The organism is Roseateles sp. (assembly GCF_036486225.1).
GTDB lineage: Bacteria > Pseudomonadota > Gammaproteobacteria > Burkholderiales > Burkholderiaceae_C > Roseateles.
In genome coordinates, this window is the sequence record NZ_DASVNZ010000384.1 from 1 (window position 1) to 57,671 (window position 57,671).

General features: G+C 66.4%; 35 protein-coding genes (1 of these 35 running past the window's edge). 19 read left to right on the forward strand and 16 right to left on the reverse strand.

Features of this window, described 5'->3' with window-relative positions; all coding sequences use genetic code 11:
* The first annotated feature begins 8 nt into the window (after positions 1-8).
* The gene (locus VF536_RS24700) at positions 9-914 is read left to right on the forward strand and encodes an SDR family NAD(P)-dependent oxidoreductase (RefSeq protein WP_331617635.1); all 906 of its coding nucleotides are present in this window, start codon (positions 9-11) and stop codon (positions 912-914) included.
* Positions 915-975: 61 nt separating this feature from the next.
* A complete protein-coding gene (locus tag VF536_RS24705; protein WP_331617593.1) occupies positions 976-2,703 on the forward strand; it encodes a carboxylesterase/lipase family protein in 1,728 nt (575 codons plus the stop codon).
* A 48-nt stretch (positions 2,704-2,751) separates the two neighbouring features.
* On the opposite strand, the gene VF536_RS24710 is transcribed toward VF536_RS24705, so the two are convergent.
* A complete protein-coding gene (locus tag VF536_RS24710; protein ID WP_331617594.1) occupies positions 2,752-3,234 on the reverse strand; it encodes a hypothetical protein in 483 nt (160 codons plus the stop codon).
* A 777-nt stretch (positions 3,235-4,011) separates the two neighbouring features.
* Between VF536_RS24710 and VF536_RS24715 the strand changes: the two genes are divergently transcribed.
* The 3 genes from VF536_RS24715 to VF536_RS24725 all read left to right on the forward strand — a co-directional run bounded on the left by VF536_RS24715 (position 4,012) and on the right by VF536_RS24725 (position 5,365).
* Entirely contained in the window at positions 4,012-4,278 is a 267-nt protein-coding gene (locus VF536_RS24715) for a hypothetical protein (RefSeq protein WP_331617595.1), read from the forward strand.
* Positions 4,271-4,906: a hypothetical protein gene (locus VF536_RS24720; protein WP_331617597.1), complete on the forward strand. Its 636-nt coding sequence runs from the start codon at positions 4,271-4,273 to the stop codon at positions 4,904-4,906. Before VF536_RS24715 ends, VF536_RS24720 begins: the two co-directional genes overlap by 8 nt.
* Positions 4,907-5,038: 132 nt before the next feature.
* Positions 5,039-5,365 carry a hypothetical protein gene (locus VF536_RS24725; RefSeq protein ID WP_331617598.1) on the forward strand — a complete coding sequence of 109 codons (327 nt, stop codon included), beginning with the start codon at positions 5,039-5,041 and terminating at the stop codon, positions 5,363-5,365.
* Between the two features lie 564 nt (positions 5,366-5,929).
* Here the strand turns inward: VF536_RS24725 and VF536_RS24730 are convergent.
* The 9 genes from VF536_RS24730 to VF536_RS24770 all read right to left on the reverse strand — a co-directional run bounded on the left by VF536_RS24730 (position 5,930) and on the right by VF536_RS24770 (position 18,189).
* The gene (locus VF536_RS24730) at positions 5,930-7,771 is read right to left on the reverse strand and encodes a hypothetical protein (RefSeq protein WP_331617599.1); all 1,842 of its coding nucleotides are present in this window, start codon (positions 7,769-7,771) and stop codon (positions 5,930-5,932) included.
* 20 nt (positions 7,772-7,791) lie between these two features.
* A complete protein-coding gene (locus VF536_RS24735; protein WP_331617600.1) occupies positions 7,792-9,063 on the reverse strand; it encodes a hypothetical protein in 1,272 nt (423 codons plus the stop codon).
* Between the two features lie 131 nt (positions 9,064-9,194).
* On the reverse strand, positions 9,195-10,097 hold the full coding sequence (locus VF536_RS24740; RefSeq protein WP_331617601.1) for a hypothetical protein: 903 nt from the start codon (positions 10,095-10,097) through the stop codon (positions 9,195-9,197).
* Positions 10,098-10,565: 468 nt separating this feature from the next.
* A complete protein-coding gene (locus tag VF536_RS24745) occupies positions 10,566-13,244 on the reverse strand; it encodes an ATP-binding domain-containing protein (RefSeq protein ID WP_331617602.1) in 2,679 nt (892 codons plus the stop codon).
* 706 nt (positions 13,245-13,950) lie between these two features.
* Positions 13,951-14,346, reverse strand: coding sequence for a CzcE family metal-binding protein (locus VF536_RS24750; RefSeq protein ID WP_331617603.1), 396 nt, complete (start codon positions 14,344-14,346; stop codon positions 13,951-13,953).
* A 44-nt stretch (positions 14,347-14,390) separates the two neighbouring features.
* Complete coding sequence (locus tag VF536_RS24755) at positions 14,391-15,821, reverse strand: retropepsin-like aspartic protease (RefSeq protein WP_331617604.1); 1,431 nt, start codon at positions 15,819-15,821, stop codon at positions 14,391-14,393.
* A gap of 24 nt (positions 15,822-15,845) precedes the next feature.
* Positions 15,846-16,622, reverse strand: coding sequence for a molybdopterin-binding protein (locus VF536_RS24760; protein WP_331617605.1), 777 nt, complete (start codon positions 16,620-16,622; stop codon positions 15,846-15,848).
* Positions 16,619-17,566 carry a cytochrome b/b6 domain-containing protein gene (locus VF536_RS24765; RefSeq protein WP_331617606.1) on the reverse strand — a complete coding sequence of 316 codons (948 nt, stop codon included), beginning with the start codon at positions 17,564-17,566 and terminating at the stop codon, positions 16,619-16,621. Before VF536_RS24765 ends, VF536_RS24760 begins: the two co-directional genes overlap by 4 nt.
* A 5-nt stretch (positions 17,567-17,571) precedes the next feature.
* Positions 17,572-18,189 (reverse strand): hypothetical protein, encoded by a 618-nt coding sequence (locus VF536_RS24770; RefSeq protein WP_331617607.1) that lies wholly within the window; start codon positions 18,187-18,189, stop codon positions 17,572-17,574.
* 231 nt (positions 18,190-18,420) lie between these two features.
* Here VF536_RS24770 and VF536_RS24775 point away from each other — a divergent pair, with 231 nt between their 5' ends.
* Positions 18,421-19,113 (forward strand): heavy metal response regulator transcription factor, encoded by a 693-nt coding sequence (locus tag VF536_RS24775; RefSeq protein ID WP_331617608.1) that lies wholly within the window; start codon positions 18,421-18,423, stop codon positions 19,111-19,113.
* Complete coding sequence (locus VF536_RS24780) at positions 19,110-20,507, forward strand: heavy metal sensor histidine kinase (RefSeq protein ID WP_331617609.1); 1,398 nt, start codon at positions 19,110-19,112, stop codon at positions 20,505-20,507. Before VF536_RS24775 ends, VF536_RS24780 begins: the two co-directional genes overlap by 4 nt.
* Before the next feature lie 85 nt (positions 20,508-20,592).
* Here the strand turns inward: VF536_RS24780 and VF536_RS24785 are convergent, their stop codons facing one another.
* From VF536_RS24785 to VF536_RS24795, 3 genes are all read right to left on the reverse strand, one after another.
* Positions 20,593-22,368 (reverse strand): S9 family peptidase, encoded by a 1,776-nt coding sequence (locus tag VF536_RS24785; RefSeq protein WP_331617610.1) that lies wholly within the window; start codon positions 22,366-22,368, stop codon positions 20,593-20,595.
* 269 nt (positions 22,369-22,637) lie between these two features.
* The gene (locus VF536_RS24790) at positions 22,638-23,885 is read right to left on the reverse strand and encodes an MFS transporter (RefSeq protein ID WP_331617611.1); all 1,248 of its coding nucleotides are present in this window, start codon (positions 23,883-23,885) and stop codon (positions 22,638-22,640) included.
* 67 nt (positions 23,886-23,952) lie between these two features.
* On the reverse strand, positions 23,953-26,154 hold the full coding sequence (locus tag VF536_RS24795) for a TonB-dependent receptor (protein WP_331617612.1): 2,202 nt from the start codon (positions 26,152-26,154) through the stop codon (positions 23,953-23,955).
* A 256-nt stretch (positions 26,155-26,410) separates the two neighbouring features.
* Here VF536_RS24795 and VF536_RS24800 point away from each other — a divergent pair, with 256 nt between their 5' ends.
* The 11 genes from VF536_RS24800 to VF536_RS24850 all read left to right on the forward strand — a co-directional run bounded on the left by VF536_RS24800 (position 26,411) and on the right by VF536_RS24850 (position 39,125).
* A complete protein-coding gene (locus VF536_RS24800; protein WP_331617613.1) occupies positions 26,411-27,316 on the forward strand; it encodes a helix-turn-helix transcriptional regulator in 906 nt (301 codons plus the stop codon).
* Positions 27,317-27,383: 67 nt separating this feature from the next.
* A complete protein-coding gene (locus VF536_RS24805) occupies positions 27,384-28,559 on the forward strand; it encodes a DUF2817 domain-containing protein (protein WP_331617614.1) in 1,176 nt (391 codons plus the stop codon).
* Positions 28,556-29,866, forward strand: coding sequence for an FAD-binding oxidoreductase (locus VF536_RS24810; RefSeq protein ID WP_331617615.1), 1,311 nt, complete (start codon positions 28,556-28,558; stop codon positions 29,864-29,866). The genes VF536_RS24805 and VF536_RS24810 overlap by 4 nt, the downstream gene beginning before the upstream one ends.
* Positions 29,867-30,033: 167 nt before the next feature.
* Positions 30,034-31,398: a glutamine synthetase family protein gene (locus VF536_RS24815; RefSeq protein ID WP_331617616.1), complete on the forward strand. Its 1,365-nt coding sequence runs from the start codon at positions 30,034-30,036 to the stop codon at positions 31,396-31,398.
* Between the two features lie 30 nt (positions 31,399-31,428).
* On the forward strand, positions 31,429-32,715 hold the full coding sequence (gene gabT / locus VF536_RS24820; RefSeq protein ID WP_331617618.1) for a 4-aminobutyrate--2-oxoglutarate transaminase: 1,287 nt from the start codon (positions 31,429-31,431) through the stop codon (positions 32,713-32,715).
* 10 nt (positions 32,716-32,725) lie between these two features.
* Positions 32,726-33,541: a gamma-glutamyl-gamma-aminobutyrate hydrolase family protein gene (locus tag VF536_RS24825; RefSeq protein ID WP_331617620.1), complete on the forward strand. Its 816-nt coding sequence runs from the start codon at positions 32,726-32,728 to the stop codon at positions 33,539-33,541.
* Positions 33,538-35,058 carry an aldehyde dehydrogenase gene (locus tag VF536_RS24830; protein ID WP_331617622.1) on the forward strand — a complete coding sequence of 507 codons (1,521 nt, stop codon included), beginning with the start codon at positions 33,538-33,540 and terminating at the stop codon, positions 35,056-35,058. The genes VF536_RS24825 and VF536_RS24830 overlap by 4 nt, the downstream gene beginning before the upstream one ends.
* Positions 35,059-35,069: 11 nt before the next feature.
* Positions 35,070-36,410, forward strand: a complete 1,341-nt coding sequence (locus VF536_RS24835; protein WP_331617623.1) for an FAD-binding oxidoreductase — start codon at positions 35,070-35,072, stop codon at positions 36,408-36,410.
* Positions 36,411-36,462: 52 nt separating this feature from the next.
* Positions 36,463-37,323 carry an APH(6)-I family aminoglycoside O-phosphotransferase gene (locus VF536_RS24840; RefSeq protein WP_331617624.1) on the forward strand — a complete coding sequence of 287 codons (861 nt, stop codon included), beginning with the start codon at positions 36,463-36,465 and terminating at the stop codon, positions 37,321-37,323.
* Positions 37,324-37,380: 57 nt separating this feature from the next.
* A complete protein-coding gene (locus VF536_RS24845) occupies positions 37,381-38,385 on the forward strand; it encodes an alpha/beta hydrolase (RefSeq protein ID WP_331617625.1) in 1,005 nt (334 codons plus the stop codon).
* A gap of 218 nt (positions 38,386-38,603) precedes the next feature.
* The gene (locus tag VF536_RS24850; RefSeq protein WP_331617626.1) at positions 38,604-39,125 is read left to right on the forward strand and encodes a porin family protein; all 522 of its coding nucleotides are present in this window, start codon (positions 38,604-38,606) and stop codon (positions 39,123-39,125) included.
* On the opposite strand, the gene VF536_RS24855 is transcribed toward VF536_RS24850, so the two are convergent.
* Positions 39,113-39,763, reverse strand: a complete 651-nt coding sequence (locus VF536_RS24855) for a mechanosensitive ion channel family protein (protein WP_331617627.1) — start codon at positions 39,761-39,763, stop codon at positions 39,113-39,115. The two genes, VF536_RS24850 and VF536_RS24855, sit on opposite strands and share 13 nt — an antisense overlap.
* Before the next feature lie 183 nt (positions 39,764-39,946).
* On the opposite strand from VF536_RS24855, the gene VF536_RS24860 reads away from it, so the two are divergent.
* Positions 39,947-42,085, forward strand: coding sequence for an RICIN domain-containing protein (locus VF536_RS24860; protein ID WP_331617628.1), 2,139 nt, complete (start codon positions 39,947-39,949; stop codon positions 42,083-42,085).
* A gap of 25 nt (positions 42,086-42,110) precedes the next feature.
* Here VF536_RS24860 and VF536_RS24865 read toward each other — a convergent pair whose 3' ends face one another.
* Both VF536_RS24865 and VF536_RS24870 read right to left on the reverse strand, forming a co-directional pair.
* On the reverse strand, positions 42,111-42,719 hold the full coding sequence (locus VF536_RS24865) for a hypothetical protein (RefSeq protein ID WP_331617630.1): 609 nt from the start codon (positions 42,717-42,719) through the stop codon (positions 42,111-42,113).
* Between the two features lie 2 nt (positions 42,720-42,721).
* A protein-coding gene (locus VF536_RS24870; protein WP_331617631.1) for a LysM peptidoglycan-binding domain-containing protein crosses the window boundary here: on the reverse strand, positions 42,722-57,671 show its 3' portion. It continues 200 nt past the right edge of the window; only the last 14,950 of its 15,150 coding nucleotides appear in the window; the start codon falls outside the window, past its right edge; its stop codon occupies positions 42,722-42,724.

The following is a 57,671-nucleotide window of genomic DNA, read 5'->3' on the forward strand; positions in this document are numbered from 1 at the left end:
CGGCGGCGCTGCAGGGCCGCGTGGCCATCGTCACCGGCGCGGGCGCGGGCCTGGGCCGGGCGCATGCGAAATACCTGGCCCGGCAGGGCGCGCGCGTGGTGCTGGTCGATCTGGGCGAGAGCGCCGCGGCGGTGGCCGACGAGATCGTGCGCACCGGCGGCGAGGCGGTGGCGCACCAGGCCTCGGTGACCGACGAGGCGCAGGTGCAGGCCGTCGTCGAGGACACACGTCGGCGCTGGGGTAGGGTGGACATCCTCGTCAACAACGCCGGCATCCTGCGCGACAAGAGCTTCGCGAAGATGAGCCTGGACGAATTCCGCCTGGTGCTGGATGTGCACCTGATGGGTTCGGTGATCTGCAGCAAGGCCGTGTGGGAGCTGATGCGGCGGCAGAACTACGGGCGGATCGTGATGACGAGTTCCTCGTCGGGGCTGTACGGCAACTTCGGCCAGGCCAATTACGGCGCGGCCAAGATGGCGGTGGTCGGGCTGATGCAGACCTTGGCGCTGGAAGGCGCGAAGTACGACATCCGCGTCAACTGCCTGGCGCCGACGGCGGCCACCGGCATGACCGACAGCCTGCTGACGCCCGAGGCCAAGCGTGCGCTCGTGCCCGAAGCCGTGAGTCCAGCGCTGCTGGCGCTGGTCGGCGAGGACGCGCCGACGCGCGCGATCCTGTGCGCCGGCGCCGGCCATTACGCGCGCGCCTACGTGTCGCTGACGGCGGGACGCTACATCGGCGCCGCGCCCGACGCGGGCCAGCGCGTGCAGTCGGACTGGGACGCCATCAGCGAGCGGACCGGCGACAGCATCCCGGCGGCCGGCAGCGTGCAGGTCGACCAGCAGCTCGCGGCCGCATCCGGTGCTGGTGCCGGTGCCGACCGACGCAGCGGCGAGAGCGTTCCCATCGCGTAGGGCTGCGGCCTTCGGCCGCCGTCCGGACGTTTGCTTCCCACGACGACAACAGGAGACAACGATGCTTCGTTCCCGATGGCAGGCTCTGGCCTGTGTGGTGCTTGGCGCGGCGCTGCTCGCCGCTTGCGGCGGCGGTAACGGCGATGGTCCCGAGGACGGGGCTCGGATCACGAGCGCGTCGTCGCAGGTGGCGGGCGAGGGCGCCGAGGCGGATCGCCGCGACGCGCGCCTTCGTCGCGTCACGGCCCAAGGCCCGGTGCTCGGCTCGGAGGAACCGCAGACCGGGACGCTGCGTTGGCTCGGTCTGCCGTACGCGAAGCCGCCCACGGGATCGTTGCGATGGATGCCGCCGGTCGATCCGGACGCGTGGCGCGACACGCGCGACGCCAGGGCCTTCGGCCCTTCGTGCGCGCAGACGGGCCGCTTCTTCAGTCCGGCGCCGGACAACGCGGCCTTCGGGCTGTCGGTGCGCGACGGCTTCGGCAAGCTGGTCGGATCGGAGGACTGCCTGACGCTCAACGTCTGGCGCCCGGCCGGCGACAGCGGCCCCCTGCCGGTGATCGTCTTCATCCACGGCGGCAGCAACATCAGCGGCTACTCGTCGGATCCGATCTACCTGGGCGGCGCGTTGGCTGCCAAGGCCAAGGCGGTGGTCGTCACGATCAACTACCGGCTCGGCATGTTCGGCTGGCTCGACATGTCGCAGCTCAAGACCGGTGAGGCGAGGGCGGACTCCGGCAACTTCGCGACGCTGGACCACATCCAGGCGTTGAAGTACCTGCGCGCCAACGCCGCGGCCTTCGGCGGCGATCCCGGCAACATCACGTTGATGGGCGAATCGGCGGGCTCGGTGAACATCTGGGCCTTGCTCGTGTCGCCGCTGGCGAGCGGGCTGTTCCACAAGGCAGTGGCCATGAGCGGGGGCGTGCAGGCGGCCGATGGACTGACGCCGAAGATGTATGCAAGCGCCCTGCTGCATGCGCTGCTGATCGCCGACGGCAAGGCCTTCAACGACTTCACGGCGGAGCTCTACCTGCTGGGCCAGACACGGCAGCAGGTGGCGGCGTTCCTGAGGTCCCGGACGACGCAGCAACTGATCCAGGCAGAGCAGACGGCGGGACTGTCCGGCAAGTCGCCGGCGGTCTTCACCGACGGCACGGTGCTGCCGCAGAGCCCGATCGGCGCGATCCTGCTGGGCCGGTACAACCGCGTGCCCATGCTGGCCGGCAATACGCGCGACGAAGGCAAGCTGTTCGGCCCGTTCAAGCCGAACGAATACGACCGGTTCACGATGCAGTACCGCTTCGATCCGGATGGACCGCAGACCTTGAGCGAGAGCGACCTGCTCAGTCCGTTGTTCCTGCCGGTGGACAAGCCGATCACGGGCTGGAACACGATCTCGTCGCTGGCGACGGTGGCGGTCTTCGGCAAGGGGATCGTCGAGTCGATGAGCGCCTTGTCCTTCCAGCAACCGGCGCAGACCTGGTACTACCGGTTTGACTGGGATGAGGAACCGGCGCCGTTCGACACGGTCTACGGCGCGGCGCATGCGATGGACCTGCCGTTCGCGTTCGGGAACTTCGGGCGGAGCGCGCTGTCGTTCGCGTTCAGCAAGGCGAACGAGCCGGGACGGCTGCAGCTGTCGGACGCGATGATGACGTCGATCGGCGCGTTCGCGGCGACGGGGAATCCGAACAACGCGAGCCTCGGCACGGCCTGGCCGAACTGGCCGGCGCGGATGGTGTTCGATGCGTCGCAGACGCAGGCGAGGATCGCCGTGGAGCGCTGACGGACCGCCAGAGGGAACTGCGGATCCCCAGTGGCTCCAGGAGCGGCGCTACTGGCGGGCTCCAGGATCCTTGGCCCGGAGCGCAACGACGCTGATGCGCGCCACGCGGTCGAGCGCTCGACCTTCCGGCGTCTCCCCATGGGTGGGCTCGGCCACGATGAGTTCAATCGGGAACTCCGTGCCCGCGCCGGAGCGCAGATAGTCCTGGACACGGGCGGCTCGGGTGGTCGCCAAGGTGCTGGCGATCTTCTGCTGCCGTTCGATCTGGTCGACTGAACCGGTGATCCGGATGGAGAGCAGCGAATGCGTGCTCTTCAGTCGCATCAGCAAGCCGTCCAGCTTCTCGAACACGGTCGCAGAGGGATACGGCACTTGATGGTCGAAGAAGACGTCCAACTCGTAGCGGACCTGTTCCGACGCCTCGCGAGGCACGACGGGGGCCAGGCGCCACGCTGGCGCATGCGGCACAGGCATCCGGTACAGCCGGAGCAACGCGGCAGTCCAAGGCTCGCCATCGCAGTTGCTGAGCATGTCGGTCAGGCGCCTGCTGTCCGAAGAGGTCTTGGCTTCCGCGGCCGAGCAGCCTGGGGATGGACTGGATGCACTGGGTGCCGTGGCATCGGCGGCCTGGCTTTCTGCTGCGGAGGCAAGCAGAGGCAAGACGGCGGCAGAGGCAGCGACCAGGGCACGGAGGGTGTTGGCGGTCGTTCGACGGTGACGGACGAGGTTCGGCGCAATGGTGGATGGCACGGACTTGACTGTGGGGCGGGCAACGGCCGAAGTGTCGCCGAGAGCGCTTGATGGGTGTAGCACCCACCTCGGTCGCTTCATCCATAAGACTGACAATGTGCATTATGTGATTATGTAGATTGACGTCGCCTTAGCCTTATCGCGCCTCGTCGTGGGCCTTGGCTGCCCGACAAGAATTTCCCCCTCTGAGTCTGCCCTCTGCCACCACCGAGTTGCCTAAATCCTTTGCGCACTCGGCAAGCCCGAGCGCCCGCACTGCGCCTTGCTGCCACAATGGGAGCCAGGCGAACCGCAAACAGTCCTTGGGTTTCACCCCAATAGGGCAGCACCCCGCCATCGAGTGCATAGCGCTCCCGGACAAGACAAGGATGGCGCCTTGCCTCAACATCCGGCTGAACCGGGCCACGTCGCAACGCGCCTACTGGCGTAGCCCGTCCCGTCCGCGTGGCCGGGTTGCGGTGCTCCGGCGGTGCCGAGACGGCGTGCGGGAAAACACCGGTGCTTCGGTTCCTAGCTCCCCCTCCAATCGCTGAGGACAACCAAATCGATGGAGCAGCGATGAGCAGCGAAGAGCCCGAGGTCCTGTTCGGTCCGGCCTTCCGGCAGGATGTCATCGCGATCGTGCACGACACTTGCATCTTCGCGCTGGTGCTCGCGGTCATGGCCGCCCTGCACTTCCTCATCTCGATCTCGGGCTTGCCCCAGCCCGTGCAGCGCTTCTTCGAGTTGGTGGATCTGCTGGGCAAGGGGGCGCTTTCGGTCGTCCTGTCCGTCAGTCTGGTCCTGCGCTTCATCCGTCGCATGTGGGGAGTTCGTCATGCGTGATTGGATCGATGCGTATCTGATCCGCGTCCGAACTGCGGAGTTCTGGCTACTTTTGCTTTGCATGATTGCTGTTTTGGCAACCGCAGGGACGATTTGGAACCTGCCCGAGGAGCAATTGCTGGCGATCACGATGCTGATTGGTGCCTTCGCGCCAATCTTGCCCGTGGGCCGAATCAAGCGCCCCGACGAAGGGCCTCAAATGAGTTTGATGTACTACGACGCCCCCGGTGTCGAAGCTCTTAGGCCAGAGATCATCGCGTTGCTGGAGGAGCTGGCACTGCGCGGCACCGGATTCAAAGCGCGCGAAGCCAGGTTGAAGCGCCTCAAGACGACTGCCGTGGACGCAGGAATGCGTGAGACGGCCGCCAATCGACTAGTCCGTTCGGTGGCGTTAGGGGAGATTCATCGTGCCATGCGCTTGCTCCTTGTGTATCAGCAGACAGGCGCATTTGAATCAAAGGATCTTTTCCGTCTCTTGGAATGCATTCGACGGGTTGACTACGACAGGCCCCGTCGAGTCCTGCCACTCTTCTTGCGGATTCTGTTCTTGCGAGTCACTTTTTTTAGGCGCATGGCAACGTTGATCGCCTCACACAAAGCGGATGGCCCAGGTTCAGGGGGGCATTAGCTACCTGTCGCGAGCCGAGATGATGCGCCCTGCAATCACGTGAACGGTCGCCCGCTCCGGCGTACACGAGGTAGCGGTGGTTCTTACTAGGGAACTTTGTGGCTGAAGACCACGAATTGCAGGGAGATAGGTGTGGCCAAGCGAATCACTACCGGCAGTGGCGCAACTTTCGACACGATCAAAGCCGCCAAAGCTCATTTCAGCGAAATCAGAGAATCGACCAAGCCGGGCGAACTCTTGGCTGATCCCATTCGCGCGGACGTCCTTGACATCTATCGACGCTATTGCTCGGCGACCAACTATGCCGCCGTCTTGGCCATTGATGTGACCACTCAATTGGACAAGCGCCAGCGCGCCGGCGGAAACTACGCGACGACAAAGGCCTTCGCTGTGGTGACTGCAGAAGGGACCCCCCACATTTTCAGCATGGACCAAGCACTCGAGGCGATTGCCGAGTAGCTCCGCTCGTGGCCCTGCACGCAGGCGAGGTGTGAAGCTTCAATTGGTTGTATCGGGTGTTCACTCAGGCTCAACTTGAGAGGCTGGAAATCGCCAAACGCGAGTCACTCAGGAGAGCAGCCGGATGAACACCCACAAACATCCCTTGCTGCTCGTCAGCCAGCGAGACGTGAGCGTAGCGCACAGATTCGACTGCACCAGCGTACCGGTTGGGAACGGCTTCGCGGGATGCGCTCATGCACCAGTCGCCGAGTGACATCATGGAATCCTTAAAGCAGGCCAAGACGATGATGGCACCTTTGCACGGCAGGGCCTCGAGATCCGGGACCATACGCAGGATCGAAGAGCTGATGCAAATTGCGGCGGAGTACGACGAGGCCTTGACGGGGCAGCTGGCGCGTACGAGTACCAGAATTTACTTGGCGTCGAGTTGAGCGCTTCGCTCTGCCGTCAAGCTGGGATCGCCGGACGCTTACAAGCCGCCTTGATTGAGGCGTTTTCATCGTCTTCCGTGTTCGAAAGTGCGCGTCGCCGGCAGCGTCAAGGACGACTGGGCGCTGCGGGCTACAACGCTGAACCGATGGCGGGCTTTCCTCCTGCCGCCCCAGGCTTGATGGCACTGAGTTCCTTCAGGGAGACCATCGGTTTGAGTTCCGAAAGCTTGACGACGAGCTTGCCATTGACGACTTCCTTGGGTGGATCGACAACTTGCTTGCGGCGCTCCAGCCAACTCTGGGCGACGCTTGGTTGACGCTCCATGAGCCGCTTGTGCAGGTCCATTTCGTCCCACCGATCCTGGTAGATGATGTCGAGTTGGGCTGTAAGCCTCATCACACCTAGAAGATTCAACGTCTCGACCAGCGGCACTTCATTGATCGCCACTGTTGGCGCCTGCGCCTTGTAGCCCTCAAGCAGCGGATCGACATTGACCTCACCCGCCCCGGGACCGCCAGCATCGGCCTCGGGATCGTTTTCACTAGGGAAAAGAGTTCCGGCCACCTTGCTGCGCCACACAAGATTTCCCCAGTCACGGACAACCTCCAAGCCCAATCTGTGGCAGTCTGCTTCCGTGAAGCTCGCTTGCACCTCGAGCAACCTGCGCGCCACCGCGTAGCGACGGTGCGCCAACCGGGCCCAGACCTCGAGCTCTGGACGCCGATCTTGCACGCGTCTGCCGGCATTCACCAAGAAGTTGGCGGGCTCGGCCATCCGTTCGATGCTGCGCTCCATCGCCTGCTGCAACCGATCGATGACGGTCTGTTCATCGCGCAGCGGCGTGGGGCCAAGCCGACCGACGGTTCTCTTGATCGCACACTGGTACACCTGCGTGCACGCGTCTACCACGTGATCGAGCGCAGTGCGCGCGTAGTCGACGACCGCTGCCTGCCCATCGGCCCGGATCAGCGCCAAGGCGTCGGCCGCCGTATCCATGCCCGCTTCAAACGCGGCAGGCGGCTCCGCGATGACTGGCTGTTCGGGTTCGCTTTCCGAGCCAACTCCTGCCGCTTGGCGCTTCGCATGCGTTGCCAGCCGGTACCGCGGCACATCCCACGGCAACTGCTGAGGGGCGCCGAGCAGCAGCCGCCCGCTGGCCAGTCCGAGTTGTTCCAGAGCACCGGCTGGAACGTTCAAGGCCCACAAGGCTTCGCCAGCGATGAGCCAACGCGAGTCGGTACGCATTGCTTCCATCGCACCGATCAGACGACGACATTCCGCCAAAGCTCCCTGCGCGGACGCGGGTGACCAGGCCGTCTCAATGTCCGGTGCGTCCGCGATCGAGTTGTCCCATTCCAGCACCCGTTCTGCCACGATCCGGCCATCCTCCTGCAGCGCTTCGCGCGGAGGGCAGCGCCACATCGCCGATGCCGTAAACCCTTTGTCCCGCTGCGCAATGGCAGTCGGCCAGAGCCAATGACAAAGGTGTTGATACAGGGACGGTCCGGCCAGCTTGTCGACCAACCCGTTCAACGGCCCCGGGGGACGTGTCTGCACACACTCCAGCCACACGACGCGCACCCTTTCCTGATCCTGCGTCGAATAACCGGCTTGTTCCAAGCGCGATCGGAGCTGCTGCGTTGACTCCTCCAGCAAGCCGCCCAGCCCGGCCTTCGCCGGAGCAGAGGAACCCAATTGATCCATCGAGCACGGCGGCAGACGCTGCAACCGGGTCAACAGACCGCGGCGCAACTCCGCTTGCGCAAGCGCCTGCAAGGTCAGCAGTGGTGTCGCCTGCGTCCCGCTTGGCGCACTCATGGGCTGAGGCAGACGTTGCGCCAATGGTGCAGCTTGTGGATCCTGACTCGCGTCCACCGCCAGTAGGCGCCACTGCCGCTCACGCCGGTACCACTCTGCCGTGATGCCCAACAGCGCGTTGGCGGCGACGGCGCTTGCGAGGACTGTGGTCATATCGATTCTCTCCGGTCGTGCTAGAGGCCAAGCCGGTCTTCCAGCCAATTCCGCGCTTCCTCGAGCGCATTGCCTGCTGAGTCGAGCAGGCCTCGGGCGATCAGGTCCGCCTGTTCCGCCGCGTGCCGCACCGCATTGGCCGCCTGTGTAACGGCAGTCTCCACGCCTTGCCCGGCCTGGTTCATGCTGTTGGTGATGTCGGGCGGCAACACGAGGTTCGCTGACTGAAGCACGCCGGAGACCCTGTCGACGGCGTCGCGAAGCTCTTTGTGCCGCCTTGCCAAGGCGTCGACCTCGCCTCTCATTTGCGCGACCAGCTCGACAGCCCCACGATGCGCTGCATCGGCGATCTGACTCGTCAGTGTCCCGATGCCACTGAGCACGCGCAGAGACTCGGCCTGGATCTGGCGGGCGGCGTCCTCGTACATCCTGGCGCCGATTTGCGTCAGTTGCTGGCCCAAGTCATTCGGCGCCCAGTCCAGTTTCGGAGAGCCGGCGAGCAGCCTCTTGAGGCGTTCTTCCCCGACATCTGCAAAATCGAAGGGGACGCCAGCAGCCTTGAGTTGCTGCACCACCGCTTGTGTCACCTGCCCCGCCTCCAGCACCACGGCGGACAGGCCTCTCTCCAGTCGGTCAGGAACAGACTTGACCTTATCGGCGAGATCCGCGATGCGTTGCGGCATGTCCTTCAGAGCCTTTGAGAGCCGGGCCACCTCGACCATTGCGTCGTTGACCGAGCGCGGCGCCCGGATGTCAATGTCAACTTCCATCGCTCGGCTGAAACCACGATGCAGATCAACATACATGTGCACCACGCGTCCCGCATCACCACCGATGCGATCGGCAATCCAGTCGTAAGTCTTTTCGTAGAGCTGCACCGTAGGATTGGTGGGCGTCTTGACGACGATCACCAAACCCTCTTCCTCGACCACCGTCTCAAGCACGCCGATGGAAAAGGCATCGATCAGGGCACTTGCGGCATCTCGTGCGTTTTGTCGAAGTAACACTGGAAAGCGCTGCCAGAACACCTCCCAAGCGGCGGCGACGCGCATCGATACCTCGCCAGGTGTGGCCATTGCCACGCAGTAAGACTCCCAGAGTGCAGTCTCTGCACTCACCTGGATCACCCGCTCCAGTTCGCCCTTCAGCGCCTCTTCGACGCCGTGCTCGATGAGTTCGAATGGGCCGGTGACCGCAAGGCGCCAGCAGCGGATCTGCGTCCTGTTGGTTGTCGGGTCGTAGCCCGTAGTGGCCCTGGCCAACTCGAGCGCGTAGTACACCTTGCTGTGCATCTTCCCTCCCCCCGCCGTTGGCCGCACTTGAGGGGCGCGAGCGCGGCGTGCAGTTGTATCGCTGAGCCTGGGATGACCTTTGCCGACCGTCCGATAGACGTCATGGTTCGAAAACGATCGACCGCGGACAATCAGGGGGCAGGCAGGATGGCGGGCCACGGCTTCGCGGATATCTCCAGCAGGCGCTCATGGCTCAAGGGCATTTGGTCTTGCAGCCGCCGGCGCAACGGTAGGCCCAGCGCGACCTCGCCCGACAACACTGCCTGCTGATGATCCGTTGCAGTCATGCTCGGTACGCTCGCCTCGAAGAAACTCCCGACCACTGCCAGTCGCTCAATCCACACCAGCATCCCCCGAACCACTTTGGGCAAGTACTCCTTGAGTGCCTCCTCAAGGCCGTCGACCAAGACATCCAGCTCGTAGTACTCCGCGAGCTCTTGCTTGACTTGTTCGAACACTTGGTCGGCCGCTTCGACCATCACCTGATCGAACTCTTCGCGGGAGCCTGCGGACCAATCCTCCGAGCCCTTGGCGAAGCGCCTCTTGAGCAACGACTCCCATTCCATGAGGTACGGCAAGGTGGCCGCGAACGTCTTGGTTGCATCCACCTCGCGCTTGAGCGCGCCCAGGCATTCCGCGGTGGTCATGGCATCGTTGCAAAGGCTGGACGCGAACAGCTGCTGAGGCGTCAGCACGGCGCCATGCGTGAGCTGCCCCTCCTCGATCACCACAGGCACTCCTGGATTGGCGTTCTTGAGTTCGATCACGTAGCCGGTGTCTGCGCTATGCGCTGTAAACGCGCCAGGGCCGATCAGGAAATGGATCGTTGTCCAGCCCGGACGCTTGCTGGTCAGTCTGACCGTATGGGACGACGCTCCCGCAACCGCTGGCTGAAGCGTCACCTGCAGCGATGCTGCGCCACGCAGCCTCAACTCCAGACAGTAGGGCTGCACGAACTTGACTCCTCCACCGACCTTCACGCTGTTCAAGAAAGTGGTGCCGGGAGTCAAAAGCTGACGCTGCAGGACTGGCATGGCGGCTCCATCATTGCGCTGATTGAGCTACTTGCCATGCGAGTGGCAGGTGAGGACTACGGGTCGAGAAGCCCCACCGTGACTTGCGATGGCAAATCCGACGGACACGAACGCTGAGGATTACATCACCCCAGTGAGCCGCAGTCTTGTCGCGTCATTAGGTTCGGCGACGTCGTACCGACAAACGCCCTGCTTCGACGAGTACATCGGCTCGATCCTGCCTATGCGGGGCGCGCGCCCGTCAACTGACGACGCTGCCCGTTCGCCAGGGACTCGGGCGCGTCCGAGCTCCGCCTTCAATCGGCTAGGGGTTTGTTGCCGCAACAGATTTCGCTTCTGCAATGGTGTCGCATGTCCGCGTCGCGAAGGACCCGATCCAACTCGACAAGTTGTTGATTTATAAGTCATTCACCTACGAACCAGAGAAGGGAGAATCGTGAGGGACAGCTCCTTCCTCTCACCTGCCCGCTACCAGCGCTCCGCGAATTGCGGCCGCAGCGACGCCATGGTCGGCGGCAGGACGCTGTCGCAGCTCATGCCCAGATAGGTGGCCGCACGCGTGGTGCCGACATACAGGTACTTGTCGAACAGGCCGGGCTGTGCCACCGCGAGCCGGTCCACACCGATGAAGAAGACGGCCTCGAACTCCAAGCCCTTGATGTGCTGGATATCGAAGACTCGCACGTCGTTCTCGTTGCCCATGAACTTGCCGTCCTTGGAGGCCACGGCCTTGATGTTGATGTCGAGCAGCCGCTCGCTCAACGCGTTGGCGAGCGGCTCGACCGCCTGCTCATCGATCACGAGCACGGCGATCGTCGGCAGCTTGTCGCTAAAGGCCTCGATCTCCCGGATGCGTGCAGCCAGCCACGTGGCGACTGCAACAGGGTTCGTCAGCCCTTCCACCAAAACTGGGGCGACGCCTTCGTTCTCCATGCCGTCGGGCAAGGACACCGTGCCTGAGTCGCCCGCGTCGAGCGCAGCGATGCTCTTGGCCAGTTCGTTCAATTGGGTGGTTTGCCGGTAGGAGATCCGGATCGCCTCGTCCCGCAGGTCTGGGCAGGCCCAGCGCATGTCCTCGAGACTGCGGCTGCCCCAGCGCGTCAGGCGCTGGTTGAAGTCTCCGCAGGCGAAGAACGAGGGCCCTGCCGGATTGGCGAGCGCAGCCATGCAGGCCAGTTGGATGGGTGAGAAGTCCGTCGCTTCATCGACCAGGACCTGGTGCCGCAGCAGCGCCCTCATCGTGCGCAGCGGGGCCCATTCCCTGTTATTCAGGTCGCGCTGCACTGCGGCCCGGACCAGCAGATTCGATGCGTTGCGCAGCGTCGCCAAGAGCACGACATCGAGTTCCAACAGGTCCAGATCGGTCACCAGGTAGCCCGTGGCGGGCCGGTACCAGCTGGATTCGGCCTGGCGCGCACGCCGGAAGCCGCGGTACCGCTGCGGAATGCCGTTGATGAAGGAATGCGCCGGGTTGAGCAGCCTACGAATCCGGGACTGCTGCACGAGGCTGCGCCCAACTGCGGTCAGGTCGATCGGTGACAGGCCTCGATCGCCCAGCCATTCCACGATCCGACTGCTGCGCCGGCCCTTCTTCAGGGAATTGCCCATCGCTCGCGACCTCGCCAGCGTGCGGAGACTGCTTTCGTAGGCCTGCATCGCGGCGTTGCGGGTCGTCTTGGATTCCACGGGGATTTCCTCGTCCTCCGCCGCATCGTCATCGTCGTCGTCTGTGTCGCTTCCTGTGTCCTGCAGGCTTTCCATGAAGCGTGCCAACTCGTCGAGGAAGCCGCGGTTGCGGTTCACCTGCAGGGTCAGCGCATCCCTGAGCTTCCCGTTCGTAAATGACCGCATCTCCGTCAGTCGAGTCTGCAGCGCCGCTCCGAACTGGGTCAGTTCGACTACGGCGTCACCGACGTTGCTGGCTTCCTTGCCGGCCAGAGCATCGAGGGCCGGTTTGGCCAGAGCGGCCACGGCTTTGTCGTTGTCTGACTTCAAATCCTCGGCGGCCTGTCGGACCGACGCGAGCCAGGCATTCGTCTGCCAAGCATCGAAGTCGTCGTACCAATCAATAGGCCGCTCGCGCGCCGCCTCTGACAATGTCGCGTCGGTGGCTTTCTCCACGAAGATGCCACTGCCCGCGCCGGAGCGCAGGATGTTGAAGTGGTTGCGTGCGATGTCGGTACGCTGTTGGGCCCAGGTGCTGATGCGCTGCTCGGGCGCGGGGATGCCTTCGCGTTGGAATGCCTCCTTCACGTATTGGCGAAGTAGTTCCGTCGGCGTGAACATCAGCCAGCTGTGGGCATGCTGCAAGTCGCTGGATTCGTCCATGCGCTGCACGAGTCGTTGCTCTCCCTCATCCAGCACGGCCGTGTCTAGCTTCTGTCCCAGGCGCCGAATCAACGTGGTCGTCTTACCGGTCCCTGGGGGACCGAGGATCAGTAATCGGCTGGACAGTGGCAGACGGAAGATTTCATCCTGGAATTTATCCAGAACTGGCTGGTCGCGCAGACCCATCTTGGTGATGACGCTACGACGCCGGCCCTCGAAAAGATTCTCTTCGGCCTCTTCCTCCGCCAGGAGCGCGGCGAGGATATCCTCGATGGGGCCGGCAGCAGGCGCCAGGAGCCCCCGCAGCGAGAGTACGGTCCAAGTCTTGAAATCGTGGCTCTCGAACAGGTTGTCTCGAGAGTCCCATTCGGCATCCTTGACCGGGTGCAGCAAGGCACGCTCGCGCAGCTCGAACACCTCGCCGCCAGGGCTGACGAAGGAGTCACCGACGGATCGCGACGCTAAGGCGCCCATCGGCGAACGGTAGGAGATGAGCTGCGAGCCGACCCCAGACGGCGGCGAAGTGCGGGACACGTACCAAGTACGTAGCTGGCCCGATTTGTCGCTGACCACGACCCGTGCAATAGCCGGCTCGCGACTCAACGACTGGTACGCCAGCGCCTTCTCGGTGTTCATGCGGTCAAGGTTGCGCAGCGCTGCAGCCTCGCGCACCGGGTTCATTATCCCGATCGAGTCGCCGGTGAGAGCCGGTTCGCCTTGCAGGCCGCGCAGCGCTTGCAGTTCGACCCTTTCGAAAGTTTCGAGAACGTCTTCCGCGACGACGCTCACAGCGCCAGAACTGTTCTGTTCTTCTGGCATCAATGCCCCCCATTCTTCCTGTCGTTCTTGTCCACCAGCCGCGACTGAAGCGCCCGGTGGCTATCTCAAACCATAGCAGGCAAGTGAGGCCTTTCGTGGTGAAGACGCACATTCGTCTGCGGGGGGCGACAGGAACGGGACGATGCAAGTTGGGGCCACGGCGTCGTGCGCCTGAGCAGCGTCCCGATACTGCGTCGTGCAGCATGACGAACGGGAGTCGGCGTGTGCTAAGCCGAAGCGCTGCCCTGAAAGGGCTGCGCGTGGACGCGTGGCGCCTAGGCAGCGTCCCGCAGGCCGCAAGCCGCGCCGCGGTCACGCATCGCCAGTCCGGCGCGCCCTGCCTTTCGAAATTTGCGGCAGCCGACGCAGTCCAACAGAGGCTGTGTGGCGCTCATTACGTGTTACTCCGTGCGTTCGTAAGGCCAGAGATTTACCACCTTGACGCCGCCGCTATTGCTTGGGTTAGTAAGGTTGGGCGGCGATCTTGCGTCGCGATGTTGCGACAGAATTTCACCGCCCAGAGCCGCGCACTCCCCTTCAAATCAATGGCTTACGAGTCGACGCCTGACGGTGATTTTTCGGTCACCCTACTCGCAACGCCGATGATTACCAGCAGCGGCCCGGCGAAGGCCAGGCCGCTGTCGGACATCAATCAACCTGGGCCACCCGCAGCCTTGAGCGGGTCATGGCCTGCTCCCCCTGGCGATCAGGATTGCGTGCTCGGGTCGACGTCGACTTCGACCGCCACGCCATGCGTCTGGAAGCCTTCCGGCGCAATGCGGCTCAGCAACACGTTGCGGCCACCCAGGCCGTTGAAGGTCCAGATGAAGGACCGGTCGCCGGCAACAAAGCGCACGGTCTCGCCGTACTGGACGCTCACGTCGCGCTTCGTGGCGGCCAGGTCGATCACGCGCATGGGCGCGGCACCGGTGTCAGCGCTTCCATGGACGCACACGCCGTTGGCGAAGGTGTCGAGGCACGAGACGTGCGCCGTGGCGGCATGCGAGAAAGCCGGTGCGGCGATGGCAAGCAGGCCGGCGATGCGCAGCATCGTCATCGGGGTCAGGCGACGGGCACGGGGGAACTGTTGGCGGGTGGTCATGGAAACGGGGCCGAAGCCCCGTACTGAAACACACCGCCGACAGGCTACTTGTCGATCCTGAACCGCATCGCCCGGAAGTCGATCGTGAATCCCGATGCGTCGCGCCACAGGCTTTGCCCGAGGTTGCCGAACATGGGTTGGGGCCCCTCTCCTGGTCCGCGCTGCGTCTTCACGTCCACGTCCTTGAGCACCACCTCCTCGGAGCCGACGAGCGCCCTCCACTCGGGCTGAATGGCGGTTTCGCGGGTTTTCGCTCCCCCCAGGCCGGCATAGCTGCTCGTCTTGCGCGGCCAGTCGGACGCGCGATCCTTCACCGTCATCCAGTACGTGTAGGACAGGTCCGTGGCATTGGCTCCCGTATCGAGGCTGAATGGCATCTGCACGCCGTCGACACCCAGCAGGACCACCGGCGTCAGTTCATTCATGTAGAGACGCGCACCCTCCCCGGTCGCCAGCGATGGCGAACCGATCGAGATTTCCTTGTCTCCAATGAAGCTCACCCGGCCCAACGCCTGGAACACGGGATAGCCCAGTGCGGCGGAGATCTGGTGTTCCGCATGGGGCAGTTGAATGTGCAGATGTTCATCGTCGACCACGAGCACCACCACGTTGCGGAGCGTGGCGCTCCCCAGGCGGATCTCCTTCACGACGGCCACCTTGCTGGTGACCGTGATGTCGGTACTGCTGGCGACTTCGCCGATGTCACCCTTGACATCGAGCCCCAGGCGCCTGGCGAAGCTTTCGCTGACGATCGAGTAGTTGGCGCCCGAGTCCAGCATCCAGGCCGCGTCGACGCCATTGGCCACGACATCCACGTCGAACGTGCCCAAGGGGTTGCGGCGAATCGGCACGCGCGACTCCCCTGACAGGCTCACGGTCTGCGGCGGCGAGCCCGCGAGCGCGCTCGCCAAGGCCAGGTCGGTCCGAACACCATCCAGCATCTCGGGCTTCATCTGGCCGGCGTAACGCGAGACGGCCAGGCGCAGGGTGCTCGCCTGCTTGGAATAGGACGAGCTCTTCCGATAGTCGTCGGCGAGCACCAGCAGCGCCTGGACCGTTCTCGGCGAATGCTCCCGCTCGAGTGCCGGCAGTGCACGCAGGAGCGCTTGCCGGGATGCATCGATGTCGTTGGCGCGGTTGGCGGCAATGCCACGCAGGTAGTCGCCTCCGATAGTGCGCGGCAGACCAGGAAGCATGGCGCCGACCTCGTCCATGCGCCATGCGTCGAGGGCGGCTTCCATCCGCGTCAGCCGGTCGCTCTGATTCGCCGCGACGGCGGGACCGCTCAGGGAAGTCAGCATCGCGATCGCAATGCCCGCGATCGAAACACCGACACCTGAGTTCATGCGAAAGAAGAAATTCATGGTTTCCGGATCTTCGAATTCAATACGTCGGCACGACGAAGTGGATCGTCTGGACAGCGACACCTGATGTCGCAGCAAGTCGTCCCCGTTCACCTCGGTGTACATCGTCATGATGAAGTGATGTCCTGTCGTTGATCAGATGCCGGCGTACCACTCGTAGCCGCGGTCTTCCCAGTAGCCGCCCTTGCCGCCCCAGAGGTGGGTGAAGCTGGACACCACCTCCAGCCGCATCAGGTATTTCGCGTGCTTGTAGCCGAGGTGCCGTTCGACGCGAAGGCGCAGCGGCGCCCCATGCGCGACGGGCAGCCGCTGGTCGTTCATCGCGTAGGCCAGAAGGGTCTGCGGGTGCCACGCGTCGATCAGGTCGATGCTCTCGTAGTACCGACCGCTGCCGTCGAGCGTCTGCTCGAGTTCATCGGCACAGTGCAGGACGACGTAGCGCGCACCGGGCGACAGACGCGCAGCGTCCAGAACCCGGCTGAGCTGCACGCCCTGCCATTTGGCGATCGCGCTCCATCCCTCGACACAGTCGTGCCGCGTGATCTGCGTGCGTGAAGGCAGACCCATCAGGTCTTCGAGCGAGAGCGACAACGGCCGCTGGACCAGCCCGTCGACCCGCAATCGCCAGTCGGAGAACTTGCCGTTCAGGAGTTGCGCGTACTCCTCGGAGTCCGGCATGCTCGTCCCGTTGGCACGGAACACGGGAGACAGGTCCGCCTCGGTGAACTCCGTCGCCAGCCTTCCCCGCTCAAGGAGCAGCCGCTGCGCGCCTTGCGTGAGGTGTTCGGTCCTGCGGACCATGGCGTCCACGCCGGGCGTCGCGACCAGGCGGTCGCATCCGGACAGCGCCAGCGCGCCCAGGCCCGTGACCGCGCCGCCGAGCAGCCGCCGACGCGTGAGAAGTCGTGTCATTGCTTGTCCTCTTCGAGTTGGATGGCGTAGCGCCCGGTGATCATCGAGCGCAGGTTGTTCCACAGGCCCGACGCCACGACCATGGCCACGTGCACGACGACGAAGGCGACGATCGAGAAGGCGCTGACGAAATGAAGGGTGCGTGCGGTCGCCCTGCCCCCCAGCACATCGAGCAGCTGCGGCACCACCGCGTTCCCCCCCGGCGACATGGCGAGCCCCGTCACCAGCATCGCGGGCAGCAGCACGAAGATCACCAGCAGGTAGGTCAGCTTCTGCAGCGCGTTGTAGCGCCGCGCCTCCTCGCCCTTCGCGAACCTCAGGCGCGCGTGCTCGCGCACTTCGTGCCAGAGGTGGCCCGGCGTCAGCTGGTCGCGGGACGGCAGCAGATCCCGGCGGAAGTGGCCCCGGAAGAATCCGTAGGCCATGTAGACCAGCCCGTTGAACAGCAGCAGCCACGCGAAGGTGAAGTGCCAGCGCCGGCCAGCCCCGAGGTCGTGATACGACGGCAGCGTCATCCAGGTCGGGAACGCGCGCTCGACGAGCGCGCCGTCTTCCTTGCTCGCGCCCAGGATGCCCGTGGTGGGCACGCTCAGGCCGCCGATTCGCAGGCTTGCCCGCAGCGACTCGCCGGAGCCCGTGCTGGCGATCTCGAACACCGCGTGATCGTTGTCCGCCCCGAACTTGCCCAGATAGAGCCGAGGATGCGCGTTGAAGATCTGAAGCCCGCTCGCAAGCAGGATGACGACACAGACCAGGTTGAGCCAGTGACTCAGCCGGACCACCACCCCATGTCGCCGGACAAGGGTGATGCGCGGCCGTTCCACTTCAGGGGGCCGTTCCACGTCTGGCGGCGGCTCGACGGCAAGCGTCGGCGCGACGGGGGGCGTCGGGGAGTTCTGCATGGCGGGCTCCACTTCAGGCGGCCGGCGCATGGTCGGCCGCATCACGATCACATCGGAGGAACGACGCCGTCCTTGCCGACCACCAGCTGTCCGGAGGACAGGCTGCCGTCAGCCGCCTTCTCGGCGGAGACGAACACGGCGGCGCCGGCGCGCAGGTCATCCGCGGTGGCCTGGATCAGCGTCACGATCGGCGTGCCGTTCTGGATCGAGATCTTCTTTTCCTGACCGTGGTAGGTCAGGGTGACCGTGCTGCCTTCGACCGACTTCACGGCGTTCGACACGGTGGCGTTGGTCATCGAGCTCTTGGGCTTCAGGTCCCAGCCGTAGCTGCCTTCGCCCAGGCCCTTCATCGCGGCCGGGAAGATCAGCACTTCGAGCGCGCCGTCGCCGCCCTGCGCCTTGGGCAAGGAGGCGATGCCGACGTAGTCGCCCTGCTTGATGTCGGTGATGGCCGCTTTGGCGACGGCGTTGATGTGGAAGCCTTCCTTGAGCTTGATCTTGACGACGTCGCCTTCGCGGGCCTTCACCTCCAGGACGTCGCCGGTGCGGGCGATCACGGTGCCACGAACGCGCACGCTCGCATCAGCCGCGAAGGCGACGGCGGGAGCAGCGGCAGCCAGGGCGACGAGGCCGGCGGCGAGGAACGAATGAAGACGTTGACGCATGAGAAATTCCTTCAGAGGGAATGGTGGAGATCGACGCGATGGGCCGACCGATGGGCGTGATCGCTGCGCGGCGCCTCGTGTCGAGGACAGCGCGCAGACAGCAGACCTGCGTTGGAAGCGTCAGGTGTTGCGGTCGAAGCGACTGTAGGAATTTGTCCGCCGGAGGGGGGTGACAGGTCGATGACAAAAACGTCATGCGACGCCGTCTGCAGGAATGCAGAATCCCGTCGCATGAAGATCCTGGTCATCGAGGACGATCCCAAGACCGGCGACTACCTGAAGAAGGGTCTCCGGGAGAGCGGCTACGCCGTCGACCTGTCGCGCACGGGGCGCGACGGCCTGCACATGGCGCTGAACAACGACTACGACCTCGTCGTCCTCGACGTGACCCTGCCCGGCATCGACGGATGGCAGATCATGCCGGCGCTGCGCGAGAAGGGCGACGTGCGCGTCATGTTCCTGACGGCGCGCGACCAGTTGAGCGACCGCATCCGCGGGCTCGAACTCGGGGCCGACGACTACCTGGTCAAGCCCTTCTCCTTCACCGAACTCGTGCTCCGCATCCGCACGCTGCTGAGACGCGGCGTCTCGGGAGACGCCGACGTGTACCAGGTCGCCGACCTCAAGCTGGATGCGCTGCGGCGCAAGGTGACGCGCGAGGGCGTGGAGATCACCTTGACCAACAAGGAGTACCTGCTGCTGCACCTGCTGGTGAAGCACCAGGGGGAGGCGCTCTCCCGCACGCTGATCGCCTCGGAAGTCTGGAACATGAATTTCGACAGTGACACCAACGTGGTCGACGTCGCGATCAAGCGGCTGCGGGCCAAGGTGGACCGCCCCTTCGCGACGCCGTTGATCCACACGGTGCGCAACGTCGGCTATGCGTTCGGCGACGCGCCCGACGAGGACGAGGCCGCGACATGAGCGAACGCTGGTTCCCTCGATCGCTTGCGGTCCGCGTGACCTTGCTGTGCGGCCTGATCGCCTTCGCGATGACCGGCATGCTCGGCGCCTATTTTTTCTTCTTCGCGCGCACGGCCATCAACGCCCACGCGGACGATCAGCTCATCGGCCGGGCCGAGCACTTCCGCAGCCTCGTCGGCGACGCGCGCAACGTGCAGAACCTGCGCGACCAGTCGCTGATGTTCGCTGCTTTGCTGGGCGCGACGACGGACGTGCTCATCCTGCGCCGCGTCGGGGAGCCGGCCTTCATCCAGGTGAATCCGGGCGGCATCGCGGTGCCGGGCACCCTCGCCCTGGTGCCGACGGACCGCCGGATGACGGCCGCGGACGTGCTGCGCACGGAGGATCACCCCCAGATGCATTGGGTGGCCGGCCTGGCGCGATCGGGCATGGACGGCGCGATGGTGGAGGTGCTGACCGGACATCCGCTGGAGAGTGAGCTGGAGATGATCGATCGCAGCCGCTTCCATGTCCTGCGAAGCACGCTGATGTCGATTGCAGTCTCCGTGCTGCTGGTCTACCTGGCCTTGCGCCATGGGCTGCGGCCATTGCGTCGTGTCGCTGCCCACGCCGCGCAGATCCATCCGATCAACCTCTCCATCCGCTTCCCGGAGCATGACGCGCCGCGCGAGTTGCGCGAGATGGTGACGGTGTTCAACGCCATGCTGGATCGCATCGCCCAGGGCTACGACCGGCTGTCCCAGTTCTCGGCCGACCTGGCGCATGAGATCCGCACCCCGGTCGGCGCACTGATCGGGCAGACCCAGGTCGCGCTCAACCGCGTGCGCACGCCGGTCGAGTATCAGCAGCTGCTGGAATCGAATCTGGAGGAACTGACCCGCCTGAGCCTGATCGTGGACAACATCCTGTTCCTGGCGCGGGCCGACCACGCGATGCTCGACATAGCGCTCGCGCCGTTGGCGATGGCCGACGAGCTGCAGGGGATCGCCGATTACTTCGAGGGGCCTGCGGAGGAGGCTGGCCTGCGGTTCTCTGTGCAGGCCTGCGGCACCGCGATGGCCAACGCACCCTTGGTCCGGCGCGCCGTCCACAACCTGGTGGTGAACGCGCTGCGCTACAGCCGTCCGGACACGACCGTGCGCCTGATCGGTGAGCCGCTTGCGTCCGGGGCGCTCATCGCCGTGGAGAACGATGGCGTGTTCATCCCCGCCGAACAGCTCGCGCGCCTGTTCGACCGCTTCTACCGGGCGGACGCCACCGGCGAGCGCCCCGCCGAATCCAGCGGCCTGGGCCTGTCGATCGTGAAAGCGATCATGGACCTCCATCGGGGTCAGGCGCGCGTGACCTGCTCAGAAAGCGGAACCATCCGATTCGAGCTGCGTTTTCCAGCCTGACGAAGTCGCGCTCGCCCTCGCCCTTCGCCGCGCGCCGGGCGACATGGTCCTGATGGCGCAGATCCTGATCAGGACCGGAGCCCCGTCATGACCTCGTCGGGTCATGGCGCTGGAACCAATGGTCGACGAGGTCCACCAGGTCCATCCATTGGCTGGGATGCAGTTCCAGCCCGTGGTTGTTGCCTTCGAAGCTCGCCAGCGCCGCATCCACCCCGCAGAGCTTGAGCGCGGCGTAGTACTGCTCGGACTGGGACATCGGCGTGCGCCAATCCCGCTCGCCGCACATCACGATGGTCGGCGTCTTCACGCGATCGACCACGGACAACGGAGAACGCTTCCAGTAGTCCTCCTGCATGCCGGGCGCCCACGGCGGCGCGGGCCGCCAGTAGAAGGGGTAGTAATCAGGTCGATCCTGGGTGAGCACCGCGCTGGTCCAGTCCATGACCCCATAGATCACCGCCGCCGCGGCGAACCGGTCCGAATGACCGATCAGCCAAGCGGTCATGAGCCCTCCCGCCGATTCGCCGGCCAGGAACACCCGGGCGGGGTCGATGCCGCCCAGGCTCACGACGTGGTCCACGGCGTCGACGATCTGCAGGTCGTCCTGGCCTGGCAGGTCATGGTGCAAGGCGTCGCTGTAAGCCTCGCCGTAGCCCAGCGACCCCCGCGGGTTCAGCATGAGCACCGCGTATCCGGCCGAGGCCCAGATCTGGGGAACGGCGGCGAACTGCGGCCCCCAGCTCAGGTAGGGTCCACCATGCAGCCAGACGAGCAGCGGCAGCGTCTTGTCCGCAGGCGCATCGGGCGGGCGCAGCAGCCAGCCTTGCATGGATGTCGGCGTGGGCGCCCAGAAGGCTTGCGGCCTTGCCAGAGAGCGCTCGCTCAACCAGCTGCCGTGGCTGCTGAGCACGTCGGTGTGATGCCGATGCGCGTCCAGCACCGCGATCTCGTCGCTGCGCCCTTCATGAGCGTCCAGCATCGCGATGTCGCCGTCGCGTGACACGGTGAAGCCCTTCATCCACATCACGTACCCGGTGGACAGCGAGCCGCCGACGCCGCCACGGATCTGCGACCACTCGCCCTGCAGATCCACGCGGGCGAGGCAGCCCTCCCCCTGGTAGGGATAGAGGGCGAGCAGGCCCGAGCTGTCAGGCAGCCATTGCAGTTCCTGATGAATCTCCAATCCTTGCGGATGGGGCAAGGCGCGGGCTTCTCCGCCGGCACGCGGCATCACGTGCACGATGCAGGTATGGAAGGCGCGACGCCGGTTCTTGAAGCCGACAAAGGCGATCCACTGCCCGTCCGGCGACACCACCGCACGGCAGATCACTCCCTTGAACCGGCTCAGCGTGCGCACCGATCCATCGGCAACGCAGAACTCGTGGACCTCCGTGGCCAGCATCGCCTCCGGATCCCAGGGGCCGTCGGGCATGGCCTCTCGCCGCATGGACATCACGACGTATCGGCTGTCGGGTGTCCAGGAGATCCGGCCGGCCAGATTCAGCTTGGTGATGCCGCTCACGGGGCTGCCATGGTCGAACGGATCGACCGTGAGCTGGCGATGACGGCCGCTCGTGGTGTCCATCAGGAAGATCTGGTGGTGGCCATGCGGCAGTTCGTCGGCGTCCACGCCTTCCACGCGGCGCACCAGGCGCTCGGTGTAGCGCGCCGGCTTGGCCCAGCGGGACGTGCGCAAGGCATGCCAGGCGGGCGGCCCGCCCACTCGGCCCGTCGGCGCCGCTTCGCGCACGAGCATCACGAAGGCCAGGGTCCCGCCATCGGGCGACCATGCCAGCCCCTCCGCGGCCTCGGGCAACGTCGCCAGCACGGTGGCCTGCTGCGTGGCGCTGTCCCACAGCACGACCTCGCATCCGTCCGCAGTGCCTCGCGTGAATGCCAGTCGTCGGCTGTCGGGCGCCCATCGCGGTTGCCCTCCTTTGCCGAGGGACTGGGCCTGGCGCGACGCGCGCTCGATGACGCGTACCTGTTCCCCCCAGACGTCTTCTTCCACCCGAGGCTGGATGAGCGTGTGCGCCACCCATCGCCCGTCGGGCGAGATCTGAGGATCGCCAGGAAGGCGGAGCGAGAAGAAGTCTTCGGGATGGAAACCTTGGACTGCCGAGGCCACCGTCATGGGCCGTCTCCTTGAGTGAGGACGGCATCCCGGCGCGCGTTGCGCCAGGCAATGCCGAGATGGACGAAGAGCAGCACGCCCAGCAGCTTCACGCAGAGCATGGCGTACTTCAGGGCCTCGGGGCCCAGCGTGGGGGCCAGCAGGTCGCTGCCGATACCGATCAGCAAGGGGCCGCCACCGGCGCCGAGCAGGGTCATGACCAGCAGGAAGATGGAGGAGCCCAGCACGCGCAGGCGACGCGGGACGCTGCCATGCAGCATGGAAAGCACCGGGCCGTTGGGCATTGCGCCGAAGACGGTGGCCGCGACATGGGCTGCGAACGCGAACTTGAGGTTGGGCGCGAACAGCACGCCGAGGATGCAGGGGAAAGTCAGCAGGTAGGTGAGCATGCAGAACGGCAGCAGCCGCTCGTTGCCGCCCCGACCGATGCGGTTGCCCAAGGCGCCCCCCAGCACGAGGCCGAGCATCGCGCCGGCCGCATAGGCGCCGCCGAAGAAGGCCGCGGCCTCGTCCGGCGCCAGGCCGAACTGGCGGTTGTAGAAACTGGGCATCCACTGCGACAGGCCGTACACGGCGAAGGACGCCCAACTGAACCCGAACATGATGTGCACGTAGGCGGGAAGCCGCCACAACTCACGCACGCCGTCCTTCCATCGAAGCGGCGCCTCGTCGGCTGCGGCGCCCTCCTCGACCGGCACGGCGGGATGGTTGGGCACCAGCCACCACTGCAGCACCGGCGCGACCAGGGTCAGCAGGCCGAACACGACGAAGGCGGTGCGCCATCCATACTGCACGGCCAGCCAGCCGCCCAGCACCAGCGGCAGCGTGCTGCCGACGAAGTCACCCGCCGTGTACACGGCCATGGCACCGGACCGCCTGTGCGGCGGGAAGTGCTCGGCCACCAGGGCCTGTCCCAGGGGCCATGCCGCCGCCGGGCCGGCCCCCGAGACGAAACGGGCCGCAATCAGTTGCCACAGCGCATGGCAGCCGGCCGTCATCATGTTGGTGAGCGCGCAGACCAGCATGCTCAGGGCCAGCACCAGCGAGTTGCCGTATCGGGCGGCCCAGTGCGAGATCGGCAGCGTCAGCAGTGCGAAGGACACCGCCGACCCGTAGCCGGTCAACAGCCCGAGGGCCGAGTCGGAGAAACCGAATTCCGCCTTGATCAGCGGCAGCACGGCCGACAGCAGCGTGCCCCCCGACTGCGAGACGGTATTGACCAGGGTCAGGACGCCCAGCACCACGAGGGCGTGTCCCTTGAGGCCCTGCCTCTCCACGGCCATCGTTCCCACGGCTATCCCCGCCACGCGCTCAGTAGTCATAGCGCAGTGTCACGCCAACGGTCCGGGGACGGATCGGATACCACTGCGTGAAGTTCACCGCGCCCGGATTCTGATAGCTCGAGTAGTTGACGGCGGCGCTGGACTGACCGCGCTTGTCGGTCACGTTCTGCACGAAGGCGCCCAGCTCCCAATGGGTCCAGCCGAAGTTCAATCGCAGGTCCAACGTGGTGTAGGCGGGAAGTTCCAGGTCGGCATCCAGCTGCGCCTTGCGCTTGCCGAGGTACTGCAGCACGGCGCTGACGCTGCCGCTGCTGTCGATCGGACCGGCGAAGTTGTAGCTGGCGTCGGCCGTGGCCTGGAACTTGGCCGAGCCCGGGAGGTCCGTGCCCGAGGCGACATCGCGACCGTTGCCCGAGACGAACGGTGCCTTGATCTGGGCGCTGGTGACGGCCGTCGACAGATTGAGCGCGAAGCTGTTCACCGGCCGCCATCCGAGCGTCGCCTCCAGGCCGTTCGATCGGGCCGAGGCCACGTTGGTGGTCAGGATGAAGCCGTTGGGATCGGATGTGGAAACCTGGATGTCTTTCCATCGCTGCGTGAAGGCGCTCAGCTCCAGCGACAGCTGACGTGAGGGCCGCAGGCGCGCGCCGATCTCATAGTTCCACAGCGAATCGGACTTGTAGGGGATCGATCCCGTCGTGTTGATGCCTCCGAAACGATAGCCGCGCGACGCGGTCGCATAGACGGAGGCCTGCGACGACAACTCGTAGCGCGTGCTGAACCGGGGCGTGGTCCCGCTCTCGTCGCTCTCGAAGCGGGTGAACGGCGCGCCGAAGTTGGAGCGGTCGAAGGTCACGCGGGTCTTGAAGTAGCGCGCGCCGGCGCCCGCCGTCCACTTCGGCGTCAGCTTCCAGTCGAAGTCGGCGAACAGGGAGTTCTCGGTCGCGCTGCCCTGACGCACGGTCTCGAAGTAGACATCGCCCGGCAGGTCGACCGGGTCGTTCGCGCCCGGCAGGGTCACCACCTGCGACCGGAAGAAGTTGACCTTCTGGTGGAACACGCCCACCAGCCAGCTGAGGTCGCCGGTCTCGGTCGGCGCCAGCCGGAACTCCTGGGTGAACCCGTTGGATCGACGGGGCTCGACGTTGATCGCACGATCCACGTTCGGATAGTTCACGCCGCCATACAAGGTGAAGTCGGGCACGAGCAGGTAGGTGACGTCCGTCTGCTGCTCGCGACGCTTGGTCTGGTAGCCGGTGAGCGAGGTGAGCTTGAGCCCGCCCATGTCCCAGTTGGCCTGCAGGCTGCTCAGGTCGATGCGCGAATCGATGCGGGCATCGGTCGGCGTGTCGATGCTGAGCTTCTCCGGATCCGGGAAGACGCCGGAGTCCCCGTTCTGCTTGCTGTGCTGCCGCATGTAGGTGGCCGTCAGGTCCAGCGAGGCGCTGGGCTTGACGGCCAGGATGATCCGGGCCGACTCCGCATCGTTGGCGTTGATGTCCTTGCGGCCGGTGCCTGGGTTGTCCACGTACCCGGCATCCCGCCGTTTCGTCAGCACGACGCGCAAGGCGGCCACGTCGCTGAACAAGGGCAGGTTGGCCATGACGTTGGTGGTGTAGCCCGTCCCCCCCTGCGCCACACTGGACACGCCCGTGAGCACTGAGAACTGCTGCTGCCGCAGCTGCGGCTTGGCGAACAGGTAGCGCACCGCGCCGCCGAGCGAGGCCGAGCCATACAACGCGCCTTGCGGTCCGCGCAGCACTTCCACCCGCTCCAGGTCGAAGGGCGGAACGTCGGGGCTGGAGATGTAGACGTAGGGATCGGTGAACGGGATGTCCTCGATGTAGATCCCCGTGGGGGTCTGACCGAAGATGACGTTGTCGGAGCTCGTGTTGGTGCCGATGCCGCGGATGCTGTAGAGCGCGCCGTCGGCATTGCCCTTGTTGAACTGCACGCCCGGCGTCAGCTTGAAGAGATCCTCCGCGTCCCTGACGCCCATCTGCTCCAGCTTGCTGCCCGACAGCGCGGTGACGGTCCCCGCGACTTCGTCCTGCAGTTGTCGCCGCTTGCTGGAGGTGACTTCGACCCGATCCAACTCGGCGATCGGTTTTCCGATCGGCTTGTCGGCAGTCTTGTCCGCGTCGACCTTCTTGCTGGCCGGGGCCTCGTCGGCCCCCGTCGCGGGCGCGGTCTGCGCCGAGGCACCGAGGCTGATCAGACTGCCGAGCACCAGCAGTGAGCCGTGTAGTGAGCCGTGAAGGGTCTGCCTCGAAACAGGTCTGGAAAAGGGTCGTGAGGGCGATTCTCGAAGGACCATGCAATTTCTCCGAAGTGGGGGCGTTCGGGCTGCTGTCGACAGCGGTGGCCGGGGCCCCCGCATCGCATGGAGCGCATCGTAGGGAGCCTGTCATGCCACTGAAATATCCCCCGCGAGCTAAGCTGTAACCCATGGGTCCGGGCTGCCTGGACGCTGCATGATCCAGGACATGGCCGAGATCCCCGCGTTGCCGAACCGTCCCACCCCTCGCAAGAACCGCCGCCGGACCTGCTTCGCGCTGGCCCTGGATGCCGACGGCATCGATCACCTGGCGGCGATGAACGCCGCCATCGGACTGCCGGGCTTCTTCGCAGCGATGCTGAGCTTCCTGCGCCTGCTGATCGATGCGGAGCAGGGCGTGATGCTGCGATACGCCGTGGATGAACGCCCGTCCTACCTGGCCATCGACGCCCCTGCGGCGCGGCAGCGCGGCGCGCGCGAGGAGGTCTACATCAATGGCCCCTACATCCTGGACCCGGCCTATCAGCTGTTCATGAGCGGCCAGGCCGACGGCGCCTACGCCATGTCCGAGTACGTGCCGGACAACTTCCAGCAAGGGGAGTTCTTCGAGATCTTCTTCCGCAACACGCACCTGATCGACACCATCGACATCTTCTGGCGGATCGACGAGCGCAGCGGCATCGCCATCTGTCTGGGACGGGAGGACGAGACGCCGCCCTTCGAGGCCGCCGAGATCGCATTGATCCGCCACACGCTGCCGCTGCTGTTCAGCGCGCTGCGCCGGCATCACGACCTCGCGGCGCCCGCCGCGCGCGACGAGGCCAACCACCTGGTGCATCGCAAGGTGCAGACCACCATGGAGCAGTTCGGCGCCTCGCTGCTCACGAAACGCGAACGCGAGGTGCTCTTCTACATGCTGAGCGGCTACTCCTCGGAGCAGACCGCGGACCGGCTGCACACCGCCGAGGGCACCATCCGCAACCAGCGCAAGAGCATCCATCGCAAGCTTGAGACGGGGTCCCAGGCCGAGCTGTTCTCGCTCTTCATCCAGTGCATTCCCTTCGCCGATCCCGACCAGCCCGTGGATCCGCTCGTGCAGGTGCAGGCGCGCTGATGCAGGGTTAACTCGTATGCCGGGCCGGCTATGGCCGTCGGCAGGGCTCCTGCCTAGCATCCCATGCATGCTGCAAGCCGACTCCTCCCCCTCCTCCGGCCCGTCCTCCCCTTCCGACCCCTCCGCCCGCTTCCCCGACACCTACGCCGAGGCACGCACCGCCTGGCTGGCAGCAGTCCAGCGGCTGGGCGGCGAGTGGCTGGGCTTCCAACACCCGGGCCTCGGCCCTGACGGTGAGGCTCTCTGGATGGACGCCGCGTGGTTCGGCGCACGCGCGGCGCGGCAGGTGCTGGTCGTGGCCTGCGGCACGCATGGCATCGAAGGGTATGCGGGCTCGGCCGTCCAGACCGCCTGGCTGGCCCAAGGCGGCCCCGCGAATCCGCCCGCCGACACCGCCGTGCTGCTGATCCACGCGGTCAATCCCTGGGGCTTCGCCCATCGGCAGCGGGTCACGGAAGACAACGTGGACCTGAACCGGAACTTCCGCCATCACGGGACGACGCCGACGCCGGACAACCCGGGCTACGACGAGCTGCATCCGCAGCTGGCGCTGGCGCACTGGGACGAGGAGGAGATCGCCCGCGCCTTCGCCGCCATGGACGCCTACCGCGAACGGATGGGCGAGAAGGCGTTCTCCGATGCCTTCAACGGCGGACAGTACAGCCGTCCCGACGGCATCTTCTTCGGCGGCACCAGCCCGTGCTGGGCCAACACGACCCTGCGTGGTCTGCTGCGCAGTCGACTCGCCGGTGCCAGGGCTTGCCTCTTCCTCGACCTCCACACGGGCATCGGTCCTTATGGTGAGCCGTTTTTGATCAACGTCGACCCGCCCGCGTCGCCGGCGCGCGAGCTCGCACTGCGCGTCTGGGGCGAGGAGGCGCTCAGCGGCAAGGGTTCCACCCACAAGGCCCTGGCGACCTTCCAGGGTCTGCTGCTGGACGCCTTCGCCGACGAACTGCCGGACTGCCGCACGTCCGCCGTGGCCATCGAATTCGGCACCCGCGAGCGCCGCGTCATGCAGCGCGCCCACCTGGCGCTGATGTGGCTGCGCCGGCAGACCGGGGACGCCGCCGCAACGCCTGCCGCGCGGGCGGCTCGCGCCGAATATGCCGAAGCCTTCATGCCGAGCGATCCCGGCTGGCGCGACTCGGTCATGCGAGCAGGCACGGTGCTGTGCCGGCAGGCCTGGAGCGCCGTCGCGGACGGCCAACTCCGTGGTTTCATGCCCGTGGAGCGGACATGAACTACCTGGACGAGGACCTGGCACTGGCGCGCCACTCCTACTACCTCGAAGGCACGACGCGAGATCTCGTCCATGCGCCGCTGCAGGGCGAGCAGGACTGCGATGTGGCCATCGTGGGCGGTGGACTGGCGGGCTTGTCCGCCGCCATCGAGTTGGCTGAACGAGGCTTCCGGGTCACGGTGCTGGAGGCACGCGAACTGGGCTCCGGCGCCAGCGGACGCAACGGCGGGCAAGCCATCCACGGATTGGCCTGCGACCAGCGGGAGATCGAGCATCAGCTCGGCGAAACGCGCGCCCGCGAGGTCTGGAACATGAGCATCGAGGCGCTCGACATGCTGCGCGAGCGCATCGCGCGCTTCGACATCGACGCGCAGTGGCGGGACGGTTTCCTCGGCGTGGCCGTCAATGGACGCAAGGCGCGCGGGTTGCTCTCCCACGCCGATCATCTGGAGCGGCATTACGACTACCCGATGAGGCGCATCGCCCGTGCGGATCTGCCCGCCTGGATCGCCAGTACGCGCTACGTCGCGGCGGTGCACGACCCACGTTCCGGCCACCTTCACCCGCTGCGGTACACGCTGGGCGTGGGCCGCGCCGCGGCCTCGCTGGGCGTCACCCTCCACGAACACAGTCCGGTCACCGCCGTGGAACCCGGACGACGCCCCGTGCTTGTCACGGCAAACGGGCGACTGAAGGCCCGCCAGGTGCTCCTGGCCGGCAACGTCTACCTTCAGGGCCTGGCGCCGGCACTGGCCCCGCGCATCATGCCGGTCGGCACCTACATCGCGGCGACCGCGCCACTGCCGCCCGATCAACTGCGCGCGCTCATCCCGTGCGGCGCCGCCGTCTGCGACAACAATTTCGTCCTGGACTACTTCCGACCTTCCCATGACGGCCGCCTGATCTTCGGAGGGCGTGCGAGCTACAGCACGCTCACGCCCTCCGGCCTCGCGGACAGCATGCGCAAGCGCATCGCGAAGGTATTCCCGCCACTCGCGCAGGTGCAGATCACGCATGCGTGGGGCGGCTTCGTCGACGTGACGATGAACCGCGCGCCCGACTTCGGCCGCCTGCCGGCCGCCCGCGGCCAACCCGCCAACATCTACTACCTGCAAGGCTTCTCCGGCCACGGCCTGGCGCTGACCGGACTCTCCGGCCGCCTGGTGGCCGAGGCCATGGCCGGCGACGCGCAGCGCTTCGACACCTTCGCCGCGTTGCGCCATCGCGCCTTCCCGGGTGGCCGCTGGCTGAGGACCCCCGCGCTGGTCGCGGGCATGGCCTATTACCGCCTGAAGGACCTGCTATGAGCCGCACGCCCATCCGGGGATCACGCCGCGCGTGGCAACGCGTGTCCGTACGGGAGCCGGAACCTCCCGACGGCCTCCGCTGACGGCCCCGCCCTCCCCCATCACCGACAGCGCATGCAGCCCGTGCACGGCACGCGGCGGGATGCGCTCGCCCATCGAGAAGCGACATGGACAAGAGCACCTTCACCTTCACCGACCTGGAACACTGGCTGGACCAGCATCGCGTCACCGAGATCGAATGCCTGGTGCCCGACCTCACCGGCGTGGCCCGCGGAAAGATCCTGCCGCGCGAGAAGTTCACCGAGGACCGCGGCATGCGCCTGCCCGAGGCCGTGGTGGGCCTGGGCGTCACGGGCAACTTCCCCGACGAGGGCCCGTACTACGACGTCATCCACCCCACGGATCGCGACATGCACCTGCGTCCCGATCCGAGCAGCGTGCGCATCGTGCCCTGGGCGTCCGACCCGACGGCGCAGGTGATCCACGACTGCTTCGACCGCGACGGAAAGCTGGTGCCCTTCGCGCCCCGTTCGGTGCTGCGTCGGGTCTGCGACCTGTTCGCCGCGGAGGGTTGGACGCCCATCGTGGCGCCCGAACTGGAGTTCTATCTGATCGAGCGCAACAGCGATCCGAACACGCCGCTGAAGCCGCCGCGCGGCCGCAGCGGCCGCGCGGAGACCTCGCGCCAGGCCTACTCGATCGATGCGGTGAACGAGTTCGATCCGCTGTTCGAGGACATCTACTCCTATTGCGAAAAGATGGAGCTCAACGTGGACACCCTGATCCACGAGGTCGGTGCCGGCCAGATGGAGATCAACTTCTTCCACGACGAGCCGCTGGGGCTGGCCGACGAGGTCTTCTTCTTCAAGCGCATCATCCGCGAGACCGCGCTTCGCCACGAGATGTACGCCACCTTCATGGCCAAGCCCATGGCGGGCGAGCCGGGCAGCGCGATGCACATCCACCAGAGCGTGGTGGACCGGGCCAGCGGCCGCAACATCTTCAGCAAGGCCGACGGGTCGCCCAGCCAGGAGTTCCTCTGGTACATCGGCGGACTGCAGAAGTACACCCCCGCGGCGATGGCGCTGTTCGCGCCCTACGTCAACTCCTACCGGCGACTCGCGCGGTCGACCGCGGCCCCGATCAACATCCAGTGGGGCACGGACAACCGCACGGTGGGCATCCGTTCCCCGCTCGCCCTGCCCAACGCCCGACGCATCGAGAACCGGGTGATCGGCGCGGACGCCAACCCCTACGTGGCGTTGGCGGCGACGCTGGCCTGCGGTTATCTGGGCATCCGCAACCGCATCGAGCCCACGCCGGAATGCGAGGGCGACGCCTACCTCGGCGATCACCAGCTGCCACGCTCGCTGGGCGAAGCGCTGGCGTTGCTGGGTGACGAGAAGGACTTGCGAGAGGTGCTGGGCCACGAGTTCATCACGGTGTATTCGGAGGTCAAAGCCCTGGAACACGATGAGTTCATGAAAGTGATCTCTCCCTGGGAACGGGAACACCTGCTGCTGCACGTGTGAGGGCCGCCACCGGTCCGACGAGGAACATCGATGTCGAAGAACCAGGATCTCGAACGGCGCCGACGCCTTGCGACGGCGCGCGGCGTGGGCGTGATGTGCGACTTCCACGCCGACCGCGCGGAGAACGCCACGCTGTGGGATGTGGAGGGGCGCGCCTTCACGGACTTTGCGGCCGGCATCGCCGTGCTGAACACCGGCCACCGCCACCCGCGCATCGTGCATGCCATCGAGCAGCAGCTGCAGCGATTCACGCACACGGCCTATCAGATCGTCCCCTACGAGAGCGTCGTCGCCCTGGCTGAACGCATCAATGTCCTGGCGCCCATCGAAGGCGCCGCCAAGACGGCGTTCTTCACGACCGGCGCCGAGGCGGTGGAGAACGCGATCAAGATCGCACGCGCCGCGACGGGTCGTCCGGGCGTGATCTCGTTCGGCGGGGCCTTTCACGGTCGCACGTTCATGGGTCTGGCGCTCACGGGAAAGACGGTCCCCTACAAGCAAGGCTTCGGTCCTTTCCCGGGTGAGGTGTATCACCTGCCCTTCCCCGCCACCCGGCGCGGGATCACGGTCGAACACAGCCTGGGCGCGCTGCGCCAGCTGTTCCAGTGCGACATCGAGCCCGCGCGGGTGGCAGCCATCATCCTGGAACCGGTGCAGGGCGAGGGCGGCTTCCACCCAGCGCCGCCCGAGCTCACCGCGGCCCTCAGACGCGTGTGCGACGAGCACGGCATCCTGCTGATCGCGGATGAGATCCAGACCGGTTTCGGACGTACAGGCACCCTGTTCGCGATGGAACAGCATCCGGTCAAACCGGATCTGATCACCATGGCCAAGAGCCTGGCGGGCGGCATGCCGCTGTCGGCGGTCTGCGGCCGTGCCGAGGTCATGGACGCACCGGCACCGGGCGGTCTCGGAGGCACGTACGCCGCCAACCCGCTCGCCGTGGCGGCGGCGCACGCGGTGCTCGACGTGATCGAGGAGGAATCACTCTGCGAGCGGTCCCGCGAGCTGGGCGGGCGCCTCGTCCAGTTCCTCCGATCCCGGCAGGCGGGCTGTCCTTCGCTGGTCGAGGTCCGTGGCCTGGGCTCCATGGTGGCGGCGGAATTTGCGGACCCTCAAGACGGCCGACCCAGCGCCGGATTTGCCCAACGCGTGCAACAGGCGGCGCTGCGGCGCGACCTGCTGTTGCTCACCTGCGGACAGGACGGCAACGTGATCCGTTTCCTGTATCCGCTGACCATTCCCGAGCCCCAGTTCGACGCTGCATTGCATGTGCTGGCAGAGGTCTTCGATGCGGTCTCGGCCAATCCGGATTGAGGACTGGAACATGCGCTCTGCAAGCGAACCCATCGAAGCCCCGCTGGCCCGCAACGCGCCGCGTGTGCTGCTGCCTGCGTGCAATCTCTCACTCGGTGTCCACCCCTTCCACGTCGTGGGTCGAAAGTACGTGGAGGCCGTGCGATTGGCCGGTGCCTATCCGGTGATCGTGCCCGCCGCCCATCCCGACGAACTGGAGGGGTGGCTCGATCAGGCGGACGGCGTGCTGCTCACAGGCTCGCCGTCCAACGTGCATCCGACGCACTTCGGTGCCGAGGTGCTCGACCCGGCGCTGCCGCTGGATACGCTCCGCGACACCTGGACCCTGCCGCTGATCCGGCTGGCCTTGGCGCGTGGGCTCCCGCTGCTGGCGATCTGCCGCGGTTTCCAGGAGGCCAACGTCGCATTGGGCGGCAGTCTGCATCAGGCCGTGCATGAGCAGGAGGGCCTGGCGGACCATCGCGCGGACGACGATCAACCGATCGATCTGCAGTACGGGCCGGCACACCGCGTCCTGATCGAGCCGGGAGGCCTGCTGGCGCGCCTGACCCCCGGGAACGAACTCATGGTGAACAGTCTCCACGGCCAGGGCATCGCCCAGCTGGCTCCGGGCCTGCGCGTCGAGGCGCGCGCGCCCGACGGGCTCGTGGAGGCGTTCACGCCGGTGCACGGCCGGGGCTTTGCGCTGTGCGTGCAATGGCACCCCGAGTGGCATGCCGGGCAGAACACGGCCTCCATCGCGATTCTCCAGGCGTTCGGCGCGGCCTGCCGGGCCTGGCGCGATCAGCGCCAGACAGTCATCACGACAGAAAGGAACCCCGCATGAACACGTCACTTCCGTTGCCGACGAATGACTGGACGGCTCGCGCCGCGGCGTTGCGCCCGGATGGCCGCCTCGTGATCAACGGCGAACGACGCGCCAGCCTCAGCGGCGCGACCTTCGCCAAGCATTCGCCGGTGGATGGCCGGCTGCTCGGCCCCGTGGCTCGCGGCAACACCGAGGACATCGACGCGGCCGTGGCCAGCGCGCGCCAGGCTTTCGAGGACGGCCGCTGGCGCAACTCCTCTCCGCGCGATCGCAAGCGCGTGCTGCAACGATGGTCCGACCTGCTGTTGTCCCACCGGGACGAACTCGCGTTGCTCGAAACGCTGGACATGGGCAAACCCATCACCCACAGCCGGGATGTGGACGTACCCTCCAGCGCCAACTGCCTGGCCTGGTACGGCGAGGCGGTCGACAAGATCTACGACGAGATCGCGCCCACCTCCAGCAAGGCATTGGCCTTGATCACACGCGAGCCCATGGGCGTGGTCGGCGCGATCGTGCCCTGGAACTATCCGTTGATCATGGCCGCCTGGAAGCTGGGGCCGGCACTGGCCGCCGGCAACAGCGTGGTGCTGAAGCCCAGCGAGAAGTCGCCGTTCACGGCGCTGCGCCTGGCCGAGCTGGCCCTGGAGGCCGGGCTCCCTCCCGGTGTGCTGAACGTCGTGCCCGGATTCGGCGTGGAGGCGGGAGAGGCGCTCGCCTTGCACATGGGCGTGGACGCCATGGGGTTCACCGGCTCCACGCGCGTGGGGCGGCGGATGCTGGCGTGCGCCGCGCAATCCAATCTCAAGCGGGTCTACAACGAGCTGGGCGGCAAGTCGGCCTTCCTGATCTTTGCCGACGCCGACGTGGAGCGCGCTGCGCGGACCGCCGCGGCCAGCGTGTTCTTCAACCAGGGGGAAAGCTGCAACGCGCCGACCCGGCTGCTCGTGCATCGCTCCCGGCTGGACGAATGCCTGGCCTTGATGAAGGACGAGGCCAAGCGGTTCGTCCCTGGCGATCCCCTGGACGACGCCTGCAGGATGGGCGCGCTGGTGGACGAGGCGCAGTTGCAGACGGTCCTCGGCTACGTGGCAGCCGGCCGCGAGGAAGGCGCCCGGCTCGACCTGGGCGGCCAGCGGGCGCGCACGTCCAGCGGCGGCTTCTATGTGGAGCCGACGATCTTCCGCGGCGTGGACAACGGCATGCGCATCGCCCGGGAAGAGATCTTCGGACCGGTGGTGGGCGTGATGAGCTTCGACGACGAGCACGAGGCCATCGCGATGGCCAACGACAGCCCGTACGGACTGCAGGCCAGCGTCTGGACCGGCCAGGTCGATCGCGCCCACCGCGTGGCAAGGCGTCTGCGCGCCGGCACCGTGCACGTGAACCAGTACGACGAGGACGACATCACCGTTCCGTTCGGCGGGTTCAAGCAGAGCGGCAACGGCCGCGACAAGTCGCTGCACGCGTTCGAGAAATACACCGAGCTCAAGACGACCTGGCTGCGCATTGCCGAGTCGCCGGACAAGGCCTAGCCGACGACGCCATGCAGACGACCGTCTTCAGCCAACCCGGCCAACCCGGCCAGGCGCCCCATCCACGCCCCGCGATGAACGACGCCCACGCGCCCAGCTACTACGCTGCCACCGCCCTGCCGCAACCGGCTCGTCCCCCCTTGCGAGGCCGGGCCGAGGCCGACGTCGCCGTGATCGGCGCCGGCTATACGGGTCTCTCCGCCGCCCTGCACCTGGCCGAGGCCGGATTCCGTGTCGTGGTGCTGGAGGCCCGGCGCGTGGGCTGGGGCGCTTCCGGCCGCAACGGCGGCCAGCTGGTGCACAGCTACTCGCGCGACCTCGACGTGATCGAGGCCCGCCATGGCGTCGACACGGCCCGGGCGCTCGGCAGCATGGCGTTCGAAGGCGCGGCCATCATCAAGCAGCGCATCCGGCACTACGGCATCGACTGCCACTTCCGGCCCGGGGGCCTGTTCGCCGCCATCAACAGCCGGCAGGTCGACCAGCTGGCGCATCACAAGGCCCTGTGGGAGCGCTTCGGTCATGCCGAGCTCGACATGCTGGATGCAAGGCAATGCGAGGCTGCGGTCGGATCGACCCGCTACCGCGCCGCCTTGCTCGATCACAGCGCCGGCCACGTGCATCCACTGCGGCTGGCACAAGGCGAGGCCCAGGCCTTCGAGTCGCTGGGAGGCGTGATCCACGAAGACTCGACCGTGTTGCGCATCGAGCGCGGCGAGCCCGCCGTGGTGCAGACGGCCGATGGCGAACTGCAGGCGCGCTACGTGATCGTGGCGGGCAATGCCTACCTGGGTGGCCTGGTGCCGGAACTCGCGGCGCGCACCATGCCTTGCGGCAGTCAGGTCGTGGCGACCGAACCGCTGGGAAAACGCTTCGCCGAGATCCTCCCGCAGAACCTCTGCGTGGAAGACTGCAACTTCCTGCTCGACTACTTCCGCCTGTCCGCCGACCGGCGCCTGCTGTACGGCGGTGGCGTCACCTACGGCGCGCGCGACCCCGCCCACGTGGAAGCGATGATCCGGCCCAAGCTGTTGAAGACCTTTCCCCAACTGCGCGACGTGCGCATCGACTTCGGGTGGACAGGCAACTTTCTGCTCACCCTCTCCCGGTTGCCTGAGGTCGGCCGGCTGTCACCGAACATCTACTACTCGCAAGGCTGCTCCGGTCACGGCGTGACCTTCACGCACCTGATCGGCAAGGTCCTCGCCGAAGCCCTCCAGGGTCAGGCGGAACGCTTTGACGCGTTCGCCTCGCTACCTCACTACCCCTTTCCCGGTGGGCGGCTGTTGCGCGTCCCATTCACCGCGCTGGGGGCATTCTGGTACGACCTGCGGGACCGACTGCAGCGCTGAGTGCCGAGCACTGACAATGGTCTGCGACATCCATGGTCGGCCACGCACTCCCATGACATCACTCACGCTCCTTCCCGCCGACGTCGCCACATGGCTGGCCCGCTGGGCCCTGCTCCCCGACGGCGACCTGCTGACCACGCGATCGAGCTGGGTGCTGCCCGTCCGACACCAGGGCGCGCCCGCGATGCTGAAGGTGGCCCGCATCCCCGACGAGGAGGCCGGCTTCCGCCTGCTGACCTGGTGGAACGGACAAGGGGCCGCCCGGGTCTTCGCGTCGGCCCCGGGTGTGCTGCTCATCGAGCGTGCCCTCGGCGTCGGCGACCTCGCGCAGATGGCCTGGTCCGGCGAGGACGACGACGCCTGCAGGATCCTCTGCGACACGGCGGCGCAACTGCACGCGCCACGGAGCGGACCAGTCCCAGACCTTCATCCGCTTGAGGACTGGTTCCAACCCCTGTTCCAGCTCGCTCCGGCCCACGCGGCGCTGGTTCAAGCCGCCGAGGTCGCGCGCCAGCTCCTGGCCGCACCGCGCGAGGTCGTTCCGCTCCACGGTGACCTGCACCATGAGAACGTGCTCGACTTCGGTTCGCGCGGGTGGCTGGCCATCGACCCGCACGGCCTGCTGGGAGACCGCTGCTTCGACTACGCCAACCTCTTCACCAACCCCGACCTCAGCGATCCGAGCCGGCCGCTGGCGACGCTGCCGGGCCGGCTGGAACGCAGGTTGGAGATCGTGGTCACGGCGACGGGGTTGGCTCCCGATCGGCTCCTTCGCTGGATCGTTGCATGGACCGGGCTCTCTGCCGCCTGGTTCATCGACGACGGCGACGACGCAGGGGCCGCCATCGACCTGGCCATCAACGCCACGGCGCGCGGCCTGCTCGACCTCGGCAGGGACAACAGCGATCGCTAGCACGCATGTTTCAATCGGCGGACCTGTCCCCGCGAACATCGCGCGCATTGGAGCCCCATGCACAAAGATCCCAACACCCCGGCCGGCACCGTCCATCGCCTGAGCCTCGACAGCGAGGTGCTCGCCGGCAATCTGGTCGGCGCCCCCACCCGGCGCCTCGTCGACGTCTACATCCCGCACGGCCACGACGGCCGCGGCCTGCCGCTGCTCGTGGACATCGTGGGTTTCACCGCTGGCGGTCCGGTGCACACCAACTGGAAGAACTTCGGCGAGAACCTGCCCGAGCGCCTGGACCGGCTGATCGCTTCCGGCGAGTTGCCGCCGGTGGTCGTCGCCTTCCCCGACTGCTTCACGAAGCTGGGCGGCAACCAGTACGTCAACTCGGTCGCCATGGGCCGCTGGGACGATTTCCTCCGCGACGAGGTCGTGCCCTTCGTCGAGCAACGCTTCGCCTGCGGCGGCGATGGTCGTCGCGGGATCTTCGGCAAGTCCAGCGGCGGCTACGGCGCGATGGTCCATGCGCTGCTGCATCCGGACTTCTGGGCCGCGGCGGCCGTGCATTCCGGCGACATGGGCTTCGAGCTGCTCTACCGCCATGAGTTCGTGCCGGTGCTGCGCGCGCTGGCCAAGGCGCCGGACATCGGCAAGTGGGTGGAGGCCTTCTGGAACGCGAGGAAGCCCAAGGACAGCGACGTCCACATCCTGATGATGTTCGCCCAGGCCGCGAGCTTCGACCCCGATCCGTCAGCGCCCTACGGCGTCCGGCTGCCGGTGACTTCCGACACCTGCGAGCTGATCCCGGAGCGATGGGCCAACTGGCTGGCCTGGGACCCGCTGACGCTGGTCGAATCGCATGGCCCCGGCCTGGGCGCGCTCAAGGCGCTGTACATCGACTGCGGGGACGTCGATCAGTACAACCTGGTCTATGGCGCCCGGCGCATGCACCAGCGCCTGGACGCGCTGGGCGTGAAGCACGTCTATGAGGAGTTCGACGACAACCACACGGCCGTCGATTACCGGATGGACATCAGCCTGCCGATCCTGGTGAAGGCGTTCGCCTGAGGATCCGGTCCGACGCGCTCCGGGGCCAGGTCTTGCGCCCCTGACGGCGCAGGTCCTGCGCCGAGTGTGAAGGTTTGTGTCGTCGTCAACCACGTTCGTCAGACGGGCGTTCTGTCGAGCGCAGTGACTTCTGCGCGCGCCGATGAATTGGGAGTCATTGCGACCTTCTGACCCGCCTCCGCGAGGCGTGGTTTCCATCCACTCACAGAAGTGCTCGAATGACCAAGATTTCCATCCTCACCGCGGCCTTGCTGCTCGCCGCCGGCGCCGCGCACGCGCAGACCGCCGCGACCAGCGGCCTGTACGGCGACGTGGGCTACACCTTCCTCAACCTCAAGTCCGATGGCCCGACCGTCAAGCCGGGCGCACTGCGCGGCATCGTCGGCTGGGACCTGCATCCCAACGTGGCCATCGAAGCCATGCTGGCCACCGGCGTGAAGGACGACACCGTGGACGGCGTCAAGTTCAAGGTCACGCGCAGCTACGGCCTCTTCGTGACGCCGAAGTACAGCTTCGATCAGTTCGAGGTCTTCGGCCGGATCGGTTATGCCAACAGCAAGATCAAGGGCTCGAGCCAGGGGCTGAGCGCCTCGGACAGCGACGGCAGCTTCGCCTGGGGCCTGGGCGGCCGCTACAACTTCAGCAAGACCGTCTACGGCGGCCTCGACTACATGCAGTACTACAAGAAGGACGGCGTGAAGGTCGACGGCGTCAACCTGAACGTCGGCTACCGCTTCTGATCGTCAAGGCCCCGGCTCGGGACGCTGGTCGTCGCGAGTTCGGGGCGTGCGTGGGGCAGCAGTCCCTCCGCCGCGCCGTTCCACCGCCTCAACGCCCGCTGGAAGAAGAGGCTGTTGGGCAACTGCAGCATCGTGCCGTTCTGGGCGTCGCCGCTTTCGAGCAGCGTGGTGTAGACCAGGTTGATGTCCACCACCCTGCCCTTCACGCCGGGCCGGTCGCCGGCCTCCAGCAGCTCCACGACGTCGCCGATCCGGAAGGCATGCGTGATGTAGATCAGCAGCGTGCAGAAGAGGTTGGACAGCACGCTCCAGGCCGCGAAGAACGCGACCGCGCCCACCGCGGCGAAGCCGGTGAACGCCGTCCACAGCACCGAGCCCGACACGCCCAGGCGCTCCAGCGACCACAGCACCGCGCCGCCGTAGACCAGCACGCCGATGCTGCGCAGGAACAGGGACGCGACCTTGACCGGGAAGCCGTAGCGGGTCGTCAGCCGTCGCGAGATGAGCCGTGCCACGCGCATCAGCAGCCAGGCGCCGACGCCGATGATGGCCACCTCGATCAGCGGGACGAAGATGTCCAGCCATTCGGCCAGCCACAGCGGAAGACGGGCGTGCAGGGATTGGTAGAGCTTGTTCATGGCGCAGCAGATTACACGCCGATGGCGGCTCTACCTCTTCCGGGAGCCTCGCCGTTGCAGCTCATGACAAAGAGAGCAGCCCCGTAGCGTTCGCGCACAACGTTCCGATCTCGTGAAGATGAAGATGCGCAGGTCGCCCACGGACCCGCGGGCCCGTCCCTCCACTTCATCACGACGACGTCAATGAACTCCTTGCAGCGCTTCGCTCTCCTGCCTCTGGTCGCGTTGGTCGCCTCGCTGGCAACGACTGGCACCGCCCTCGCCCACAGCAGCTTCCTGAAGGTCGACGGACGCACCGTCCGCAACCAGAACGGCACCGGCGATCCGATCTTCCTGCGCGGGGTCAACCTCGGCGGCTGGCAGGTGCATGAAGGCTGGATGTCGCCGCTGGGCGGCGCGCCCGACGACTACACGATGCGCAAGACGCTGAGCCAGCGCTTCAGCGACAGCGGCCGTGATGCGCTCATCAACGCCTACCAGGACAGCTACCTGCAGGAGAAGGATTTCAAGATCCTCTCGGACCTCGGCATGAGCGCCGTGCGCCTGCCCATCTACTACCTGAACCACATGAACGAGGACGGCTCGTGGAAGCGCGACGCCGCCGGCAAGATCGACTTCCGCCGCATCGAGTGGACGGTCGCGATGGCGAAGAAATACCGGATGTACGTCATCCTCGACCTGCACGGCGCGCCGGGCTCGCAGAACGGCGCGGACCACAGCGGCCGCATCGGCGGCTCGGGCCAGCTGTGGAACAACACGACCTACCAGAACCAGACGCTGACCTTCTGGCGCGAGCTGGCCACGCGCTTCCGCAACGAGCCCACCGTCGCCGGCTATGACGTGCTCAACGAGCCCTCGCTCAACTACCCGGCGCCGGCGACGCGGCCGGTGCTCGACATGTACGACCGGATCTACAGGGAGATCCGCGCGGTCGATCCCAACCACATCGTGATCATGGAAGGCATCTGGGACTGGTCCGCGATCACGCGGCCGTCCGACTACGGCTGGACCAACGTCATCTACGAGTTCCACTACTACAACTGGGGCAACGACTCGAACTACCAGTCGCAGGTGAATTTCACCGAGGCCAAGATCAACCAGGAGAAGCAGTACCTCTCGTACAACGTGCCGCACTACGTGGGCGAGTTCATGTACTTCAACCTGCAGAGCAGCTGGGAGTACGGCCTGCGCCGCTACAACGAGGCCGGCTGGCACTGGACGAGCTGGACCTACAAGGGCACCAACATCGGCAACTGGGCGCTCTACAACAGCACCAATGCCGGCGCCAACACGCCCAACGTGAACAGCGACAGCTACGCCACCATCGAGGCGAAGTGGCGCAACTGGGACGTCGAGAAGAACATGGCGCCCAACACCATGCTCAACAGCGTGTTCAAGGCGGCGCTGACGGGCAAGAACAGCCTGATCCGCAACCTGCCCTTCGAAGGCACCTGGCGCGCGACCAGCAGGCTCGAGGCGGAGATGTTCTACGCGCAGAGCGGCGTGAGCTTCGACAGCACCGGCATCGGCAGCTTCGACGCGGGCGACTGGCTGCGCTACATCGACATGGACTTCGGCAGCGGCGTCGATCGGTTGAAGCTGCGCCTGGCGGTGGATGCGAGCAGCGCGGGCAAGCAGATCGAGGTCAGGCTGGACAGCCCGACGGGCGCGCACATCGGGACCGTCACCGTGCCGAGCACGGGCGGTTGGACCAGCTTCCAGGAAGTGACGACGCCGATCCAGCGCAGCACCGGCGTGCACAACGTCTACCTGGTGGCCAAGGGCGGCACGGGCGTGGCCAACCTCGACTGGCTGCAGTTCGAGGATTCGACCGGCACCAACACTCCGACGCCGCCGACCACGCCGCCCACCAATCCGCCGGGCGGCAGCTCACCGGTCTCGGGGCAGACCTACGCGCTGGTCGCCAAGCACAGCGGCAAGGCGCTCGACGTGCGCGAGCGCTCGACGCAGGACGGCGGACTGCTGCAGCAATGGGCCTACGGCGGCGGCGCCAACCAGAAGTGGGTGGCGCAGAGCGCGGGCAACGGCCTGTGGCAGCTGCGCTCGGCCTCCAGCAACAAGTGCGTGGACGTCAGCGGCGTGAGCACCGCCAACGGCGCGGCCGTCCAGCAATGGACCTGCACGGGTGGGTCCAACCAGCTGTTCAGGCTGGAGGACCAGGGCAACGGCTTCTTCTACCTGCGCGCCTCGCACAGCAACAAGTGCCTGGACGTGACCAACGTGTCGGCGCAGGACGGCGCGGGCGTGCAGCAGTGGGATTGCGCGGGGGACAACGCGCGGTGGAGGTTCCAGGCGCCTTGAGGTTCGTGCGCGACCCGGTGTCGCGCTACACCGGAAATGGCCATTTCATCCAGACAGGAAAGTCACTTCGGCCAAATGGCGCAAAGACGCGCTTGGCCTCTTCGCTGAGGTTGATCTCCGCCTTTCCAGCGACCAGCGTTACCTCAGAGGAATCATCTACCCCCCACGATTGAGCATGAGGATCACCAATGATTTTATCTACATTCTTTGAATAGTCAGAGAACACGACCACTGAATCCGCGTCAATGAGGCGCGAGAACTCCAGGAGGAACTCGAAGATCAGAATATTGGACAATCGAAAGTGATTCGATAGATTCTCAATATCCTGATCCAGGAAGGTAATCAAACCAACTGACTTCGTGCGAACTCGCAGTACCCCAAAGGAAAATCCACAATTGGCATCTGCGTCAAACCATTGACCCAGCATGCCTTCTGCATCAGGCGAAGCAAACTCCGCCGGACTCTCCAAAAAGGCTGACATATCCTCTTCGACTAGCCTACCTGCCTGCAAGGCGACGCTGCATCGCGCCCCATCGAATTCAAAGCCATGGTCCTCTAAGAACGCAAAGACCTTCTCAAAGTCAACAACCAAGCCATTGTCGCTAAAAAAAGCGACCCGTCGCTGAAAACCCATAATTACCTCCCCAATGCCTTGAAATAAGCCTTGGCGTCCACCGCCCAATCGTTACGCGGTACGATGATAAAATCGGGGTACCGTGCTCGTAGATCGACCAAAACCTTGCTATCCGACGCGACCAGATTGGCGTTATACATGAGGACCGGCTCCTTCCCGACACTCTTGGCGTACAAGTAAGTGGCATCCCGTTGATTGGGGCTCATCAGATCCGCACCCGACTTGACTTGGACCACTTGAGCCTTTGTCTCAACGTCGATGTCAGTTCTCACTCGGCCCTTAGCGGTGGGGAAGTTCACCAATTTCCCCATCGCCACGACGTCCTCGCCGAATTCAGCCGCGACGGCATTTTCAGTCAGATATCCGTAGGCACTGGCGTATTCACCCTTCTGCAGCGCCTTCGTCATGGACACGTCGTTGCTCTGAATTTTCGCAATGACAGCGGAGTCAAGTTGAGTGCCCGTCAAGCTTGGCGCGCCGAATCCGGTGCGGCCATAGAACGACACTTCCGATTTGGCCAACTGCCGAGCCACCGAGCTCAATTCATCCACAGCGCCAGCAGGGCCCGAGATATTGTCGTACCCCATGAGATCGACACCGCGCAGGCCCCGCACCACCCTGTTGTCGAGCAGAGCGACGTGCACCGATTGATGCAGCGGGTTATCGGACCTCAACGCGCCCTGTAACCAACTTTCGGACAAGCTCCACGCCTCGTCTCGACTCAATGAGGCCGAACCGCTCCCTGCGATGACACGATCGATCGCCAGGTTCTTGGCCCGTTCGAAAGGCGTGGAATTCACGAGCCGGTCGCGGGAGTCGCTGATGAGATTGAACTGCTCATTGAGTGCCTGTCGCAAGCCAGAGTCGTTGCCGTACAGAGAAGCGCGACGTGCATCCACCTTCATCAACTGCGCATCCAGCCCCAGAACATAGCGCCGAGTCGAAAGGTCATCGACAGCGGTCTGTTCATTGGTGCGCAGGATATCGACGAGGCGCGCCCTGTAAGCGGGGTCCAGGTTCGAAGCGCGGCCGGCGCGCCTTGCCAGGATCGCATCGTCTTGCTGGATCCACTGCTGATCCCTCGCACTCTCGGAGGACGCCGCCGAGATTGCTTTCGCCTTCCCGGGTCTCGATGCAGCCACCTTGTACTCGTTCTGAATGTCTGCGCCATTGACGTAGCCGTACGCGCTTGCTGGATTGAATGCGTCACTTTCGATATCCATGCCGTTGCGGTAGCCGTAGGCCATCGCTGGATCGAATGCGTCGCTGTCAATATCCATGCCATTGCGATAGCCGCCAGCGCTTGCCTGGTTATAGCGATCGCTTTCGACATCCGAGCCATTGCGATAGTCGCTGGATGACCATGATCCTTCGCCCTGGATTTCCGCCGCAGCGATGCTCCCCGCAATGCCGTTTCCGAGGCCCGAGAGGAACGCCTGTCCCAACCGGGCCCGCGTCTGCGCCGAGTTGTAGCCCATCACCTGGCTGCTGGCCCACGAGCCAGCCACGCCTGCTGCAGCGCCCACGGCGACCTTGGTCACCGTCGGGTCGAAGCCTGACATCACCGATCCGACGGCCTCGCCGGCAAGATAACCAGCACCACCGGCCACCGTCGACGCGCCCACCTCGCGCCAACTCCACTTGCCCTGCACGACCTGGCTGACCGCGGATCCGACGCCTGCGCGAACCATCGCGCTCGCCATCTTGCTCGAATTCAGGAAGTCGCCCACCGGCGTGCCGTTCAGCACGCCTCCGGCGCTCACGGCATTGCTGAGCACCGACCCGACACCCGCGGTGATGCCCGCCGACAGCGCCGACTGTCCCACCGCGTTCCAGCTGAACTTGTCGACATTGCCTGTGGCCATGCCGACGGCCTGGCTGGCGATTGACCCGACAGCGGCCCCCGCAGCCGCGTAAGCGATGCCGGCCAATCCCAATTCCCCCGCCATCACCGATGCGCCCGCCGCCATCGTCTCCATGAAACCGACAGCCGCACTCGACAGGGCTCCCGCGGTATAGATCGTCACCACGACGGCGACGACCACCATGAGGATCATTCCGATCCCGCCGCAGCCGCCCTTCTTCGGCGGCGGAGGCGGCGACGGCAATGTCGGGTCGATGTGCCCGATCGCCTCGCCCGCGTTGTATGGCCGGAAGGTGCTCGCGTTGTTGTGGATGTTGGTGACCTTGTTGGGCATCACCAGCACGCGGCCTTCGACCAGCGGCTCGTCGCTCTTCAGGCCGTTGGCGTCCGCGATCAGGTACCACATCGCCGCGTCGCCCCACACGCTCTGAGCGATGGAACTCAGCGTGTCGCCGCCGCGCACCGTGTAGCTCGAGGCCGCCGACACCGGGTAGTTGCCGTTGATCGGCTCATAGCTCTGGTCGAAGTCGACGCTCGTCACCGGCGCCGGATTCTTGTTGCGCTGGGCGAGCTGCTCCGCCGTCAACGCCATGTTGGCCAACTGCTCCGCATAGGAGATGCGGTCCGACTTGCCGTCGTTGCCCACGTCGCCGATGCGGCGGCCGTTGGCGTAGAAGTAGTCGTGCACGGTGATCTTGTCCGCCGGCAGGTCCTTCGAGCCCGTCGTCTTCGACAGGATCATCCCCTGCGCATTGGTGCGGTAGGTCAGCTGCGTCTCCGGATTGCCGTCGAACACCTGCCGCAGATAGCCGTTGGCGTCGTAGCTGTAGGCCAGGTAACCCGTCCCCAGACCGGACTGCGAGCTCTCCGTGCGCTTGTTCGTCGCGACGTCCCAGTAGTGGTAGTCGTAGGTGGTCTTCAGCGTCGTGCCTCCGGACGTGAAGGTCATCGTCCCCAGCGCGCCGAAGCCGTTGTCCAGGTACTCGTAGGTCGTCGTGCCGTTGCTGGTCGGCTGATCCGCGACGACCTCGGTCAACACCCGGTTGTCGCGGTCGAAGGTCGTCGTCTTGGTCTGGATCAGCTTGCCGGCATCCCAGGCCTGGTACGTCGTCGTGCGGCCGGCCGCGTCCACCGTCCGCCGCGCCGCGAGCGCGCCGTTGAGGTACGCGTCCTCGAGGTAGCCGTCGGTCGAGTAGGTGTAGCGCTCGACATTGGTCTGACTGGTCGTGGCGCCTTTGGAGGTGACCTGCACGCGCTGTCCCAGTGCGTCGTACTGGAGCTCCGAGCCGAACTCGCCGATCAGGATCTTGCCCCGGTCATCCGTGGCCGAGGTCCCGCGCATCGTCAACGAACCCATCGTCGTGACGAAGCGGTTCATCGCGTCGTACTTGTACCAGTAGGTCTTCTGCTCGCTGAGTTTGCCGCTGGTCGGGTCCCAGTAGGTCGACATCGCCGCGCGGCGGTTGCCCACCGCGTCGTACTCGTAGCGCAGGTCGTACTGCTTGGTCTCGTCCCAGGCGCGCGCGATGCGGTTGAGCTCGTCGTACTGCACGAAGGTCGCCCGCAGTCCGCCCGCGATGGTCCGGTTGTCCGGCAGCAGCGCACCGTAGATCTCGCGCACCCGGTTGCCCGTGTCGTCGTAGGCGTACTCGGTGAACGAATGCTCCGTCAGGTCCACCATGCGGCTGAGCAGGCCGCTCAGCGTGTAGGTGTACTCGATGTTCTGGCCCGCCTCGCCCGGCCCCCGCTGCGATTGCAGCTGCCCCGCCCGGTTGTAGGTGTAGGTGAAGCCGCGACCGCTCATGTCCTGGTGCCAGGTCGTGCGTCCGAAGTAGTCGATGTCATCGACCAGCGTGCGCTGGTCCGCACCGGTGGTCGTGCGGCGGTAGCCGCCCATGTCCACGCTGCCTGCGCCGAGGATGGGCTGACTCGCCGCGCCGTGCGCGACCAGGACGTAGTCGTACTTCGTCAGCCCGCCGGCGGCCGAGGTGGTCTGCACCACGCGCCCCAGCGAGTCGTAACGCGTCAGGTCGGTGAACCCCAGCGCATTCGTGTGGGACAGCCGCTGCCCCAGCGCGTCATAGACGTAGGACTCCACCAGCGTCTGCGACACGCCGGGTTTGCCGACGCGCTGGACCGCCAACCGGCTCACGGTCAGCAGGTGGCCCATCTTGTCGTAGTCCATCGTCACGACGTTGCGCAGTTCGTCGATCTGCTTGCGCGCGTCGTAGAACCCGTCGTACTGCGTCTCGCGCATGCTGCCGTCGGCGTTGTAGCGCTTCTGCACCAGCGTGCTCGAACCGGCATAGGTCACGCGCGTCGACCGTCCGTTGGCGTCCGTCTGCAGGACGTTGCGCCCCAGCAGGTCGTAGCCGAACGAGCTCGTCGGCTTGATCCGGCGGATGAAACCGTTCTCCAGCGTCTCGAAGGTCTCGGGGTCGGTCTTGGTGACCAGCAGGCCCAGCGTGTTGTAGGTGTAGGTGGTCCGCACCGCGGCGGTGTCGATGCTGAAGTCGCCCAGCCCCTGGTCGCGGTACTGCCGCGCCATCGCCCGCGCGCGGTCCAGCGTGCCGTCGTCGTATTCCTCGGCCACCTCGCCGAAGGCGTTGTAGTTCTGGAAGCGCCGCAGCTGCGCCGTCACGTTGACCTGCCGCACATACTGCTTGAACTCGAAGCCCTTGCCCGAACTCTCCAGGCCGAAGGTCGCCTCGCCGGTGATCGGCTGCACCACCTCGCCGACCTGGTCCCGCACCGAGTTGCCCTGGTCGTCCAGGATCTCCATCGTGAAGGCGAACGGCGTCGCGGTATTGATCACCCGGCCGCCGAAGGGCTTGGCCCAGGTGTAGGTCATCTGGGTGCCGTTCCACACGCCATCCAGCACCACGACCTGACCGTCGATGCTGAGCCGCATCTTCGTGGCCGTCGCCACCGACGGTCCGGCGAAGGTGATGGCGCCCACCGGCATCCGGTCCTGCACCACCGCGCCCAAGGTCAGCTTGCCGCCCTGGGTCAGCGCGAAGCTGCCGTGGCCCTTGTTGAGCAGCGGCACCGCCTGTGCGGGATCGGTGATCTCGTACTCGTAGTCGTACTCCACCGATCCCTCGCCGGGCCGATAGCCCAGCAGCGACAGCTGCCGCACATCGTCGCCAGGGATCTCTTGCCATGTCGACCAGGCCGCACCCGCAGGCTCGCGCGCCTTCAGCCGCACGCGTAGCACGTTGTCCTTCGATCCCGTCGGGAAGCTCAGGTAGGCATCGCGGAAGAGCTCTTCCAGCACCTGCAGCCGTGCCGCGCCGTCGGTGTCGACGGCGTAGAAGTTCCTGGCCTTGAGCAGCGTCTGCGTGCCGCTCGCATCCGTGGCGGTGAACTCGAGGTCGAAGGTCTTGCCCGCGTCCGACTGCAGCACCTCGATGCTGAAGCGGCCCAGTTCGTCCACGATCAGGCGGCGGCTGACCACCTCGCCGGTGCCGTGCACCTTGATCACCAGCGACGAGGCCTGCAGCCGCGCGTTGGTGGGCAGATCGACCGACAGCTCGCCGTCGGAGATCGTCTTCTCGGTGATGCGCGTCGTGATCGCGCCCGTCGCGTCCAGCGTCAGCGTCGCAGTAAACGAGAGCCTGCCGTCGCTGTAGGTCAGCGTGGTGGTGCCAGGCTGGCGTGTCGCGGCCCAGTCGGCCAGCAGCAGGTTCATGCCGCCGCGGTCCCAGCGCCGTGCATCGCCGGCGGCGATCGTGGCGTTGTAGTCGCCGCTCAGCACCACGTCGCCGCTCAGGCCGGCGTAATTGGGCAGCGTCACCACGCCCGAGTAGCGCTGCTCGCTGACGGCGGCGCTCATGCCCACGCTGCGGCCGTAGCTCAGCGTTCCCGAGTACGCGGCCAGCGGGGCGGTGAAGCCCTCCCCCAGCTTGCCGGTGACGACGATCTGGTACTCGACGGTTCGCAGCCTGAAGGGATCGGTCGCGGCGTAGATCGCGTCACGCCCTGCGAAGGCGGCCGCGATCTCTTCCGCCGTGGCGCTGATGCGCGCACCCGGCGCGCCGGTCTTGACCACGGTCCAGGTGCCGTCCGGCAGCTTGACCTTGAGCTCGGTCCGATAGGACTCCACCGGCAGGGTCGGCACACCGAAGAGCTCCGCGCCCAGATCCCATTGGTAGCTGTGCGACAGCTGCGTGAGGCCCTGCAGCTCGCCCGCCGGCACCTGCGGCGCGCCGGACGTGGCGGTGTAAACGCCGCGCATCAGCGAGGCGCCGTTGCGTACGATGAACTCGTAGCTCGCGCCCGTCTGGTTGAACCCGATCGCGCCCAGGTCGATCACGCCGCCCGAGACGCTGAACGGGACGAAGTCGCCGCCGCCGACCAGGCGGACCCAGAACTCCGCCTCCTGGTAGGTCGCACCCTGGAAGCTCAGGCGCGCGCTGCCGTTGTCCGGGCGCGTCGAGCCGATGACAGGCCGCGAGTCGATGGTCGCGGGTTTGCCGTTCGGCGGCGCGATCGAGATCGCGCTCCGGCCGTTGTCGATGCTGATGCCTTGGCGCACTGCCGAGATCAGCGCCCCCGCCGCGTCGAAGCGGCGGATGATGATCGTGCTGTCGCCCTGCGGCAGGTTGGTGATGGCCTGCAGGCCGTTGGCCGGATTGCCGAAGACGGCGAGGTTGAGCTCGGTCTCCGTGCCGTCGGCGTTCTCCAGGTACACCCGGGGCGTACCCATGGCGCCGATGCCGCGCACCAGCGGCTGGGTCAGGCCGGTGGTGGTCCAGCTCTGATCGAGCAGGTAGAGACCGCCGAAGTCCGGTTGGAAACTGGTGTTCAGATCCACCACCGCGAGCTGGACGGTCTGCCCGTCGATCTCCGCGGAGACGGTGAAACTGTCCGATGTTTCTCCGCCCACCCAGGCGGGTTCGAGCAGGACGAAGTCACCCGCGCGGACGCGCTTCGTCCATTGGCCGTCATCCCGCGAGATCACGTACTCGTAATCCGGCATCTCATTCGGCATCTGGATCGAGATGGGCGCCGTCATCGGCTTGCGAGGGAAGACGTTGCCCAGCGAGTACGAGCCGTTCCAGTCCGCGCCCAGGGCCAGCGCGACGTCGCCCAAGGGGACATTCGTCCCGCCGACGGCGGTCGGCGTGCCGTACACGTCGGTCGAGTTGGTGACGCTGTCGTCGAGCGTGAAACGCGTCTGGCTCGCGCCGTCGGAGGAGATGGATCCCGTGGGGAAGGCGCTGGCGCCGCCGGTGGCGGTGCCGTAGGAGTTGCCGCCGATCTGCTCGAGCTTGATCGCGCCGTAGAGCGGCGCGAGCTGCTGCGACAGCGCAGCCTCGCGGCCGGCCGAAGTGAGCTGGAACTCGGCGCGGAACTCCACCGTCTTGATCAGCTGGTTGCGCGCGTCGTGCACGCTGAAGATGTGGTTGAGCTGCGTGAGGTTGCCGGCCGCCTCGGACAGCGTCAGCGTGCGCAGGTCGACGTTGGCGTCGGCGCTGACGATCTTGCGGGTGGTGTTGCCGTTGCGGTCGTACAGGAAGACGGTGATGGTGCCGCCCTCGCTGTTGTTGCGCTCGACCTTGCCCATCACGTTGTACTCGGCGAACTCCTGCCAGCCGTCGCCGATGCCCTTGGCGACGACGTCGCCGAAGACGTTGTAGCGGGTGCGGCGGATCTCGCCGGTCTGGGCGTGCGAGGCGTCGCCGTCGTACTCGGCGATCACGCGGCCCATCGCGTCGTAGGCAAAGCGCTTGACCACGTCGACCTTGGTCGTCGCATCGCGCGCGACATCCTTCTCCGTGCTGCGGGAGACCTGGCCCATCGCGTCGAGCTCGGTCAGCGTGTAGTGGCCGTTCGCATCGGCCATCGCGGTGCGGTCGCCGTTGGCGTTGTAGTCGTACTGGGTGACGCGATTGAAGGTGTAGACCAGTCCGATGGCGCCCTGAGTGACGCGCGACACCAACCCCAGCGCGTTGTACTCCGTCTCGACGGACGGTCTGACGTCGCGCCCCTGATCGTCAGTGAAGCTGGGATCGTTGCGGCGGGTTTCCCGACCCATCACGTCGTGGAACGTTGCCGTCATTGCCGTGATCTCGCGACCGCTCGTGTCCAGCCCGATCACGTCGTACTGGTACGTGAGGTTCCCCATCGCGTCGTACGTGTAGCTTGTGCTGCTGTCCATGGTCTTGGTCAGCGGAGCGCCGGAGGCGTTCAGGTAGGTGACCGTCACGCCCAGCACGCGCTTGACCGTCACCAGGCCCAGGTTGTTGAGCGTGTACTGCGTCGTGCGCGCGTCGACCAGGCTCAAGCCCGCGCGCAGCGTCGCAGGCGTACGCAACGCAGCCGGCTGCGTCGCGTCGTCCTGACGCCGGTACTGGTCCTTGCCCAGCGCCTTCGCATACTTGACCTCCTTGGAGGCGATGTCGAGATAGCGGTCGTACTCCCAGGCCACTGCGTAGCCGGACTGGTCGATGCGCAACACCTTGCGACCGATCCTGTCGAAGTAGGTGTAGACCGAGTTGCCGCGGCCATCGGTCTCCTGCACCACGTTGCCGGCCGCGTCATAGACCAGCGATTGCAGCAGCACCGTCGTCGCCGGGGACAGCGGGGCCACGATCTGATTGGAATTCGGATCCGCTTCCCAGTAGCGGACGTTCTCCCGCCAGGTCTCGGTCAATCGCCCGAGCGCGTCGTAGACCTTGACCGTGTTGCGATCCAACTGGGCGTTCGCGGCCGGGGCGGTCCAACTCGATCCGGACACCACGGCGGGCGCGCCCATCGCGCGTTCGCGCACGACGTGACCGGCGGCGTCGAGGTCATAGACGGTGTACGCGCCATCGGCTTCGACCTTCTCGACCTGGTTGCCCGCGCCGTCGTACGCGCGGAAGGCATGCACGCCGCCCGTGACCCGGCCAGCGATGTAGTTGCCACGCGAGACCTGCTCCACGATGCGGCCCAGCGCGTCGTAGCGCGTCCACTCGACAGGAATGACGTCGGCGACGGTTTGCGTCGCGCCGTCGAAGGCCGCGTACTTCTGCCCGATGCGATGGGTCAAGCGGCCCATCTTGTCGTATTGGAAGATCGTGGTCCGGCTGATCCATCCCGTCACGCCGGACGGAGGCACGCCTTCGATCGAACTGATTCGGTTGCCGAAGGCGTCGTAGGTGTAGCTGTTGACGACGGCCTTGCCTTGCACGGTGACGGGCAGCGTCTCGGTCAATATGTTGCCGAGGCGGTCGGTCGTGTAATAGACGACACCGCCCGCCTTGTTGGTGACCGACATGTCGAACCGGTTGAGGTTGTAGCCGTAGGCCGTCGTGTCGGACTCGCTGGCGCCGTCGGTCTGTCGCAACAGCTTGCCGGTTCGGTCGTAGGTGAATTGGGCCCGTCCGTTCTGGTCGATCTGTCCCGTGTTGATCGTCGGCTCCTGCCCGATCGTCGCGCCGCTGACCTTATAGAAGTAGCGCGTCACGGTGTACACCAGATCGCCTTGCTGGGCCACGTAGGCGGTGCGGGTCGCATTCCCTTCCGGATCCACCTGCAGCGTGACCCGGTTGAGCTTGTCGAAGTAGAAGAAGCCCGCGTTGCCCAGCGGATCGGTCAACTTCACCGCGTTGCCGAACGCGTCATAGACGGTGGTCGTGGTCTGACCCAGCGCGTTAGTCGTCGAAGTCCGGCGCCCCATCACGTCGTACGTGTGCGTCGTGGTGTAGCGGTTGAGCAGCGCCTGCTTATCCGCCCCGGACAGCTGCGAGACGAACTCCTTGTAGCCCAGGCGCAGCCTTTCCGAGCGTGTCCATGCGCTGTCCACCGTCGCGAGCGCCACGCCGCGCGACTCCACCTCGCTGGTCATCCGTCCGAGCGCGTCGTAGCCGTAACGCGTCGTCGCGGCCGCCGCGGTGTTCTGGGCGATCGTCTTCTCGACGACGTGGCCGGCCTCGTCGTAGACGTAGCCCGTGACCATCGCCTCCGGCAGCCCGAAGGCCTGCGTCTGTGCGATCAGACGTCCACCTGCGTCATACGTGTTGCGCGTCTCCACGCCCATGGCGTCGGTGCGCTTCCACTCGCGCCCTGCCCCGTCGAGTTCGACGGAACTCAGGTGGTCGGCCGCCTTCGAGATCGGTGCAGCCCCCACGGCCACGGCCGTCGCGTAGCGGATGGTGCTCGTCTTGAGCCCCTGGTAGACCGTCTCCGTGACGTACCCCATCGCGTCGTAGACGAACCGCAGGCGGCCGGTGGCGTCATAGCGATAGTTGGTGATCCGGTCCCACTGCGGGGCGTTCACCATCGTGCCGAGCTGCGCCAGCGTCCAGGCGGCGCCCGCGTTGCGCAAGGTCTCCACGCGGGTCCGGTCCACGGCGCGCGCGTACTCGGTCTTCTGCACCAGGTTGCCGGCGGCGTCATAGGCCATCAAGCTCACGCCGCCTTCGGCGTCGACCACCCAGGTCGGGCGGCCCAGCGCGTCGTAGAACGTTGACGTGACGATGTCGCCGCTGCTCACCGCGGGAGGGGTCGGAGCGGCGGTGCTGAGCCAGGTCGACGGATTCGCGGTGGTCGCATGGACGACCTGCTGCTTCACTCGGCCCGCGCCGTCGTAGCGGAATTCCACGACGAGACCTGTCGCATCGATGGTCATGGACAGCCTGCCGTCGCCGTCATAGACGCGGCCGGAGACCTGATCGGCGGTGGCCGTGCGCACCTGCGCCGCCACTTGCGCCACTGTCGGCTGCGCGCCGAGCGTCGCGCGCACGGCGGCGCTCAGCGCCGTCGCGAAGCTGGTCACGCGGCGCTCGCGGCCCTCGGCGTCGTAGTCGGTGGCGCGCACCGCCCCTGCCGGGTCGATCTGGTAGACCACCTGGCCCAGGTCGTTGTAGATGAACAGCGTCTTGCTGCCCGCCCAGTCGGTGCTCGCCGTCATCCGCCCGGCGATGTCGTACTCATAGCTGCGGCGCAGGTCGAGCTTGCCCGGACTGGTGACCTCCGCCGTGCGCCGGCCCAGCCGGTCGTACTCGTAACGCGTGACGATGCCGTTCGGATCGGTCACCGACAGCGTCCGGCCCTCCGCATCGAGCTCGTAGCTCGTCACCAGATTCAAGCCGTCCGGGTCCACCGTGCGCGACACCAGCCGCCCCTCGACGTCGAAGGCCTGGAGCGTCTTCAGCCCGTCCGCATCGACGGTCAGCACCGTGCTGCCCGACGCCGTATCCGCATACGCGTAGGTCGTCGTGAGATTCAGGCGCCCCGTTCCCGGATCGACGGTGCGGCTGGTGACGCGATCCTGCGCGTCGTAGCCGTAGACCGTCACCGTCCCGGCGGCGTCGGTCGTCTTCGACACGCGGCCCAGGCTGTCGTACTCGGTGCCGCTACTGTTGAGCGGCGTGGTGGTCGTGCGCAGCGCGCCGTTCTCGTCGTAGCCGTAGCTGGTGACCGTGCCCACGCCGTCGGTGGCGGAGGTGACCTCGCCATGGCGGTTGCGCGTGCTGGCGGTCGAGACGCCTTCGGGCGTCGTCACCGTCACCGTGCGCGTCGTGTCGTTGTAGACGTAGCGCGTCAGCTTGTTGTTGCCGTCGGTGATCGTGACGATGCGGCTGAACGCGTCGTACGCGGTCACGCGCTTGATGCCTGCGTCCAGCGTCTGCACCACACGGCCGATGCGGTCGTAGGTGACGCTGCTGGTCGCCACGCCGCGCGCATCGAGCTGCTGGTAGATCCGGCCGAAGGCGTCGACCTTGATCCGCGACACCGCGTTGGCGCCGCCGACGTCATCGGTGCGGGCCGCCAGCGCGCCACGGCGGTCGTACTCCAGCTTCTGCCGCACGATGGTGCCGTCGGCGCGCGCCGGCGCATCGACCGTCGCCGCCTGCTCGAACGCGTTGTAGCCGGTGGCCGTGACCTGGCCCAGGGCGTCGGTCGCGGTCTTCACCAGACCGCGGATGTCGTAGTCGAAGACGGTCTGCGCCGCCGCATAGGCCTGCCCCGCGCCCGTGCGCTGATTCAGCAGTTCCTGCACCGCCGAGTGGATCGCGGCGTCCACCAGCCCGCCGGACAAGGCATTGAGCGTCGTGGCGCCCAGGCGGCCGCCATAGGCGATGGTGCGGACCAGTTGACCCAGGCCGTCGTACTGGCGTTCCTCGACCTCGCCCAGTGCGTTGATCGTGTGCGTGAGCTGCCCGTCCTCGTCGTAGAAGAACAGGGTCCGCTGCGTGGTCGTGCCGTCCGAGACGAGCTGGCTGGTCCGACGTCCGGCGGCGTCGTAGGTATAGCGCGTGCTGTGCTGCGCCCAGATCACGTCAATCTGCGCCTGCGTCTGGCCATCGGCCAGCAGCGCGGCACCGCGCGCGCTGAGCTCGCCGACCACGCGTCCCAGCGCGTCGTAACGGACCTTCTGCGTGCGGACCTCGGCCGTGCCGACCGCGCGCGTGGTCGAGACCACCCGGCCCGCCTCGTCGTAGACGTAACGCGTCACCGTGCCGTTGGCGTCCGTCTGCTGGTCGAGCTGACCCAGCGCGTCGTAGTGCCAGCGCTCGGTGCGGTCCGTGGCCTGGCCGGTCGGCCGCCAGGCACCGGTGCCCGCGTCGAAGGCGGTGAGCTGCGCGGCAGTCAGCGCGGTCGTGTAGCGGGTGCGCTGCGCGATGTTGCCGCGCTCGTCGTAGATCTGCTCGGTGACGTAGCCCTCGGCGTCGATCTCGCCGAGGACCCGGCCCACGCCGTCGTTGATGAAGCGCGTGATCTGATCCTGGGCCGACGCGGTCGTCGGGCGCAGCTGCGTCAACGTACCTGCGGCGCGTTGGCCATCCGGGCGCGCGTCGGCATAACGCAGGCGCGAGATCACCCGGCCGCCGGCGTCGTAACGGATCTCGGTGAGATAACCCTCGGCATCGAGCTGAGCGAGCAGCCGGCCGTCCTGGTCGTAGAAGGCGCGCTCCACGCGATCGTTGGCGGCATCGGCCGCCGGCATGGCTTTAGCCGCGACCGGATCGGCCGCAAAGGCCGCCAGGTCGATCGCGTTGGCGTAGCGCGCCGTGGCCGTGCGCCGGCCCGCGCCGTCGTAGCGGTACTCGGTGACGTAGCCGCCGGCGTCGACCTCCTGCGTCACGCGCCCGGCCGCGTCGTAGACCGTCCAATGGCTGGCGTCCTTCGCCGAGGCCGATGGCCGGACCGCCGCGATCGTCGGTCCCGGCTCGGTATCGGCCCAAGCCAGGTTCCGCGGCGAGCCCGCCAGAGCCGCCAGCGGCGTCGCGTAGCGGATCGTCTGGATCGGGCGCGACGCCGCGTCGTAGCGGATCTCGGTCACGGTGCCGTTGCCGTCCACCTCGCCGACCTGGCGGCCACGCTCGTCGTAGACGAACCAGTGCAACACGCCGGTGGCGTCCTGCGTCTTGTAGAGCAGCCCCCGCGCGTCATAGCTGTTCGTGGTCGTGCCCAGCGCGTTGCCGTTCTGGCTGCGCGCCACGCTCAGCAGGTGGCCGCCGCGGTCGTAGGTGCTGACGGTGACCAGGCCGTTCTGCTCGGTCAGCGTCGACGTCAGGCCGCCCGACGTCTCGTGATAGACGTAGCTGGTCTTGATGTCCCCCTGCTGCCGCGTGAGCGGCCGGCCCAGGCCGTCGTAGGTGAAGGAGACCGCCGCGCCCGCGCCGTCTATCGTCATGAGCAGCCGGCCGGCCGCGTCGTGGACGTACTGGATGACGCGGGCCGCGCCGTCGAGGAGGCCCTCGCCATTGGCCGCGATGTTGGCGTAGGCCGTCTCGCGCTGCTTCTCGCCGTGCGCGTCGTAGACGGTGTCGACGCGGCCTACCTTCGTCTTGTCGGCGGCCGCGGCCCAGGTCTGCATCTGCGCCTCGGTCGGCGCCTGCGTCACCGCCAGGCCCTGGACCGCGTAGCGGCCGGCCAGATAGGTGATGGCGCTGGTGGGCAGCCGACCGGTGTAGCGGTACTCCGTCACCACGCCTTCGGGGCTGAGCTGGAACCGCAGCTGGCCGTCGGCGTTGTAGACGAAGCGCGTCGTCATCGGCTCGCCCGGCTCGAGCGCCCCCGCGCCGTCGGGATCGCGCATGCCGTAGGTCGTCGACGTCGTCACCAGGCGGTTGACGTAGGTGCTGCGCACCGTGTTGCCCGCCGCGTCGCGCACCTCGACCAGGTTGTTGTCGGCGTCGTAGGCATAGCTGGTGACGCGGCCGTCGTAGTCGACCAGGCGGGTCTGGTTGCCGGCGGACGAGTACTCGAAGAACAGTCGCGTCGCATCGCCCGTCACGCCCTGGTTCGCGCCGTTGGACGGATGGCTCTGCAGCAGGCGGCCGTCGGCGTCGGCCTGGAAGTCGGTGGTGAAGCCGCCGGGCTCGGTGACGCGCAGCGTGCGCGAGCCGCTGTCGAAGGCATAGCTGGTGATGCGGCCGTCCGGGCCGTAGCTGCGCAAGGGCCGCGGCTGACCGTCCACGAGCGTCCAGTCGAAGGTCAGTCCGGTGCCGTCGCTGTTGGCGATGCTGCGCAGCAGGCCGTCGGTGGCGTCGCCCGCGCTGACGTAGGTGTAGTCGGTGGTGTAGACCTGGCCGTCGCCGATCTGGCCGTCCTGCGGCGTCAGGTCCACGGTCACGCGCGACAGTCGGCCCTTGGCGTCGTACTCGTACTGCGTGCTGGAGACGCGTTGACCGTTCTCGTCGACGACGCCGATGCGCTGGAGCTGGGTGCCGTTGTACTCGTAGACGATGCGGCCGCCGGAGCCGGCGGCATCGGCGGACATGCTCTGCAGCAGGCCGTTGGCGTCGTAGGCGAAGACCGCGTTGAGCAGCGTCGAGGACGTGTAGCGCAGCAGCCGGCCGCTGGCGACGTCGAAGGTCGCGGACTGCGGCCCGTTGGAGAAGCTGGCGGTGGTGCCGTCGCTGTTGGCGTAGAGGTAGGTGTCGGGGCCGGCGCCGGTGGTACTGACGTAGCGGCCGGTGGCCGCGTCCCAGCCGTACTGCCGCTCGGCGCCGTCACCGTCGGCGAGGACCACGGTGCTGCCGGCCGCGCCCCAGGTGCCGGCGGTGACGCGCAGCGACTGGCGGACGAAGCCGTTGATCCAGTTGTCGCCGTTGTCGTCGTTGAAGCTGCCGCGGCTGTTGTAGGTGCGC

Bases quoted from the DNA above. Each gene is read 5' to 3' on its own strand.
- VF536_RS24770 (WP_331617607.1), bottom strand. From the start codon at position 18,189: ATGCGTCAACGTCTTCATTCGTTCCTCGCCGCCGGCCTCGTCGCCCTG.
- VF536_RS24750 (WP_331617603.1), bottom strand. From the start codon at position 14,346: ATGACCACCCGCCAACAGTTCCCCCGTGCCCGTCGCCTGACCCCGATG.
- VF536_RS24815 (WP_331617616.1), top strand. From the start codon at position 30,034: ATGGACAAGAGCACCTTCACCTTCACCGACCTGGAACACTGGCTGGAC.
- VF536_RS24705 (WP_331617593.1), top strand. From the start codon at position 976: ATGCTTCGTTCCCGATGGCAGGCTCTGGCCTGTGTGGTGCTTGGCGCG.
- VF536_RS24835 (WP_331617623.1), top strand. From the start codon at position 35,070: ATGCAGACGACCGTCTTCAGCCAACCCGGCCAACCCGGCCAGGCGCCC.
- VF536_RS24865 (WP_331617630.1), bottom strand. From the start codon at position 42,719: ATGGGTTTTCAGCGACGGGTCGCTTTTTTTAGCGACAATGGCTTGGTT.
- VF536_RS24745 (WP_331617602.1), bottom strand. From the start codon at position 13,244: ATGCCAGAAGAACAGAACAGTTCTGGCGCTGTGAGCGTCGTCGCGGAA.
- VF536_RS24805 (WP_331617614.1), top strand. From the start codon at position 27,384: ATGCTGCAAGCCGACTCCTCCCCCTCCTCCGGCCCGTCCTCCCCTTCC.
- VF536_RS24830 (WP_331617622.1), top strand. From the start codon at position 33,538: ATGAACACGTCACTTCCGTTGCCGACGAATGACTGGACGGCTCGCGCC.
- VF536_RS24760 (WP_331617605.1), bottom strand. From the start codon at position 16,622: ATGACACGACTTCTCACGCGTCGGCGGCTGCTCGGCGGCGCGGTCACG.
- VF536_RS24780 (WP_331617609.1), top strand. From the start codon at position 19,110: ATGAGCGAACGCTGGTTCCCTCGATCGCTTGCGGTCCGCGTGACCTTG.
- VF536_RS24730 (WP_331617599.1), bottom strand. From the start codon at position 7,771: ATGACCACAGTCCTCGCAAGCGCCGTCGCCGCCAACGCGCTGTTGGGC.
- VF536_RS24710 (WP_331617594.1), bottom strand. From the start codon at position 3,234: ATGCTCAGCAACTGCGATGGCGAGCCTTGGACTGCCGCGTTGCTCCGG.
- VF536_RS24860 (WP_331617628.1), top strand. From the start codon at position 39,947: ATGAACTCCTTGCAGCGCTTCGCTCTCCTGCCTCTGGTCGCGTTGGTC.
- VF536_RS24715 (WP_331617595.1), top strand. From the start codon at position 4,012: ATGAGCAGCGAAGAGCCCGAGGTCCTGTTCGGTCCGGCCTTCCGGCAG.
- VF536_RS24825 (WP_331617620.1), top strand. From the start codon at position 32,726: ATGCGCTCTGCAAGCGAACCCATCGAAGCCCCGCTGGCCCGCAACGCG.
- VF536_RS24740 (WP_331617601.1), bottom strand. From the start codon at position 10,097: ATGCCAGTCCTGCAGCGTCAGCTTTTGACTCCCGGCACCACTTTCTTG.
- VF536_RS24765 (WP_331617606.1), bottom strand. From the start codon at position 17,566: ATGCGGCCGACCATGCGCCGGCCGCCTGAAGTGGAGCCCGCCATGCAG.
- VF536_RS24735 (WP_331617600.1), bottom strand. From the start codon at position 9,063: ATGCACAGCAAGGTGTACTACGCGCTCGAGTTGGCCAGGGCCACTACG.
- gabT (WP_331617618.1), top strand. From the start codon at position 31,429: ATGTCGAAGAACCAGGATCTCGAACGGCGCCGACGCCTTGCGACGGCG.
- VF536_RS24755 (WP_331617604.1), bottom strand. From the start codon at position 15,821: ATGACGATGTACACCGAGGTGAACGGGGACGACTTGCTGCGACATCAG.
- VF536_RS24845 (WP_331617625.1), top strand. From the start codon at position 37,381: ATGCACAAAGATCCCAACACCCCGGCCGGCACCGTCCATCGCCTGAGC.
- VF536_RS24775 (WP_331617608.1), top strand. From the start codon at position 18,421: ATGAAGATCCTGGTCATCGAGGACGATCCCAAGACCGGCGACTACCTG.
- VF536_RS24810 (WP_331617615.1), top strand. From the start codon at position 28,556: ATGAACTACCTGGACGAGGACCTGGCACTGGCGCGCCACTCCTACTAC.
- VF536_RS24850 (WP_331617626.1), top strand. From the start codon at position 38,604: ATGACCAAGATTTCCATCCTCACCGCGGCCTTGCTGCTCGCCGCCGGC.
- VF536_RS24855 (WP_331617627.1), bottom strand. From the start codon at position 39,763: ATGAACAAGCTCTACCAATCCCTGCACGCCCGTCTTCCGCTGTGGCTG.
- VF536_RS24720 (WP_331617597.1), top strand. From the start codon at position 4,271: ATGCGTGATTGGATCGATGCGTATCTGATCCGCGTCCGAACTGCGGAG.
- VF536_RS24840 (WP_331617624.1), top strand. From the start codon at position 36,463: ATGACATCACTCACGCTCCTTCCCGCCGACGTCGCCACATGGCTGGCC.
- VF536_RS24800 (WP_331617613.1), top strand. From the start codon at position 26,411: ATGGCCGAGATCCCCGCGTTGCCGAACCGTCCCACCCCTCGCAAGAAC.